At 62.6% G+C, this 56756-nt stretch carries 47 protein-coding genes, 1 tRNA gene and 3 pseudogenes (2 of these 51 cut by a window edge); 24 read left to right on the top strand and 27 right to left on the bottom strand.

Annotation, left to right across the window (positions count from 1 at the left end; translation table 11 throughout):
* From gcvT to lpdA, 4 genes are all read right to left on the bottom strand, one after another.
* Positions 1 to 433: the beginning of a glycine cleavage system aminomethyltransferase GcvT gene (gene gcvT, locus AC5STB_RS02985; protein ID WP_495441500.1), read on the bottom strand. The gene continues 665 nt to the left of window position 1, outside the view; 433 of the gene's 1098 nt are visible here — the first part of the coding sequence; it begins with the start codon at positions 431 to 433; the stop codon falls past the left edge of the window.
* A gap of 68 nt (positions 434 to 501) precedes the next feature.
* Positions 502 to 1872: an alanine/glycine:cation symporter family protein gene (locus AC5STB_RS02980; RefSeq protein ID WP_495441498.1), complete on the bottom strand. Its 1371-nt coding sequence runs from the start codon at positions 1870 to 1872 to the stop codon at positions 502 to 504.
* Positions 1873 to 1897: 25 nt separating this feature from the next.
* Positions 1898 to 2842: a lipoyl synthase gene (gene lipA, locus AC5STB_RS02975; protein ID WP_495441497.1), complete on the bottom strand. Its 945-nt coding sequence runs from the start codon at positions 2840 to 2842 to the stop codon at positions 1898 to 1900.
* Positions 2843 to 2858: 16 nt separating this feature from the next.
* On the bottom strand, positions 2859 to 4241 hold the full coding sequence (lpdA, locus tag AC5STB_RS02970) for a dihydrolipoyl dehydrogenase (protein ID WP_495441496.1): 1383 nt from the start codon (positions 4239 to 4241) through the stop codon (positions 2859 to 2861).
* A gap of 173 nt (positions 4242 to 4414) precedes the next feature.
* Here lpdA and AC5STB_RS02965 point away from each other — a divergent pair, with 173 nt between their 5' ends.
* Positions 4415 to 5029, top strand: coding sequence for a helix-turn-helix domain-containing protein (locus AC5STB_RS02965; protein WP_495441495.1), 615 nt, complete (start codon positions 4415 to 4417; stop codon positions 5027 to 5029).
* Positions 5030 to 5134: 105 nt separating this feature from the next.
* Here AC5STB_RS02965 and AC5STB_RS02960 read toward each other — a convergent pair whose 3' ends face one another.
* The 4 genes from AC5STB_RS02960 to AC5STB_RS02945 all read right to left on the bottom strand — a co-directional run bounded on the left by AC5STB_RS02960 (position 5135) and on the right by AC5STB_RS02945 (position 8018).
* On the bottom strand, positions 5135 to 6226 hold the full coding sequence (locus AC5STB_RS02960) for a sensor histidine kinase (protein ID WP_495441494.1): 1092 nt from the start codon (positions 6224 to 6226) through the stop codon (positions 5135 to 5137).
* The gene (locus tag AC5STB_RS02955; protein WP_495441493.1) at positions 6198 to 6689 is read right to left on the bottom strand and encodes a response regulator; all 492 of its coding nucleotides are present in this window, start codon (positions 6687 to 6689) and stop codon (positions 6198 to 6200) included. The genes AC5STB_RS02960 and AC5STB_RS02955 overlap by 29 nt, the downstream gene beginning before the upstream one ends.
* A gap of 135 nt (positions 6690 to 6824) precedes the next feature.
* Entirely contained in the window at positions 6825 to 7556 is a 732-nt protein-coding gene (locus AC5STB_RS02950; RefSeq protein ID WP_495441492.1) for a response regulator, read from the bottom strand.
* Positions 7557 to 7823: 267 nt separating this feature from the next.
* Complete coding sequence (locus AC5STB_RS02945; RefSeq protein ID WP_495441491.1) at positions 7824 to 8018, bottom strand: hypothetical protein; 195 nt, start codon at positions 8016 to 8018, stop codon at positions 7824 to 7826.
* Positions 8019 to 8468: 450 nt separating this feature from the next.
* Between AC5STB_RS02945 and AC5STB_RS02940 the strand changes: the two genes are divergently transcribed.
* Complete coding sequence (locus tag AC5STB_RS02940; protein ID WP_495441490.1) at positions 8469 to 9182, top strand: trypsin-like serine peptidase; 714 nt, start codon at positions 8469 to 8471, stop codon at positions 9180 to 9182.
* 61 nt (positions 9183 to 9243) lie between these two features.
* Here the strand turns inward: AC5STB_RS02940 and AC5STB_RS02935 are convergent, their stop codons facing one another.
* The 4 genes from AC5STB_RS02935 to AC5STB_RS02920 all read right to left on the bottom strand — a co-directional run bounded on the left by AC5STB_RS02935 (position 9244) and on the right by AC5STB_RS02920 (position 16673).
* The gene (locus tag AC5STB_RS02935; protein ID WP_495444553.1) at positions 9244 to 10416 is read right to left on the bottom strand and encodes an HlyD family type I secretion periplasmic adaptor subunit; all 1173 of its coding nucleotides are present in this window, start codon (positions 10414 to 10416) and stop codon (positions 9244 to 9246) included.
* A 2-nt stretch (positions 10417 to 10418) separates the two neighbouring features.
* Complete coding sequence (locus tag AC5STB_RS02930) at positions 10419 to 12749, bottom strand: type I secretion system permease/ATPase (protein ID WP_495441489.1); 2331 nt, start codon at positions 12747 to 12749, stop codon at positions 10419 to 10421.
* On the bottom strand, positions 12746 to 14026 hold the full coding sequence (locus tag AC5STB_RS02925; RefSeq protein WP_495441488.1) for a TolC family protein: 1281 nt from the start codon (positions 14024 to 14026) through the stop codon (positions 12746 to 12748). Before AC5STB_RS02925 ends, AC5STB_RS02930 begins: the two co-directional genes overlap by 4 nt.
* 73 nt (positions 14027 to 14099) lie before the next feature.
* Positions 14100 to 16673 (bottom strand): Ig-like domain-containing protein, encoded by a 2574-nt coding sequence (locus AC5STB_RS02920; protein ID WP_495441487.1) that lies wholly within the window; start codon positions 16671 to 16673, stop codon positions 14100 to 14102.
* Between the two features lie 731 nt (positions 16674 to 17404).
* On the opposite strand from AC5STB_RS02920, the gene AC5STB_RS02915 reads away from it, so the two are divergent.
* From AC5STB_RS02915 to AC5STB_RS02905, 3 genes are read left to right on the top strand one after another with little or no spacing between them, the layout of a single operon-like run.
* Positions 17405 to 19339: a PrkA family serine protein kinase gene (locus AC5STB_RS02915; protein WP_495441486.1), complete on the top strand. Its 1935-nt coding sequence runs from the start codon at positions 17405 to 17407 to the stop codon at positions 19337 to 19339.
* Between the two features lie 18 nt (positions 19340 to 19357).
* The gene (locus AC5STB_RS02910; protein ID WP_495441485.1) at positions 19358 to 20692 is read left to right on the top strand and encodes a YeaH/YhbH family protein; all 1335 of its coding nucleotides are present in this window, start codon (positions 19358 to 19360) and stop codon (positions 20690 to 20692) included.
* Positions 20679 to 22193 carry a SpoVR family protein gene (locus AC5STB_RS02905; protein ID WP_495441484.1) on the top strand — a complete coding sequence of 505 codons (1515 nt, stop codon included), beginning with the start codon at positions 20679 to 20681 and terminating at the stop codon, positions 22191 to 22193. The genes AC5STB_RS02910 and AC5STB_RS02905 overlap by 14 nt, the downstream gene beginning before the upstream one ends.
* 83 nt (positions 22194 to 22276) lie before the next feature.
* Here the strand turns inward: AC5STB_RS02905 and AC5STB_RS02900 are convergent, their stop codons facing one another.
* Positions 22277 to 23392, bottom strand: coding sequence for an S-(hydroxymethyl)glutathione dehydrogenase/class III alcohol dehydrogenase (locus tag AC5STB_RS02900; protein ID WP_495441483.1), 1116 nt, complete (start codon positions 23390 to 23392; stop codon positions 22277 to 22279).
* A 353-nt stretch (positions 23393 to 23745) separates the two neighbouring features.
* Between AC5STB_RS02900 and AC5STB_RS02895 the strand changes: the two genes are divergently transcribed.
* Positions 23746 to 26253, top strand: coding sequence for a heavy metal translocating P-type ATPase (locus AC5STB_RS02895; protein WP_495441482.1), 2508 nt, complete (start codon positions 23746 to 23748; stop codon positions 26251 to 26253).
* The gene (gene cueR / locus AC5STB_RS02890) at positions 26250 to 26639 is read left to right on the top strand and encodes a Cu(I)-responsive transcriptional regulator (protein ID WP_495441481.1); all 390 of its coding nucleotides are present in this window, start codon (positions 26250 to 26252) and stop codon (positions 26637 to 26639) included. Before AC5STB_RS02895 ends, cueR begins: the two co-directional genes overlap by 4 nt.
* Positions 26640 to 26740: 101 nt before the next feature.
* On the opposite strand, the gene AC5STB_RS02885 is transcribed toward cueR, so the two are convergent.
* From AC5STB_RS02885 to pcaC, 4 genes are read right to left on the bottom strand one after another with little or no spacing between them, the layout of a single operon-like run.
* Positions 26741 to 27571, bottom strand: coding sequence for a 3-oxoadipate:acetyl-CoA acetyltransferase (locus tag AC5STB_RS02885; RefSeq protein ID WP_495441480.1), 831 nt, complete (start codon positions 27569 to 27571; stop codon positions 26741 to 26743).
* 11 nt (positions 27572 to 27582) lie between these two features.
* A complete protein-coding gene (gene pcaG / locus AC5STB_RS02880) occupies positions 27583 to 28203 on the bottom strand; it encodes a protocatechuate 3,4-dioxygenase subunit alpha (RefSeq protein WP_495441479.1) in 621 nt (206 codons plus the stop codon).
* On the bottom strand, positions 28203 to 28940 hold the full coding sequence (gene pcaH, locus AC5STB_RS02875; RefSeq protein ID WP_495441478.1) for a protocatechuate 3,4-dioxygenase subunit beta: 738 nt from the start codon (positions 28938 to 28940) through the stop codon (positions 28203 to 28205). Before pcaH ends, pcaG begins: the two co-directional genes overlap by 1 nt.
* Positions 28937 to 29332 (bottom strand): 4-carboxymuconolactone decarboxylase, encoded by a 396-nt coding sequence (pcaC, locus tag AC5STB_RS02870; RefSeq protein ID WP_495441477.1) that lies wholly within the window; start codon positions 29330 to 29332, stop codon positions 28937 to 28939. The genes pcaH and pcaC overlap by 4 nt, the downstream gene beginning before the upstream one ends.
* Positions 29333 to 29436: 104 nt before the next feature.
* Here pcaC and pcaQ point away from each other — a divergent pair, with 104 nt between their 5' ends.
* From pcaQ to AC5STB_RS02840, 6 genes and pseudogenes are all read left to right on the top strand, one after another.
* A complete protein-coding gene (gene pcaQ / locus AC5STB_RS02865; protein WP_495441476.1) occupies positions 29437 to 30345 on the top strand; it encodes a pca operon transcription factor PcaQ in 909 nt (302 codons plus the stop codon).
* Between the two features lie 352 nt (positions 30346 to 30697).
* Positions 30698 to 32356, top strand: coding sequence for a transcriptional regulator (locus AC5STB_RS02860; RefSeq protein WP_495441475.1), 1659 nt, complete (start codon positions 30698 to 30700; stop codon positions 32354 to 32356).
* 286 nt (positions 32357 to 32642) lie between these two features.
* Complete coding sequence (locus tag AC5STB_RS02855) at positions 32643 to 35294, top strand: methyl-accepting chemotaxis protein (RefSeq protein ID WP_495441474.1); 2652 nt, start codon at positions 32643 to 32645, stop codon at positions 35292 to 35294.
* 183 nt (positions 35295 to 35477) lie between these two features.
* Positions 35478 to 35687, top strand: a pseudogene (locus AC5STB_RS02850) (transposase); the annotation flags it as partial.
* Positions 35688 to 35742: 55 nt separating this feature from the next.
* A pseudogene (locus tag AC5STB_RS02845) lies at positions 35743 to 35895 on the top strand (IS3 family transposase); the annotation flags it as partial.
* Positions 35896 to 35974: 79 nt separating this feature from the next.
* Positions 35975 to 36732 (top strand): IS5 family transposase gene (locus AC5STB_RS02840; protein ID WP_495441473.1). Its coding sequence is split into 2 segments (ribosomal slippage): positions 35975 to 36299 and positions 36299 to 36732, totalling 759 coding nucleotides; the frame shifts between segments, so codons are not numbered across the junction.
* Between the two features lie 3 nt (positions 36733 to 36735).
* Here AC5STB_RS02840 and AC5STB_RS02835 read toward each other — a convergent pair.
* Positions 36736 to 37125: a hypothetical protein gene (locus tag AC5STB_RS02835; protein WP_495441472.1), complete on the bottom strand. Its 390-nt coding sequence runs from the start codon at positions 37123 to 37125 to the stop codon at positions 36736 to 36738.
* Between the two features lie 518 nt (positions 37126 to 37643).
* On the opposite strand from AC5STB_RS02835, the gene AC5STB_RS02830 reads away from it, so the two are divergent.
* Both AC5STB_RS02830 and AC5STB_RS02825 read left to right on the top strand, forming a co-directional pair.
* Positions 37644 to 38504, top strand: a complete 861-nt coding sequence (locus AC5STB_RS02830; RefSeq protein WP_495444552.1) for an IS110 family RNA-guided transposase — start codon at positions 37644 to 37646, stop codon at positions 38502 to 38504.
* A gap of 1040 nt (positions 38505 to 39544) precedes the next feature.
* A complete protein-coding gene (locus tag AC5STB_RS02825) occupies positions 39545 to 40150 on the top strand; it encodes a hypothetical protein (protein WP_495441471.1) in 606 nt (201 codons plus the stop codon).
* Here AC5STB_RS02825 and AC5STB_RS02820 read toward each other — a convergent pair.
* From AC5STB_RS02820 to AC5STB_RS02805, 4 genes and pseudogenes are all read right to left on the bottom strand, one after another.
* A pseudogene (locus AC5STB_RS02820) lies at positions 40131 to 40613 on the bottom strand (IS5 family transposase); the annotation flags it as partial. The gene AC5STB_RS02825 and the pseudogene AC5STB_RS02820 overlap by 20 nt on opposite strands.
* A gap of 114 nt (positions 40614 to 40727) precedes the next feature.
* Positions 40728 to 41243, bottom strand: a complete 516-nt coding sequence (locus tag AC5STB_RS02815; RefSeq protein ID WP_495441470.1) for an AAA family ATPase — start codon at positions 41241 to 41243, stop codon at positions 40728 to 40730.
* Between the two features lie 172 nt (positions 41244 to 41415).
* Positions 41416 to 41491 (bottom strand) — tRNA-Ala (locus AC5STB_RS02810).
* Between the two features lie 185 nt (positions 41492 to 41676).
* Entirely contained in the window at positions 41677 to 42003 is a 327-nt protein-coding gene (locus tag AC5STB_RS02805; protein WP_495441469.1) for a TIGR02300 family protein, read from the bottom strand.
* Positions 42004 to 42103: 100 nt separating this feature from the next.
* On the opposite strand from AC5STB_RS02805, the gene AC5STB_RS02800 reads away from it, so the two are divergent.
* The 4 genes from AC5STB_RS02800 to AC5STB_RS02785 all read left to right on the top strand — a co-directional run bounded on the left by AC5STB_RS02800 (position 42104) and on the right by AC5STB_RS02785 (position 47767).
* The gene (locus AC5STB_RS02800; RefSeq protein WP_495441468.1) at positions 42104 to 42790 is read left to right on the top strand and encodes a M48 family metallopeptidase; all 687 of its coding nucleotides are present in this window, start codon (positions 42104 to 42106) and stop codon (positions 42788 to 42790) included.
* A gap of 122 nt (positions 42791 to 42912) precedes the next feature.
* The gene (locus AC5STB_RS02795; protein ID WP_495441467.1) at positions 42913 to 44742 is read left to right on the top strand and encodes an adenylate/guanylate cyclase domain-containing protein; all 1830 of its coding nucleotides are present in this window, start codon (positions 42913 to 42915) and stop codon (positions 44740 to 44742) included.
* Between the two features lie 54 nt (positions 44743 to 44796).
* Positions 44797 to 45453: a GntR family transcriptional regulator gene (locus tag AC5STB_RS02790; RefSeq protein WP_495441466.1), complete on the top strand. Its 657-nt coding sequence runs from the start codon at positions 44797 to 44799 to the stop codon at positions 45451 to 45453.
* Positions 45454 to 45508: 55 nt separating this feature from the next.
* Positions 45509 to 47767 carry a tetratricopeptide repeat protein gene (locus AC5STB_RS02785; protein ID WP_495441465.1) on the top strand — a complete coding sequence of 753 codons (2259 nt, stop codon included), beginning with the start codon at positions 45509 to 45511 and terminating at the stop codon, positions 47765 to 47767.
* A 39-nt stretch (positions 47768 to 47806) separates the two neighbouring features.
* Here the strand turns inward: AC5STB_RS02785 and AC5STB_RS02780 are convergent, their stop codons facing one another.
* Positions 47807 to 48568 carry a YdhR family protein gene (locus AC5STB_RS02780; protein WP_495441464.1) on the bottom strand — a complete coding sequence of 254 codons (762 nt, stop codon included), beginning with the start codon at positions 48566 to 48568 and terminating at the stop codon, positions 47807 to 47809.
* 89 nt (positions 48569 to 48657) lie between these two features.
* On the opposite strand from AC5STB_RS02780, the gene AC5STB_RS02775 reads away from it, so the two are divergent.
* The gene (locus tag AC5STB_RS02775) at positions 48658 to 49071 is read left to right on the top strand and encodes a winged helix-turn-helix transcriptional regulator (protein WP_495441463.1); all 414 of its coding nucleotides are present in this window, start codon (positions 48658 to 48660) and stop codon (positions 49069 to 49071) included.
* A 15-nt stretch (positions 49072 to 49086) separates the two neighbouring features.
* Here AC5STB_RS02775 and AC5STB_RS02770 read toward each other — a convergent pair whose 3' ends face one another.
* Positions 49087 to 49653: a hypothetical protein gene (locus AC5STB_RS02770; protein WP_495441462.1), complete on the bottom strand. Its 567-nt coding sequence runs from the start codon at positions 49651 to 49653 to the stop codon at positions 49087 to 49089.
* 104 nt (positions 49654 to 49757) lie between these two features.
* Complete coding sequence (locus AC5STB_RS02765) at positions 49758 to 50720, bottom strand: acetyl-CoA carboxylase carboxyltransferase subunit alpha (RefSeq protein WP_495441461.1); 963 nt, start codon at positions 50718 to 50720, stop codon at positions 49758 to 49760.
* A 127-nt stretch (positions 50721 to 50847) separates the two neighbouring features.
* Here AC5STB_RS02765 and AC5STB_RS02760 point away from each other — a divergent pair, with 127 nt between their 5' ends.
* Positions 50848 to 51681: an AraC family transcriptional regulator gene (locus AC5STB_RS02760; RefSeq protein WP_495441460.1), complete on the top strand. Its 834-nt coding sequence runs from the start codon at positions 50848 to 50850 to the stop codon at positions 51679 to 51681.
* A gap of 89 nt (positions 51682 to 51770) precedes the next feature.
* Here the strand turns inward: AC5STB_RS02760 and AC5STB_RS02755 are convergent, their stop codons facing one another.
* The gene (locus tag AC5STB_RS02755; RefSeq protein WP_495441459.1) at positions 51771 to 52367 is read right to left on the bottom strand and encodes a LysE family translocator; all 597 of its coding nucleotides are present in this window, start codon (positions 52365 to 52367) and stop codon (positions 51771 to 51773) included.
* A gap of 73 nt (positions 52368 to 52440) precedes the next feature.
* Here AC5STB_RS02755 and AC5STB_RS02750 point away from each other — a divergent pair, with 73 nt between their 5' ends.
* Positions 52441 to 52893, top strand: a complete 453-nt coding sequence (locus tag AC5STB_RS02750) for an Lrp/AsnC family transcriptional regulator (protein ID WP_495441458.1) — start codon at positions 52441 to 52443, stop codon at positions 52891 to 52893.
* A gap of 585 nt (positions 52894 to 53478) precedes the next feature.
* Here AC5STB_RS02750 and AC5STB_RS02745 read toward each other — a convergent pair.
* Positions 53479 to 53673, bottom strand: a complete 195-nt coding sequence (locus AC5STB_RS02745; RefSeq protein WP_495441457.1) for a hypothetical protein — start codon at positions 53671 to 53673, stop codon at positions 53479 to 53481.
* Positions 53674 to 54545: 872 nt separating this feature from the next.
* Between AC5STB_RS02745 and AC5STB_RS02740 the strand changes: the two genes are divergently transcribed.
* A complete protein-coding gene (locus AC5STB_RS02740) occupies positions 54546 to 56594 on the top strand; it encodes a type VI secretion system Vgr family protein (RefSeq protein WP_495441456.1) in 2049 nt (682 codons plus the stop codon).
* 46 nt (positions 56595 to 56640) lie between these two features.
* On the top strand, positions 56641 to 56756 hold the 5' end (the start) of the coding sequence (locus AC5STB_RS02735) for a PAAR domain-containing protein (protein ID WP_495441455.1). It continues 142 nt past the right edge of the window; only the first 116 of its 258 coding nucleotides appear in the window; the start codon lies at positions 56641 to 56643; its stop codon lies off the right edge, out of view.

Raw genomic sequence — 56756 nt, 5'->3', positions numbered from 1 at the left:
CCAGCGCGCGGTCGAAGATTTCGGTCACTTCGACGCCGTCCAGGTTCGCCTGCATATGCGGGATGTCCTGGTGGCGCAGCGCGGCGTTCACCACGACAAAGTAATGGTCGCCGGCGTTGGAGACGATCAGGTCGTCCATGATACCGCCGTCTTCGTTGGTGAAGAAGCCGTAGCGCGCCTTGCCTTCTTTCAGGGTGGCGTAGGCCTGCGGGCAGAGCGTTTCCAGCTTCTCGCCCACATTTTCGCCGCGCAGGATCACTTGGCCCATGTGGGAGACGTCAAACAGCGCGGCCTTTTCGCGGCATTGCTTGTGCTCGCCCATGATGCCCATGGGATACTGGACCGGCATTTCCCAGCCGGCGAAGTCGACCATCTTGCCGCCAAGCTCGACGTGCAGGTCATAAAGCGGGGTGCGTTTGGGTGCGTCGGTCATCCTGTGCAGCCTTTGAATTGTAGGGTTTCGGGGTGGGGGAGGGCGCAGGACGCGCCCTCCCGGAGAGCTTACTCGGCAGCGTGGCCGGTTTCTTCCGATTTGCCACCGGTGGCAAAGAACTCTTTCGTCACCTTGAAGACGATCGGGCTCAGCAGGGCCAGAGCGATCAGGTTCGGAATGGCCATCATCGCATTCAGCGTGTCAGCCAGCAGCCAGATGAATCCCAGATCGGCGGTGGCACCGAAGTAGATCGCGATGATCCACAAGATGCGGTAGGGCAGCATGACCTTCACACCGAACAGGAACTCCATGCACTTCTCGCCATAATAGGACCAACCCAGGATGGTGGTGAAGGCAAAGATCGACAGCGCGATGGCGATCAGGTAACCGCCGAAGCCGGGCAGCGAGGTCTCGAACGCCAGCGAGGTCAGAGCCGCACCGGATTCACCCGAGGTCCAGGCGCCGGAGGCGATGATTGCCAGGCCGGTGATCGAGCAGACGATGATGGTGTCGATGAATGTGCCCAGCATCGCAATCAGGCCCTGGTTGACCGGACCCTTGGTCTCAGCCGCTGCGTGGGCGATCGGGGCGGAACCCAGGCCAGCTTCGTTGGAGAACACGCCGCGCGCCACACCAAAGCGGATCGCCGCCCAGACTGCCGCACCGGCAAAGCCGCCTTCGGCTGCCGATGGGGTGAATGCATGGGTGAACACCAGGCTGAACGCGGAGCCGATGGCGTCTGCATTGATCACAAGCACGATCAGGCCTGCAATGATGTAGCTGACCGCCATGAATGGAACCAGCTTGCCTGCCACCGCGCCGATGCGGGTGATGCCGCCCAGGATCACTGCGCCGGTCAGCACCATCAGCACGATGCCCGTGACAGAGGTGTTGAAGCCAAAGTTGGTTTCCAGAACCTGCGCCACGCCGTTGGCCTGCACACCATTGCCGATGCCGAAGGCTGCAATCGAGCCGAACACGGCAAAAGCAACACCCAGCCAGGCCCACTTCGCGCCAAGGCCGTTCTTGATGTAATACATCGGGCCGCCGACATAGTTGCCTTCTTCGTCGCGCTCGCGGAATTTCACGGCACAGACGGCTTCGGAATACTTGGTGGCCATACCGACCAGCGCGGTCATCCACATCCAGAACAGCGCGCCGGGGCCGCCGAGGAAGACGGCGGTCGCAACACCCGCGATGTTGCCGGTGCCGATAGTGGCCGACAGCGCGGTCATCAGCGCGTTGAACGGGGTGATCTGGCCTTCACCGGTGCCTTCACGGCCCTTGAACATCAGGCCAAAACCCATACCCAGTTTCCGGATCGGCATGAACTTCAGGCCGACTTGGAGGAAGAAGCCGACGCCCAGAATGAGGACCAGCATCATCGGCCCCCAAACCACGCTGTTTACGGCTCCTACGATTGAATTTAACGCTTCCATGGGTCTCCTCCCGCTTGCGTTAAGGTTAAATACCCTTTGCCAAGGCCATCTGACGGGCCTCTTTCAGGGCGGCAAAATCTTCATCCGCGTGGAACGAAGAGCGGGTCAGCGGTGTCGCTGACACATGCATAAAGCCCTTGGAGCGCGCGATCTGTTCCAGTTGGGCAAATTCCTCCGGCGACCAAAAACGTTCGATCGGGTGGTGCTTGGGTGTGGGTTGCAGATACTGGCCCACGGTCAGGAAATCGACTTGGGCTGCACGAAGATCATCCATCACCTGGCGCACGTCGTCCAGGGTCTCGCCCAGGCCGACCATGATTCCGGATTTGGTGAACAGCTGCGGGTTGGCGCGCTTGGCGTCATCCAGCAGCCGCAGCGAGGTGTAGTAGCGCGCACCGGGGCGTACGTGCGGGTACAGTCGCGGCACGGTTTCCAGGTTGTGGTTGAACACATCTGGCGCCGCCTCGAACACTACCTGTGCCGACTCGCCTTTGCCCAGGAAATCCGGGGTTAGCACCTCAATGGTGGTGCCCGGGTTCTGGTGGCGGGTGGCGCGGATGGTCTGGGCGATGTGTTCTGCGCCGCCATCTTCCAGGTCGTCCCGGTCCACGGAGGTGATCACCACATGACGCAGACCCAGTTTCTTAACAGCCACAGCAACCCGGCCAGGCTCAAACGCATCCAGCGTGTCCGGCTTGCCGGTGGTCACGTTGCAAAAAGAGCAGCCGCGGGTGCAGATCTCGCCCATGATCATCATGGTTGCGTGGCGCTTGGACCAGCATTCGCCGATGTTGGGGCAGGCGGCCTCCTCGCAGACGGTTGCCAGATCATGCTCCCGCATCAGCTTGCGGGTCTCATAATACTCCGCGCTCTCGATCTTCTTCTTGCGGATCCACTGGGGCTTGCGCGGGATGGCGCTGTCGGCCTTATGGGCCTTTTCCGGGTGGCGGGGGCGCAGCTGGATCGTCATCTGGCGGTCCTCCGGATCAGGCGTGAATGGCGCGGCCAAGCGCGTCGAGGCAGGCTTCCTTCACTGCTTCACCCATCGCCGGATGCGCGTGGCAGGTTCGTGCAACTTCCTCGATAGTAGCACCTTTGGTCATTGCCAGCACTAATTCTGCAATCAGGTCACCGCCATGGGCACCGCAAATGTGGGCGCCAAGGATCTTGCCTTCAGGCGTTGCCAGCACTTTCACCGCGCCGTCGGTTTCACCGGTGGATCGGGCGCGGGAGTTCGCCATGAAGGCAAATTTGCCGGCGATGTACTCGGTTCCGGCCTCTTTCAGCGCTTCCTCGGTCTGGCCGACGGAGGCAACTTCCGGGTCGGTGTAGACCACGCCGGGGACGGTGTTGTAATCCACATGGCCGTGCTCGCCTGCCAGCATCTCAACGCAGGCAACCCCGTCTTCCTCAGCTTTATGCGCCAGCATCGGGCCAGGGACGCAATCGCCTATGGCATAGATGCCGGGCACCGAAGTCTGGAAGGCTTCATCCACTTCAATGAAACCGCGCGCATTGATAGACACGCCCAGGCTTTCCAGGCCCAGCCCCTTTGTCACAGGGCGGCGGCCGATCGCGACCAACACCTTGTCGGCTTCGATCTGCTCTTCCTTGTCCTTGCCGACACGGTCCAGAGTCAGGGTCAGGCCGCTTTCGCCTTTCCCGATGGTCTTCAGCGCACGGCCCAGCTGGAACTTCAGGCCGCGTTTGCTCAGCGCGCGCTGAGACAGTTTGGCGATTTCGCCGTCGATGCCGGGGAGGATGCGGTCGAGGTATTCCACCACCGTCACCTTGGAACCAAGGCGTGACCAGACCTGACCGAGTTCAAGCCCGATCACGCCGGCGCCGATTACCACCAGATGCTCCGGCGCAGTGTCCAGCGCCAGCGCCCCGGTGCTGCTCAGCACATCCACCTCGTCGATTTCCACGCCAGGGAGGGTGGCGGGCTCCGAACCGGTGGCGATCAGAATGTTCTTCGCGGTGTAGGTGTCTTCACCCACTTGCACCCGGCCGGGAGCAGGAATGCTGGCCCAGCCGTCGATATGGTCGACGCCGTTCTTCTTGAACAGAAAGGCGATGCCCTTGGTCAGGTCGCCGACAATTTTTTCCTTGCGTGCCATCAGCGCACCAAGGTCCAGGCTGGCGCCTTCAACGGCAATGCCGTGCGCGGCCAGATGGGAAAGCTCGGCATATTTGGCAGAGGAGGTCAGCAGCGCCTTGGAGGGAATGCAGCCGACGTTCAGGCAGGTGCCGCCCAGAGAGCCACGGCCCTCGACGCAGGCGACCTTCAGGCCAAGCTGGGCGGCGCGGATTGCTGCGACATAACCGCCCGGACCGGCCCCGATCACGATCAGATCATATGCGCTCATGTGGTTTCTCCTCCGAAATGCGGTCCAGGACCGGCACGTGTCCCGTCGTATGCGACGCTGTGTTCCCTATAGGAAACTTTTTCCCTTTTGCAAACTAAAAGTATGGATGCGGAAATTTTGACCCGCAGATGCATCAAAGCTAAGGTGCTTGCGGATCAGGAGATTTCGCGCAAATGGAACCAATTCCATCAGAAGAAACAGGACCCGGCCCCGACGCCATGGAGGCTCCGGACGGTGAAGTTCTGGGGAAAATGATTCGCGACGCCCGCAAGGAGAAGGGGCTGACGCTGGAGGAGGCGGCCAAGGCTGCGGCCATCGGCAGGTCAACTTTGTCGAAGATCGAGAACAACCAGACCCGGCCCAGCTTCGAGATTATCCGCCGCCTGATGCAGACACTGGAGCTGGAAACGCCGCAGCTGTTTGTGCAGTCCAGCCAAGGCGGTGTCACTGGCCGCCGAGACTTTACCCGCACCGGCGAGGGGGAGCACAAGGAAACCACCACCTACGATCACGAACTCCTTTGCAACGAGCTGACCAGCAAGCGCATGGTTCCCTACATCAGCACTATTAAGGCGCGGGACGTTACTGAATTCGACAACTGGGTTCGCCACCAGGGGGAGGAGTTCATGTTCGTGCTGAGCGGTGAGCTGGTTCTCTACACCGAGCACTACCGGCCGCTGCGCATGGGTGCAGGAGATTCAGTTTATTATGACAGCGGTATGGGCCATGGCTGCGTTTCCGTTAGCAAGGAAGACGCCCGGGTGCTCTGGGTCTCGCTGGAAGGATAGCCGGTCAAGTCCTAGGGGCGCAAATCTGGCGGCCAGGCTCCGACGCAATTGCGCTCGCGTCACAGGGCCGCCTCCTACTGGGGCCGGCCGGGGACTCCTGCCCCGTCAAGCGGAGTCCCGTGCCTGGCTGGTGTCCAGGCTGATTGTGAACCGGATTGTGGTGCCATTTTTTTTTTGCTGGTCGCACCAGATCAGGCCCTTGTGCCGCTTGGCGATCTTGGCGCAGGTCGCCAGCCCCAGGCCGGTGCCCGGTTGCTCGCTGCCGCGCTGCAGCCGCTTGAATGGCTCAAAGATCCTTTCCCGGTATTCTGGCGGCACACCGATTCCATTGTCGGAGACGGAGATCATCACGCCTGGATGCGCCGGTTCGGCGCTTACGGTGATTTCCGGTGTCCTGCCGCCGCTGTACTTGATGGCGTTGCCGATCAGATTCTGCAGCAGCTGGACAATCTCTGGCGGAAAGCAAAGCACGCTTAGCGCGCCGGGCTGCCAGGTGATTTGAGCCCCGGATTCCGCCAGGTCCTGCGCCAGAACTGCGCGCAGGCTGTCGAACAGGCTGTCGACTGTGACGCGCTCCGCCCGGCCTTCGCTGTGCGGATTGATATGGCTGGCCAGCCGTTCGATGAGCTCGGAGGTCTTGTTGACGGATTTTTTCATCAGGTCGAACTGCCGGGCAACCTCGTCCAGGTCGCCTTCGAGGTATTCTTCCTGGATCTGGTCGCTCAGGAATTTGATTGCGCGCAGCGGCGCCCGCATATCGTGCACCAGAACATCAGAGAAGAGCCGCAGCTCGTTCTGCTGCTCCTGGATTCGCCAGCGCATGTCCGCGACTTTCAACCCGTTGGAAACCATCCGCTTGAGCGCTTCTGCGCTGAGAGCCGACTTGGGGATGTAATCGCTGGCTCCGGCCAGGATGACGCTTTTTGCAATCTCTTCGTCACCGTGGCCGGTGGTCATGAACAGAACCGCCTGCGGCCAGGTTCCATTGAGCCGGGCAATGAGGTCAAGCCCAGTGCCGTCAGGCAGGAGGTAATCCAGGAAGATCACGTCTGCGGCGCGTCCCGCGTGGCTCAAGGCCTGTTCCCCGCTCTCAGCTTCGGTGATCTCTGCGTCCGGGTGCACCTTCTTAAGCAGCCTGCGCATCAGCTTCCGGTCACCGGCGTCATCGTCAACGATCAGAATGTTGAGAGCTGTCATGGGACACCTTCTTGATGTGAATTTCAGGCAGCTCGACAATGCGCCAGTAATTGTCGAGCGTTGTCATGAGGTCGGAGAACATCTCGCCAGCTTTCGATTTCAGTATGTAGCCGGCGACATTGTTGGCGTAGGCGTCAGAAATATCGCTCTGGTCATCTGAGGTCGTCAGTACAATGAACAGCAGGTTATGCAGAACCGGGTCGGCACGGATTTCCTGCAGCAGTTCAATACCGTTTTTGCGCGGCATGTTGATGTCGCTTAGCACTACAAAATGCGGCGGCGGAAGCTGACTCATCTCTCCGCGCAGAAAGGCCAGGGCCTCGACCCCGTCCACGAACCGGGTAATCGGATTGGCAATCTTAGCCTGATCAAAGGCCCTGCGCAGGGCTTTTGCGTCGCCGTCATCGTCTTCCACCAGGATGATGTTCAGGGCGGGGCGGGTGACAGTGGGCGAATGCTGCATCCTTGTTCCTTTGCTTGCTGCAACGGGTTGTTTACTGTCTGGCCCGGCAGGGGGGGGGGAACTGCCGGGCCGCCGGTCAAAACCCGCGAAGCTGCTGCCAGGCAGGCTGCGCTGGTTGCCGGGAGCCTTTGGCCGCTACTGAAGCAACGTCGGGGATACACGGGCGGTGACTTCCCGGGTGTCCTCGATGACGCTGTCCAGATCGTCCATGAACGCCACCAGATCCTTACAGCTGCGTTCAAGCATCGAGACATCCGACAGCACCGATGGCGGCACACTGTCATCCTGCCGCGCCTGCGACTTGACTACTCTGACGCCTGCAAGGGTCCGGCTCAGCAGAAGCCTGAGGTCGGGGCCGCAACTGACGATGAAACGCTGGAAGATCCGCCTCAACTCCTTTTCCGATGCCCGGGCACTGGACAGCTGCCCGTAAAGGGCCCGCCGCTCAATAGCCGAGGCAATGGATTTGATCAGGGCGTCTGCGGACAGTTCTTCTTTGACGATGTAGTCTGCACAGCCCCGCCGCATCGCTTCCACTGCGATGGTATAGCTGGTGACGCTGGTCAGCATAATAGGTACGGCCTGCACCTGATCTTCGTGGGACAGCAGCAGTTTCAGCGCGTCCAGGCCAGTATCCATGCCCAGGTTGTGGTCCAAAAACACCAGATCGAATTGCTCCCGGTCTAGCAGCCGGCGCATCTCATCCAGATTGGCGGCCTCAAAAAACTCAGCCTCCATTCCGGCCTTCCGGCACAGTTTTCGCAGGCGCAGTCTGTCAATTTCATCATCGTCAACTGAAAGGATGTTCAGGACGACGGGCTGCATGAATGGCGGTGCCGCCACATCTGTGATACGATTGTTGCTCATCCAGTTACCCCTTTAAATTGCACTGAACCCAAGTCCGGGATTAATTTAGGAAACACACGTTTTAATTGCGTTGCAAGCAACGTGTCATCCTGGGGTTTATTATCGGAGCGGATTCACTTAAAGAAAACTGAGTATCGGCGAAGATGCGCCCTATTTTGCGGTGCCTATATGGTGGCTAGCGGGTATTTGCGGAGGTTTTGCGGGGTTGCCGACCCGCTGCTCGGGCTGGTTCAGGCATTGCCATGGAGCCTAAAGTTTTCTTAAAACTTAAAGGTCTGCGGTCGCCCTTGAGGCGCAAGCAGCACCTCTTCTAGCGCCGCGGGTCAGCTTCAGGTCGTCCTGCATGGAGACCCGCGTCTTGCCGACCTCACCGCCGCGGCGGGCGGCCGCGATCTCGACGTTCAATTCGCCGGAGGGCACCGCCTCGATATTGGCGCAGGTCCGGTAGATATCAGCTGCCATCACCCAATGCAGGCTGCGCGAAACAAACCACCAACCCTTTCGCTAGAGCGCTGGGACAAACTGTTAACGAAAAGGGCGCGCCGGGGTGGCCGCGAGGCGGAGTTCATCAGTCTTTGCCCGCAGCCGATACGGGCAGGGTGGGTAACTACTATGGCGGTCAAAGCTATCGAATCGGTTCCCTTAGAGGCCGGCGCTGCCGGGCTGTGGCGGTTCGGGCTTTGGAATTTCCGTTTATTGTTCAGTGTTTGGAAAGAATATTTACGGACTGTTTACTTTTTCTCGCCAAGCCGCAGTCTTTTTTGCCATGGTTAGGCATCAATAACCGGGGGGTTAGGGAATTGTTAACACTGCCGCATTCTGTCCATGAAACCGTCCTGGCCCGGCAACATTGGGCCACATTCCAGCCGCATGCCTGACTGACGATAGATTTGTGGGAAGCTGGAGTGGATTATGAGACTTCTATTTGCTGCTATGGCGGCTTGCCTGTCCTTAGGTATTCCGGGGGCCGCAGCTGCGGATGATGCGCAGCGGCCGGCCGAGCCGGTGGCCTGGTGGCAGGCAGTTGGACGGTTAAACATCGCCAACAAGAACATGTGCACCGGCGCCCTAATCGCACCGGACCTGGTGCTCACTGCCGCGCATTGCCTGTACGATCCGAAAACCGGCAGACGGGTGGACCCGGCGTCGATCCGGTTCGAAGCGGGATTGGCCGGGCACCAGGCTGCGGCGCTGCGGCAGGTTTCCAGGGCGGTTTTGCATCCGCAATACCGCTATCGCCCGGCAGGCACGCATCAGGTCGGCAGTGATCTGGCGGTACTGAAGCTGGAGCGCCCCATCAGCGGCCGCTACGCCCAACCGTTGGCGACCTCTGGCAGCGCAGCACGCGGCGATACTCTGGGGGTTGTGTCCTATACTCAGCAGCACGCAACCCATGTCCGCTTGAAACGCTCTTGCAGCGTGCTGGCGCGCAAAAGCCGGACGCTGGTGATGTCGTGCCTTGTCGACTTCGGAGCTTCGGGCTCGCCGGTTCTGGAGATGCGGCCGGGGCAGCCGCCGCGCCTGGTGTCCGTCATGTCGGCAAAGGCAGAGGTTGGCCGCCGTCAGGTGTCGATCGGCACCGCGCTGGATGCCACGCTGCGTGACCTGGTGCGGCGGGCAGGCTAATCCCAGTAAGCTCCCGCAGTGCGAATGAGGCCGCCGCAGCAAGGGCCAGACCGGTTCTGGGTCAAGGCTCGCGCAGCGCCTCGCGGGATTTGTAGAGCGGCTTCAGCAAGTACTGCAACACGGTCTTGGCACCGGTCTGCAGCTCTGCTGTGGCGCGCATGCCTGGGCGGATTTCGATTGATTGCTGGCGTTCGGTGAAACCGGATTTGTCGACCCGGACCGTGACCCGGTAATAAGGGTCGGCGCGCGGGTTGCGCTCATCCTCGAAAGTGTCGGCAGAGACGAAGTCGACCTTGCCGCGCAGCGAACCGTAGATGGTGTAATCGTAGGCCGACAGCTTGACGGTGGCGTCCTGGCCTGGCTGCACGCTGGCGATGTCCTCGGGTTTCACCCGCGCTTCGACAAACAGCTCCTCGCCCAGCGGGATGATTTCAAGTATCTCTTCGCCTGGGCGGATCACGCCGCCGATGGTGGTCACCGACAGGCTGTTCACGATCCCCGCCATTGGGGAGGTAATGATGGTGCGGTTCAGCTGATCCACCGCCAGCCGCTGCTCCTGCCGCAAGGTGGTGATTTCACGCAAGGTCTGGGCGTATTCCTCGGCCTGCTCCAGTTCTGCTTGGGTGCCGATTTCGTTGTACTTGGCCCGGGCGTCGGTGGCCGCCTTGCGCGCCTTGTTCACCTCATTCAGCGCCACGATCTTTTGCTTGTAGAGCCGCTCCAAGTTTGCCAGCTCAGCATTCAGCTGCTCCAGGATCTGCCGGGCGCTGTCGCGGCGGCTGCTGAAGTCGGTCTGCCGCGCGGTCAGCAGGCCGCGCTCAGAGGCCAGAATGCCGGCGGAGCGCTGCGCCAGCATGTCGGGTACCGCGAATTCAAAGGCGCCCTTCATCTGGGCTTCCAGCCGGTGGCGCCTGATTTCCAATGCATCGATCTGGTTTTGCAGTTCATCGGCGGCGGTGCGGAACTTGGTGTCCTGCAGCTTGGCCAGCACTTGGCCCGCGGTCACGATATCGCCCTGGCGGACATGCAGTTCCGCCAGAATACCACCCTCCAGGTTCTGCACGATCTGCGCGCGCGACGAGGAGACCACCTGGCCTTCGCCGCGCACGATCTCGTCGATGGAGGCAAAGGCAGCCCAGATCAGGAAGGTGAGCACTGCGGCCAGTGCCAGGTAGATGATGCGGCTGGCGCTGCGTGGCGTCTGGGCATCTCCGTAGGGATCGCGAAGCGCCATGCTCAATTGCCCTCTCCTGCGGCCAGATGCGCCAGAACCTGGTCGCGCGGACCATCCACCACCATCCGGCCGGACTGCAGGATCAGGGTTCGGTTGGTCAGAGACAGGATCGGCATACGGTGGGTTGCGATCACCGCGGTGCGGCCGTCCAGCCAGCTTTCCAGGCGGCTGACCAGGGTGCGCTCCAGCGTCTGATCCAGCGCCGCGGTGGGTTCGTCCAGCAGCACGACAGAAGGATTCTGCAGCCACAGCCGCGCCCAGCCGATCGACTGGCGCTGGCCAATCGACAGGCCATGGCCGCCGTCGCTGATCTCCAGGTCCAGGCCCTTGTGATGGTTGCGGACATGGGCGCCGAGGCCCGCAAATTCCAGCGCCTCCATCAGCCGGTCATCGTCGCGTTCCAGCTGGTTGAGGTTCAGGTTGTCGCGCAAGGATCCGGCGAACAGCCGTACGTCCTGGCTCAGATAGCCGATGTTGGCACGCAGGTCGCGCGGATCGATCTGCGCCATGTCGGTGCCATCCAGCAGGATGCGGCCCCGATCGGGCGCATAGAGGCCGGACATTAGTTTGAGCAGGGTAGACTTACCGGAGCCGTTAACGCCCAGAACTGCAACGCGCTGGCCGGGCGTAACCGCAACGGCCTGAACATCCAGCGTCGGGGCCGCGTCGTCCTCATAGCGGAACAGGATCTCGCGCAGCTCGAACCGGCCTTCGATCTTCTGACGGCGTAGGTAGGTGCGCTCTTTCTCTTTCTCCTGCGGCGCCTGGGCGATGGCGTCCAAGCCTTCCAGCGCCGCCTTGACGTTGCTCCAGCGGGCCAGGGTGGCGGCGAATTGCGTCAGCGGCGCCAGCGTACGGCTGGTCAGGATGCCGGTGGCGATGATGGTGCCAACAGTAAATTCACCGGCAAAGACCAACAGCGTGCCTAGCACCACGGCGGTGATATAGGTGGCCTGCTGCACCCCTTGCGACCAGTAGGTAAGGGCGCTGGACAGCTTGCGCTGCTCGGTGGCGGAGTGCGACGATAGCGTGTTCAGCTCATCCCACAGCCGCAGCACGCGCTCCTCGCCGCGCTGGGTCTTCACGGTGTCGAGCTCGGTCACCACCTCATGCAGCAGCCGCCCTGCCTTGGCGTTGGCGCCTTGCGTCTGCCGGGTATAGGCAATCATCTTTTTTTGCATGAAGTAGGCAGGCAGCAGCATCAGAATGCCGCCGGCAATGATCACCCAGACAACCGGCCCGGCAATGGAGGCGACCAGCAGCAGGAACACGGCGATAAAGGGGATGTCAGCCAGCGTCGAGATCGTGGAAGAGGTAAAGAACTCCCGCACCGACCCGAAATCCCGCATCGCGGCAAACAGGCCAGAGGGCGGCAAGGGCTTCTTGTCGGACCTCATGCCGATCAGGCGGCGCATCAGGTTGTGCTGCACCGACAGCTCTATCTGGCGGCCTGCCGCGTCGGTCAGCCGGGCGCGCGCCAGTTTCAGCATCGCCTCCAGCGCAATCGCCAGGAAGGCCCCGATCGCCAGTACCCACAAGGTTGCGTGCGACTGGTGCGGCACGACCCGGTCGTAGACCTGCAGGGAGAACAGCGCGACCGACACCGCAAGAATGTTGGCCACCAAGGAGCCCAGCATGATTTCGCCCACCTGGCGGCGGTATTTGGGGAACTCGCTCCAGAACCAGTGGCCGGGATCGATCTGCGGCGTGTGCCTGGCAGCCATTTGCTTCAGCGACGGGCGGGCCGACAGCACGGTGCCGGTGAAATAGGGGCTGAACTCCTCCAGCGGCACCTCGGTACGGTTATCCGGGCAGGAGGTGTCGTAGATCGTCAGCGCGTCTTCCGCCTGGCTCAGCACCAGCACGCATTGGCCGCCGGACATAATCGCCAGCGCAGGCCACAGTGCAGGGGCAAGCTGCTGCTTTTCCAGGACCTTGGGCTGCAGCCCGGCGGACTGCACCGCCTTTGCCAGCGTGTGCAGGGACAGATCGCCCGGCGTTTCCTTCCACAAAAATGCGGCGACGTCGCCAACCGGCACTTCGCTGCCCTTCAAGGCGGAGAGCGTGGCGATCAGGCTGGCGCGGTGCTGAATACGGGCGGCTGCCCCTTCCAGCAAGGAGCCGACTTCGGGCTGCGGGTCCTGCGGCTTGGGCCGGTTGTCAGTCTTGGGTTTCAGCCGGGTATCAGGACCAGGCGCCGAGCCAGGGGGGCTGGCAGGCTGCTTCGCCCCTTGCGAGGCGTCCTGCGGCACGGGAACCGGAACCGCCCGCAGCACCGGCTTCTTGCTGGCGGCGGGCAAGGGGCGGGGCGGCCTTTGCGTGGTGTCGGTCAAATCTTGTCCCCATCAGCCAGAAGCCCCAGGTCGCGTGCCAGCTCCAGCTGGATCAGCACCACCTCATACTTGGCGTCGATGTAAGCCTGCTCGCGCCGCACCAGTTCCTCGTAAACCTGGATCACTTCCATTACCGGGCGCTGGCCGGCCTCGAATTGCTTCTGGAACAGTTCATAGGTTTCGCGGCTGCGGCGCACCAGCGCGGCCGTCTCTGCCTCTTGCCGCTGATAGGAGGCGATCTGCTGCACTTGGCGGCTGTAGGTGCGCCGGGCGGCTTCCTCGGCCTCCCCCACTTGGCGTCTGGCGGCCTCCTTGGAGGCCTCAAGCGCCTGGATCGCGGCAGGCGTGCCCAGCCCCAGCGGCTGGCCGGTGCCCAAGGTAATGCCAGCGCCGGACCCGTCAGAGGTCACATTTCCGGACGCAGCGATCTGCGGCAGCAGGCCGGCACGGCCGGATTTGGCCTGGGCAATTGTGCGCTCCGCCTCGGAACCTGCCTTGAGCACTGACAGGAACTGCACGTGTTCGGGCGGTGTGCCGATGCCAAGATGCGAAGGTTTGCGATCAAACGACTGGCCGGTCATCGCCTGCAGCTCAGCGCGTGCAGTTGCGGCGGCGTCACGAGCGGTGGCGGTGGCGGTGCGGATGCCGCTGATCTTGCTGTCCACCACGTTAAGGTCCGCCCGGTCGGACACGCCGCCATCAACCCGGCCCTGCACAATGCGGCGGAATTCCTGCATCCGGCGCAGCGCGCGGTCGCCATAGGCGGCCTTCTCATCGCCGCGCAAGGCCGCGGCATATAACCCGACGGCGGTTTCCACCCGGCCGTTCATGTCCTGCGACAGGCTGACAGCGGCGACCTCCACATCAGCGGCGGCGAACTCGCGCTCCGCCTTGCGGCGGCCGTTGTCGAACAGCACCTGTTCAATCAGCAACCCGGCGACCAGATCGCCCAGATCGGTCAGGCTGACCGAAGGCCCCAGGGTCGGGAACCAGTTCTTGGACGCGGCTTCCGCACGCAGCTTGGCGCTGATCAGCTCTGCCTCGGTTGCGCGCGAGGAGGCGGCGATGGCTGCCGCGGCCACCTGCCCGTAGGCACTGTCCGCCATCAGCAGCGAGCGGCGCTCCATCAGGGCACTGATCACCTCGGAAGAGGCCTCGCCTGTTTGCGCGAAATTGCTGCGCGGCCCGCTGGCTTCCGCATCGCCAAAGGGGGGGGCTGCGCAGCCTGAAAGACTGCACATCACTGCGATGGCGCAAAGAAAGCGTCCCGGTTGCATCCTGCCCTTTTGCCCTTTTGTTCCAGGCTTTTGATGTTTTGGGCCCGGCAGCGGAGGCAGCCGGGCCGGAAGATCAGATCACTGTGTTGACGTTGACGTCTTCGTCCGCAACCAGCGTCGTGCCATCGTCGCCGATTGTGTAGACGTGATAAGTCTCATTATCGATGATCCGGTCACTTTGCTGTGTTGCACCATCCAATGTGATAGTGTCGTTCCCGTCTCCATGGACGACCAGCGTGTTCGAGTTGCCGGACAGGGCGTTAATGCTCGCCTCCGTCAGCGTCAGGTCGGAATTGTCCGCGTGGATCAGGTTCAATTCATCGACGTTAAACTGGGACAGGCCTGCGTTCCCGAGGGCGCTGCTGTCGATGCCGTCCTCCAGGACAACCAACGTGCTCGAACTGTTGCCGGCAGCATCTTCGCGGCTGACCACCAGATGCGAGCCATCTGGAATATCGTTGTCAAAGTCGTAGGTGATTGTGCCGTTGTTCGCGGTGGAAATTGTTCCTGGGACATCGACAACGTCTCCGCTGCTGGTCAGCTCATGCACACTGTCATCAGCCTCAAAGTCATCACTTCTGAAGCCTTCAAAGCCAATGCTGGTGTCAAAAACAGTGCCCATATTCGGCGCGTCATAGTCGGTGTCGACTGCAAAGTTTTCGGTCAGGGTCTCGGTGTTGCCCGCGGCATCGGTGGCGGTGATTTCCGCCTGGCTGGAGTAAGTGCCGTCCGGCAGATCGCTGGCCTCGAACTCGGCGCTCCAGTTGCCGGCGGAATCGACGGTTGCTGCCCGGGTCACACCGCCGATGGCAACATCGACAGTGGAACCGGGTTCGACCGTGCCGGTCAGGGTCAGCCCGGCATTTAGCTCGGCCGCGTTGACTACGCCGTCGCCTGAGATAGTGTCCGCAGCGAGCGGGTCCACTTCGGTGTCGATTTCCAGCGTGTCCCTGATTTCTGCTGTGTTGCCAGCCGCATCCGTGGCGGTCACGATCACGTCCGCCTCATAGCTGCCCTCGGCGATATCGGAGGCGGCGAAGTCCACGCTCCAGTTGCCGGCGGAATCCACTGTCGCGGTTTCGACCGCACTGCCCAGCTGTACAACAACGGTGGAACCCGGCTCTACGGTGCCGGTCAGCGTCACCCCGTCGCTGCGTTCGCTATGGTTGACAATGCCGTCCCCTTCGACGCTTGCGGTCTCCACGGTGAGCGGATCAACCAGCGTGTCCACTCGCAGGTCCGCAGTTGCCGAAGCGCTGTTGCCTGCCGCATCGGTGGAGGTCACGCTGACCGTGGTATCGTATTCCCCGCCAGGCAGGGAGCCCGCTTCGAATTCCGCGGACCAGGTGCCGTCGGACTGCACCGTGGTGTTACGGGTGACGCCCTCCACGGTCACGCTGACCGATGCGCCGGGCTCGCCGGTTCCGGTCAGGATCACCCCTGCGGAAGCTTCGGCATTGTTCACGAGGTCGTCGCCGCCGGACTGGCCTGCGTCAATGGCAACCGAATTGATTGTGTCGACGCGGATCGTGCCAGTGGCGGTTTCCGTGTTGCCAAAGGCGTCAGTTGCAATTGCGGTGACGTCTGCGTCGTATTCGCCGGACTGGATCTCCGAGGCTGCAAAATCGGTGCTCCAGATGCCTTGGTCGCTGGCCGTCACCGTCCGTGTCACCCCCTGAAAGGTCACCGCCACTGAAGCGCCTGCCTCGGCGGTGCCGGTCAGGGTCACGCCGTTTGCAGCTTCGGCAGCATTGATCATGTCGTCGCCGCCGGCCTGGTTGGAATCAATCGCAACCGTGGTTTCCGTGTCGATGCGGATGGTGGAGGCGGTGGTCGCAGTGTTGCCGGAGGCATCTGTCGAGGTGGCGCTGACCGGAGCGTCGTACTCACCGCCGGTGATTTCCGACGACGCGAAATCCGCGCTCCAAGTTCCGTCATCAGCCGCCGTCACGGTTCGGGTCACACCCTGAAAGGTCACTTCCACGGTGGAGCCCGGCTCAGCGGTGCCTGTCAGGGTCACCCCGGCCGCTGCTTCGGCGGCGCTGATTGTGTCATCTCCGCCGGCCTGACCGCTGTCGATGGTAACATAGGTATCGCCATTGCGGCCGCCGCCGCCGCCACCTCCGCCGCCGTCCCCGCCGCCATCGCCATCGTCACCACCACCGGTGGCAAGGGCTGCCGCGCCAACGACGCCCGCGGCGGCGCCGGCTGTACCCAGCCCGCCAATCAGCGGTGCGGCCAGCGGTGCCACGACCGGTTCGATCCGGTCGACATCCAGAAACACCATCTCGTCGTAGGCGCTCCATTTTCCGGACAAGTCAAGCGGCTCATAGGTCGCAAACAGCATGCCGCCGGATTTGTCTTCCAGCACCACTTCGATGAACTGGCCGTCATCGCTCAGGAACAGGTTCTTCCCGCCGGTTGTTCCAAAGGCGTAGTAGTTGTCCAGCACCAGCTCCTGGCCGTTCGCCAGTGTGATGTGAAGATCGTTGCCCTTCCGGGAATAGCTTTCGACATCTGCAGGCCGGAGGTTCAGCGAGATGTCCTTTGCATGGCCCGCGTCAATGCGCGCGGGAGTGCCTTCGGCAAAATTGCCATGCTGCGTGGTGCCCGCCATATCGCGGGTGATAAATGCGACCGTGCTCATAAACTTACCGCCCATCTGTGCGCGTCGCGCCCGAAATATGGGAGCGCGCCGCGTGGTTTCGTTGCCTGTGTTTTGCCTAGCGGCCGTCTTTTGCGGCCATTTTGAGGTCACAATGTGACAATTTTTTCAGTCCTGTCCAGTGTGCAGGGTGCGACTTTCTGTGGATTTCCCTGCAAACCGTGTCCTGTCTGCCGCAGAATATCGAAGCTTTTTCACGGCCCTGTGATGCTGCGCTCAGGTGCGCACTGATCCCGGGCGGTTGAATAACCCGGATGCTGTCGGTGCGAATCCACTGGTTTTCTGCCATGCTGCCGCGTTCTGCTGACGTGCATCCGGCACTGACGCAGTATTGGACAGTTTGCGCGAATGTGTTTGAAATGCCGCAATGCAGAAGGGCTGGGCAGCAAGGCAGATCGCTGTGATGTGATATCAATTTCCCGCAAAAGTTTCTGGCAATTAATTAAAAGTACACCACTTTCAGATAGTAAGAAGTTCGTAATTGGTGTAAGCTCGAGAGTAAGTAAAACGACGCCGACAGCCCTGGATTCCGGGCGCAGGCCGCCGCAAAGAGCGGCCAGCCGGACGTAACACCGCCAGTAGCGGCGCCGAGCAGAAATCAGAACTCAACACTGACGCGGACATCCATGCCCACGTGCTGGGCACTATCTGTCCGTGCGCGAACTAAAACGCCAGGAGGAACGGCGCCAGCTAATCAGGAGGCTTGATTCAAAATGAAAGACATTGCCGAACTTTTTGCAGAGCAGTACGGCGAAACGCGCGAGCAGGAAATGCCGCTGCAAGAGTATTTGAACGCTTGCCGCGACGATCCAAGCCTGTACGCGAATGTCGCTGAGAGGATGTTGAAGGCAATCGGCCAGGAAGAGCTGGTGGATACGTCTAAGGACGCCCGCCTGGGACCGATCTTTCAGAACAGGACGATCAAGCGCTACAGCGCTTTCCACGACTTCTACGGCATGGAAGACACGATCGAACGTATCGTCGGCTATTTCCGCCACGCCGCGCAGGGTTTGGAGGAGCGCAAGCAGATCCTCTACCTTCTGGGTCCGGTTGGCGGCGGCAAATCCTCCCTGGCGGAACGGCTTAAGCGCTTGGTCGAGGATCAGCCGATTTACGTGCTCAAGGCCGGTGACCAGATTTCTCCGATCTTCGAAAGCCCGCTGGGCCTGTTTGATCCGGTCCGGATGGGCAAAGTGCTGGAAGAGGAATACGGCATTGCCCAGCACCGGCTGCCGGGGCTGATGTCACCCTGGGCCGTGCAGCGGCTGGATGAATTCGATGGCGATATCAACAAGTTCTCCGTTGTCCGCCTGTATCCGTCGCGGCTGCGCCGGATCTGTGTCGCCAAGGTGGAGCCGGGTGATGAGAACAACCAGGATATCTCCACCCTGGTCGGTAAGGTCGACATCCGCCAGTTGGAGCATTTCAGCCAGGACAATCCGGATGCCTACAGTTTCTCTGGAGGCCTGAACCGTTCGACCCAGGGCATCCTTGAATTCGTCGAGATGTTCAAGGCGCCGATCAAGATGCTGCACCCGCTGCTGACAGCGACCCAGGAAGGCAACTACATGGGCACCGAAAGCTTCGGCGCCATTCCCTTCAGCGGCCTGATCCTGGCGCATTCTAACGAAAGCGAATGGCAGTCTTTCAAGAACAACAAGAATAACGAGGCCTTCATCGACCGGGTGTCGATTGTCAAAGTGCCCTACTGCCTGCGCGTTTCGGATGAGACCTCAATCTACGAGAAACTGATCGAGAACAGCGAACTGCGTAGCGCGCCATGCGCTCCGGAGACGCTGAAGATCCTCAGCCGCTTCTCGGTGCTGACGCGCCTGAAGCCGCATGAGAATTCAAACCTTTATTCCAAGATGCGGGTCTATGACGGCGAAAGCCTTAAGGACACAGACCCCAAGGCCAAGACGGTGCAAGAATACCAGGACCGCGCCGGTGTTGACGAGGGCATGAACGGGATTTCCACCCGCTTTGCCTTCAAGGTGCTCTCCACCACCTTCAACTTCGACACCAACGAGGTGGCGGCAGACCCGGTGCATCTGATGTATGTGCTGGAGCAGATGATCAAGCGCGAGCAGTTCCCGCAAGAGACGGAACAGAAGTATCTGGAGTTCATCAAAACCGAACTGGCACCGCGCTATGAGGAATTCATCGGCAACGAGATCCAGAAGGCGTACCTCGAAAGTTATACCGAATACGGCCAAAACGTGTTCGACCGCTATATCTCCTATGCCGATGCCTGGATCGAGGAGCAGGATTACAAGGATCCAGACACCGGCCAGCTCTATAACCGCGAGGTTCTGGATGCGGAGCTTAGCAAGATCGAAAAGCCCGTCGGCATCGCCAATCCCAAGGATTTCCGCAACGAGGTGGTCAAATTCGCCCTGCGCCACCGCGCCAATACCGGCAAGAACCCAGCGTGGAACTCTTACGAGAAGCTGCGCGATGTGATCGAAAAGCACATGTTCAGCCAGGTCGAGGAACTGCTTCCGGTGATCTCCTTCGGGTCCAAGAAGGACAGCAAGACCGAAGGCAAGCATCAGGAGTTCGTCGAACGGATGCGTGGTCACGGCTATACCGACCGCCAGGTGCGCCGTCTGGTCGAATGGTACATGCGGGTCAACAAGGCGGGCTAAAGAGGAGCGCTGTGCAACATGCATCATTTCATCGACAGGCGCGCCAACCCAAAGGGCAAGAGCCTCGGGAACCGCCAGCGGTTCCTGCGGCGGGCCCGGGAGAATATTAAGGAGCGCGTCGATCAGTCGGTCCGGGGCAAGTCGATCCAAAGCGGCGGCGTCCCGGACGAAGGAGAGAAGGTCACCATTCCGACACGGGGGCTGAAGGAGCCGCGGTTCTTCCATTCCTCCAAGGGCGGGTTGCGGCGTCATGTGCTGCCGGGCAACAAGGAATTTGTTGTCGGCGACACCATCAAACGGCCCCAGGGCGGCGCCGGGCAGGGCGGCCGCAAGGCCTCCGAGGATGGTGAAGGCGAGGACGAGTTTTCCTTCACCCTCACACAGGAGGAGTATCTGGAAATCCTGTTCGAGGGGCTGGAACTGCCAGACCTGGTGGAAAAGGCCACGGTGGAAACCGAAACAATCGGCACCCGCCGCGCGGGCCTGACCACGGCGGGAACGCCGAACAACCTCAACCTGGTGCGCACCATGCGCAACTCTCTGGGCCGCCGTATCGCCCTGCAGCGCCCCACCACGAAATCCCAGCGCGAACTGGAAGAGCAGATTGCCGAGCTAGAGGCGCTGGACGAGCGCACCCCGCCGCAAGAGGACTTTTTGGAGACGCTGAAAAAGCGGCTGGAGGGGATCATCCGCAAGCGCAAGGTGGTTGGCTACATTGACCCGTTGGATCTGCGCTACGACACTTTCGTGCCGGAAAAGATCCGCAACTCCCGTGCTGTCGTGTTCTGCCTTATGGATGTCTCCGGCTCCATGCAGGAGCGCGAGAAGGATCTGGCCAAGCGCTTCTTCCTCTTGCTGCACCTGTTTCTGGAACGCTGCTACGAGCACACCGAGCTGGTGTTCGTGCGCCATACCCATCACGCACAGGAAGTGGATGAAGAAACCTTCTTTTACGCCCGCGAAACCGGCGGCACCATCGTATCTACCGCACTGGAGAAGATGAAGGAGATTATTGAGGAGCGTTATCCGCCGGATGAATGGAACATCTACGGTGCCCAGGCTTCGGATGGTGAGAACTTCGGCAATGACTCGGCCCGCTGCAAAAACCTGCTTTTGAACGACCTGCTGCCGGTCAGCCAGTTTTATGCCTATGTGGAAATTGTCGATGAGGCGGCGGAGATGCTGCTGAACAACCCCGAAGCAGGCGAAGACTTGTGGCAGAACTACCGCGAGGTGAAGGCGCAGGCGCAGCATTTTGAAATGCAGCGGGTCTCGCAGCCTGGCCACATCTATCCGATATTCCGGGAGTTCTTCCTCCCTAAGGTGAAAGGGGCGCAGTATGCAGGCAGCTGAAACGGCGCGCACGCCGCTGTTCGATGGGCCGGAATGGACCTTCGAGCTGATGGAAAAAGCGCGCGACGCGATCGAGGAGATCGCGCTCAATGATCTTGGGCTGGATGTCTATCCCAACCAGATTGAGATTATTTCTGCCGAGCAGATGCTGGATGCCTATTCCTGCGTCGGCCTGCCGCTGATGTATCAGCACTGGTCCTTCGGCAAGCATTTCGCCCGCGACGAGGCGCTCTACCGCACCGGCCGGCAGGGGCTGGCGTATGAAATCGTGATCAACTCGAATCCCTGCATCAGCTACAACATGGAAGAAAACACCATGGCGATGCAGACGCTGGTGATGGCGCATGCGGCTTTCGGGCACAATCATTTCTTCAAGAACAACTATCTGTTTCAGCAATGGACCGATGCTGCGGGCATCCATGATTACCTGGCATTTGCCAAAAACTACATTGCCGCCTGCGAGGAACGCTATGGCCCGATGGCCGTGGAGGAGGTGCTGGACGCGGCCCACGCGCTGCAATCCCAGGGTGTGTTCCGCTACGGGCGGCCTCCCAAGCCTACCAGGGAAGAGCTGGTGGCGATGCAGAAGGTGCGCGAGGGCTACGAGAGCGGCCAGAGCGTGCTGGATATCTGGACCGACACGACTCTGGGCCGGGACAAGCTGGAGCTGGTGGAGGACGCCGATTTCAGCGCGCGCCGCAAGCTGATGAATCTGCCGCAGGAGAACTTGCTGTATTTTCTGGAAAAGCACAGCCCGGTGCTGGAACCCTGGCAGTGCGAGATTCTGCGCATCGTGCGGATGCTGGCGCAGTACCTGTACCCGCAGAAGCAGACCAAGGTTATGAACGAGGGCTGCGCGACCTTCGTGCACTATTACATCATCAGCAAGCTCCATGAACAGGGTCAGATCACGCAAGGAGCGTATATGGAGATGCTGCACAGCCATACCAACGTGGTAATGCAGCCGGAGTATGACGATCCGCGCTATTCAGGCATCAATCCTTATGCGCTGGGCTTTGCGATGATGCAGGATATCCGCCGCATTTGCCAGGATCCCACCGATGAGGACCGCGAATGGTTCCCGGATTTCGCCGGCAACCCGGACTGGCGCGGGGTGCTGCGGGACGCCTGGGCGAACTACCGGGACGAAAGTTTCATCCAGCAGTTCCTGTCGCCGAACCTGATCCGTAAGTTCAAGCTGTTCACTCTGACCAATGACGCAGAGCTGCCCAACTTGGTGGTCAGCCAGATCCACAACCGTGCGGGTTACAAGGCGATCCGCCGCGATCTGGCGAAACAGTATGACCTTGCCTATCTGGAACCGGACATCCAGGTCACCGACGCCGACCTGCGCGGCGACCGGGAGCTGAAGCTGACCCACACCGTGCGCGACGGCATCCACCTGGACGAAGAGGATCTGGATGAAGTGCTGAAGCACCTGCGCCGTCTTTGGGGCTATGACGTCAGCCTTGACGCCGTTGAAGCGATCACTGAAAACTGACTTTTGTCCGGCCCTGGTGGCAGGGGTAAAGGAAAACGCAGGCCTAAGGGCCTGCGTTGTTGTGTTTCACATGAATCCCGGGATCAGAATTCCACCACTGCGCGGATCGACTTGCCTTCGTGCATCAGCTCGAAGCCTTCGTTGATCTGGTCCAGCGTCAGTTTGTGGGTGATCATCGGATCAATCTCGATCTTGCCGTCCATGTACCAGTCGACGATCTTCGGCACGTCGGTGCGGCCCGATGCACCACCAAAGGCGGTGCCGCGCCAGGAGCGGCCGGTGACCAGCTGGAACGGGCGGGTGGAAATCTCGGCCCCGGCGGGTGCCACGCCGATGATGATCGATTCACCCCAGCCCTTGTGCGCCGCTTCCAGCGCGGTGCGCATCACGTTCACGTTGCCGGTGGCGTCAAAGGTATAATCTGCGCCGCCGCCGGTCACTTCGACCAGATGCGCCACCAGATCGCCCTCGACCTCACTCGGGTTGACGAAATCGGTCATGCCGAAATGCGTGGCCATCTCCACCTTGCCCGGGTTCAGGTCAACACCGACGATCTGGTCGGCGCCGGCCAGCCGCAGGCCCTGGATCACGTTGAGGCCGATGCCGCCGAGGCCGAAGACCACCGCGCGCGAGCCGATCTCCACCTTGGCGGTGTTGATCACCGCGCCGATGCCGGTGGTGACGCCGCAGCCGATGTAGCAGACCTTGTCAAATGGTGCGTCCTCGCGGATTTTCGCCAGCGCGATTTCCGGAACCACGGTGTGGTTCGCGAAGGTCGAGCAGCCCATATAGTGGTGGATCGGGGTGCCGTCCTGCATCGAGAAGCGGGTGGAGCCATCCGGCAGCAGGCCGGCGCCCTGGGTGGAGCGGATTGCCTGGCACAGGTTAGTCTTGGGGTTGAGGCAGTATTCGCACTCACGGCACTCGGGCGTATAAAGCGGGATCACGTGGTCGCCGGGCTTCAGGGTGGTCACGCCTTCGCCAACCTCGACCACAACGCCCGCGCCCTCATGGCCCAGGATCGCCGGGAAGATGCCCTCCGGGTCATCGCCCGAGCGGGTGAATTCGTCGGTGTGGCACAGGCCGGTTGCCTTGATTTCCACCAGAACCTCGCCCGCCTTGGGGCCTTCCAGGTTCACTTCCATGATTTCCAGCGGTTTGCCGGGGGCAACCGCAACGGCAGCGCGGGTCTTGATCATGTGACTGGTCCTTCGTTCTTATCTGCGGGACCGGGCCGCCGCCTGGCGGGTCCGGGGTGAATGCGGTGCCAGCGGCTGCGCCGCGGGCCGGAATGACCCAGCGTTACATTTGCCGGCCGGCACGCGCAAGCATCGCCTCGGCACCCTAACAGGGGAGGCGCCTCGGGCTTTGCCCCGAAAGCGACAGCTGGGCTGCGGTCCGCGCCATCCTGGCACAATGAAAAATCCTCGATTTCCAGCGTTTTGCCTGAAGGCTTCCGGTTTTGGGAAGGAATCTTGGCACTTCCCCTTGACCTTCCCCTGACTGGAACCCTCATATCCTTTGTCAATGGTACAGAACCGGCGGAATTCCGATGTCAGACATGAGCCAAATTTCTTTGCACATCACCAACCTCAGCTGTGCAGGTTGCGCTGGCCGGGCAGAACGCGCTTTGGCAGCGGTGGAGGGGGTCCAGTCGGCCTCCGTCAACCTGGCTAACGCCACCGGTCAGGTCGAGGCTGCCCAGGATGTGGTGCTGACGGATCTGACCGGTGCCCTGGCCGCCGCCGGCTATCCTGCCGCGGAAACGCAGGCCGTGCTGGTGATCAGCGGCATGAGCTGCGCCTCCTGTGTAGGCAGGGTTGAACGTGCATTGCTGGCGGTGCCGGGGGTGCTGTCGGCCAGCGTTAACCTGGCAAACGAGACCGCGCAGGTCCGCTATCTGACCGGCATGACTCGCGCCGCAGATTTGGTCCGCACGGTGACAGAGGCCGGTTATCCTGCCCGTCTTAGCGGCGCGGCGGAGGATGAGGCCGAGCAGGCCAGCCAGCGCAAGGCGGGTGAGATTTCCGCTCTGGGCCGTCAGGTGCTGATCGCCGCGCTGCTGACGCTGCCGGTGTTCCTGATTGAAATGGGCGGCCACATGGTCCCGGCACTGCACCATTGGGTGGCGGCGAACATCGGTATGCAGAACAGCTACTTGCTGCAATTCTCGCTGACCACCGCGGTGCTGGCGGGGCCGGGGCGGCAGTTCTATGCCAAGGGTTTCCCGGCGTTGTTCCGGGGCGCCCCCGACATGAACGCCCTGGTGGCCTTGGGCACTGCCGCGGCCTATGGGTTCTCGGTAATCTCCACCTTTGCGCCCCATCTGCTGCCCGCAGGCACCGCCAATGTCTATTACGAAGCAGCGGCGGTGATCGTGGTGCTGATCCTCACGGGCCGCTTCCTGGAGGCCCGTGCCAAGGGCCGCACCGGTGCCGCGATCCGCAAGCTGGCCGGTTTGCAGCCCAAGACCGCGATGGTGGTTTCCAGCGGCGATACCATCGAAACCCCAGTGGAAGAAATCGGCACCGGCGACCTGATCCGGGTCCGTCCGGGCGAACGGATCGCGGTGGATGGCGAGATTGCCTCCGGGAGTTCCTACGTTGACGAAAGCATGATCTCCGGCGAGCCGGTGCCGGTCGCCAAGTCCCGCGGCGATGAAGTATCGGCAGGCACTATCAACGGCAACGCGGCGCTGGAATTCCGTGCAACCCGTGTGGGGCGTGACACCGTGCTGGCGCAGATCATCCGCTTAGTGGAGCAGGCGCAGGGTGCCAAGCTGCCGGTGCAGGGGCTGGTCGACCGGATTACCCTGTGGTTCGTGCCCGCAGTGATCGCGATTGCGGCGCTGACTGTGCTGGCTTGGTCCGTCTTCGGCCCGGCGCCGTCACTGCCGCTGGCACTGGTCGCGGGTGTTTCTGTGCTGATCATCGCCTGCCCTTGCGCCATGGGGCTGGCCACGCCGACCTCGATCATGGTGGGTATCGGCCGCGCCGCCCAGATGGGTGTGCTGTTCCGCAAGGGCGACGCGCTGCAGCGGCTGCAGGAGGTTAAGGTGGTGGCGCTCGACAAGACCGGCACTCTGACCGAGGGCCGACCGGCGCTGACCGAGCTGATCTGCGCCGAAGATTTCACCCGCGAGGAGGTGCTGCGCCTGACTGGCGCCGCTGAGGCGCAGTCCGAACACCCGATTGCTCGCGCAATTACGGCGGCGGCGGGCAAAGGGCTGCCCAAGGCCTCAGACTTTGAGGCGATCCCGGGCTTTGGCCTGCGGGCAGAGGTCGAGGGCCGTGTGGTGCTGGCCGGCGCTGCCCGGCTGATGGCGCGCGAAGGCATCCCAATCGGCGCGCTCGAGGCGGAAGGAGCGCGGCTGGCTGAGCGCGGCGAAACCCCGCTCTATGTTGCCATTGACGGCCGGCTTGCGGCGGTGATTGCGGTGGCGGACCCGATCAAGCCGGGTACCCCGGCGGCGATCAAGGCATTTCATGATCAGGGCTTGAAGGTGGCCATGGTCACTGGCGATGCGGCCGGCACGGCACAGGCAATCGCTGCGCGGTTGGGCATTGACGTGGTGAAGGCCGAATGCCTGCCGGCGGACAAGGTGAAGGTGCTGAAGGAGCTGCAGGCTGAACACGGTATGCTGGCGTTTATCGGCGATGGCATCAATGACGCCCCGGCACTGGCAGCAGCGGATGCAGGCATCGCCATCGGCACTGGGACTGATGTGGCTATCGAAGCCGCGGATGTGGTGCTGGTCTCCGGCGATCTGCGCGGGGTGGTCAACGCGCTGACCGTCAGCCGCGCCACCATGCGCAATATCCGCCAGAACCTGGGCTGGGCTTTTGGCTATAACGTGCTGCTGATCCCGGTGGCAGCGGGCGTGCTTTATCCCCTTGGCGGCCCGCTCCTGTCGCCTGCGCTGGCGGCAGGCGCCATGGCGCTGTCGAGTGTTTTCGTTTTGTCGAACGCGCTGCGCTTGCGCCGCCTGAAACCGGCCGTAGATGAGGCTCAGGCTGTATCTGCGGCCAAGGCGGACGCCCAGCAGGAGGCGCGCGCATGAACATCGGGGACGTTTCCAGCCGCTCTGGCTTGCCTGCCAAGACCATCCGCTATTACGAGGACATCGGCCTGATCAAGCCGCACCGCAGCGCCAACGGCTACCGCTGCTTCGCCGAGACCGACCTGCACAAACTGGCGTTTCTGGGCCGCGCCCGGGCGCTGGGCTTCACCATCGAGGATTGCCGCACCTTGATGGCGCTTTATGAGGACGAAAGCCGCGCTAGCGCGGATGTGAAGCAGCTGGCGCAGGAGCATCTTGCCAAAATCGAGGAGAAGATCGCGGACCTGCAGGCAATGCGGGACACGCTGGGCGAGCTGGTCAAAGGCTGCGCCGGCGACAGCCGCCCGGACTGTCCGATTTTGAAGGATCTGTCCGGAGAAAGCTGACCTGTCTGGCGGGAAGGCAGGGGCTCCCGCGCCCGCGGCTGCCCTGCCGGGCCGCCTGGCGGCTTTGGGCATGGCTTCGGGCCGCTGGCCCGAAGCGGGCGTCAGGCAGGGCGTAGCTCTAGGATCTCACGCGCCTGCTGCCAGGTGGCGACGGGGCGTTCGTATTTTTCACACAGCTCAGCTGCCCGTTTTACCAGCGCCGCGTTGGAGGGCGCTAGTGTTTCCCGGTCCAGGCGCATGTTGTCTTCCAGTCCGGTGCGGGTATGGCCGCCTGCGGCGATTGACCATTCATTTACCAGGATCTGCCCCGGCCCGACACCGGCGCCGCACCACTGGGCCTCCGGCGCCAGCCGCTGCATAGTCTTGACGTAGTAATCGAACACGTCCTTGTCGACCGGCATCGCGTTTTTTACTCCCATGACAAACTGCACATAGAGTGTGCCGGGAATGCGGCCCTCACGGTTCATCTTCACCGCTTGGTGGATATGCGACAGGTCAAAGGCTTCTATCTCCGGTTTGACCTCGTGAGCGCGCATCTCTGATGCAAGCCAGTCCACCAGATCGGGGGCGTTTTCATAGACTCTTGTTGGGAAGTTGTTGGACCCCACCGACAGCGACGCCATATCGGGACGCAGCGGCAGCATGCCGCCGCGCTCGCGGCCCGCGCCGGAGCGGCCGCCGGTCGACAGCTGCACGATCATGCCAGGGCAGTGTTTTTGCAGCCCCTCCATCAGCCGCGCAAACCGTTCCGGGTCCGAGGTCGGAGTTTGGTCGTCGTTGCGCACATGGCAATGAGCGATTGAGGCGCCGGCCTCAAACGCCTCCTGGGTGCTTTCGACCTGCTCCTCGATGGTGACGGGCACCGCCGGGTTGTTTTCCTTGGTCGGGACAGAGCCGGTAATGGCAACGCAGATGATGCAAGGCTTGCTCATTGGATCCCCCTTCAGATGTCGAAGAACACGGTCTCATCTTCGCCTTGCAGGCGGATGTCGAACCGGTAGACCGCCAGATCGTCCCGTTGCTCACGCTTGGCGATCAGGGTGGCGCGGCGGCGCTCCCACTCTATTACATTCAGCACCGGGTCGGCAGCATTTGCCGCGGCCTCATCCTCAAAGTAGATCCGCGTGTTCAGCCCCACGTTGATGCCGCGCGCCACGATCCACAGGCTGATATGCGGGGCCATCATCTGGCCGCCCCGGCCCATCACCGGCCCGGGCTTCACGGTGTCAAAACCCCATTCGCCAGTCTCGAAATCGGTAATCACCCGGCCCCAGCCGCGGAAACCGTCCTCCACCTCGCCTGTGTGCTCCGGGTGGGCATAGTTGCCGTCTGCATTGGCCTGCCAGGCCTCCAGCAGCACGTCCTTGACCGGCGAACCGATGCCGTCGGTCACGACGCCCTCCACCCGGATACGCTCGCCGCTGGCGCTGGGTCCGGCAATGTCCCAGCCAAGCTCCTGTTCGTAGATCTCAAATCCCGCCGCGCCGGGGGCCAGGCCGATGTGGACATACGGCCCGGCGGTTTGCGAAGGCGTTTCCTTCAGATGGTCCAACTTCTGGCGCATCAGTTCCCCTCCAGCCGGTTCTCGAACAGGGTGGACCGCCGCCCGCGCAGCACGATGTCAAAGCGGTAGGCGATGGTGTCCAGTGGAATGGTGGCGTTCATATCGAGCCGCGCCACCAGCATCTCCACCGCTTCCGGGTCCGGGATGGTGTTTACGATAGGGCAGCGCGCAATCAGCGGGTCGCCTTCGAAATAAAGCTGGGTGATCAGCCGTTGGGCAAATCCGGTGCCAAAGACCGAGACGTGGATATGCGCGGGCCGCCAGTCGTTCACCCAGTTGCGCCAGGGGTAGGCGCCGGGTTTCACAGTGCGGAAATGATACTGGCCATTCTCGTCCGTCAGCGTCCGGCCGCAGCCGCCGAAATTCGGATCCAGCGCGCCCAGATAGGTGTCTTTCTTGTGCCGGTAGCGCCCGGAGGCATTGGCCTGCCAGACCTCCACCAGCGTGTTCGGCACCGGCCGCGCGTTTTCATCCAGCACCCGGCCATGCACGATGATGCGCTCGCCGATCGGGCTGTCACCTGGCTGGGCGAAATTTGACAGCAGGTCATTGTCGGCGGGGGCAATGTCGTTGTGGCTGAACACCGGCCCGGTCATCTCGCTGGCGGTGTTTTCCAGGCTGATCAGCGGGAACCGGGGGGAGCGGGCGACCGAAGTCTTGTATTCCTGCGACAGGGCAGGGGGGTGCCAGCGGCGGTTCCTCTGATAGAACTCCCCGGGCTGCGGCGGCTTGGTCATGCGGTTTCCCCTCCCTCGCTGTCCATTTCAGCATATGTCTGCTTGGCCAGTTTCAGCGCGCGGTTGGCCCGCGGCACCCCGGCATAGATGGCCACATGCTGGAAGGCCTCCAGCACGTCCTCCCGGCTGGCGCCGGTACGGGCGGTGGCGCGGATGTGCATCGGGATCTCGTCGAAATTGCCGGTGGCTGCCAGCAGCGCCAGCGTCAGCATTGAGCGTTCCCGCAAGGAGATCCGGCCAGAGGCCCAGACCGTGCCCCAAGCGGCCTCGGTAATCAGCTCTTGAAAGGGCTGGTCCAGCGGTGTCTTGGCAGCCTCGGCACGGTCCACATGGGCATCGCCCAGCACCAGGCGGCGCACCTGCATGCCGCGGTCGTAACTGTCTTGCGTCATTCCAGTCTCCCTTTGCAGGGGAGTATCGCATGCCGTAAGTGATCTGTATAATCTTGGATTAGGCATAAACTAATAACCGAAATGATATGCGTCTATCGTCGTCCTTGAAACTGCGCCATTTGGAGGTCTTCGTCGAAGTCGCCCGCCGGACGAGCGTCACCCAGGCGGCCGAGGCGCTGGGCATGACCCAGCCCGCGGTCACCCGGGCGCTGCGCGAGCTTGAGGCGGTCTGCGGCAAGCCGCTGGTTGAAAAACACGGCCGCGGGATCCGGCTCAGCAGCTATGGCGAGCTGTTCCGCGACCATGCCGGCCGCAGCCTGGCGCTGGCCCGCGACGGGGTGGCGCTGCTGCGCGGTCTGGATGAGGCCGACGGGCCGGCGGTCATCATCGGGGCTCTGCCCACGGCAGCGGCGGATCTGGTCCCCGACACGCTGGCAGCGCTGCGCAGTACCGGTGCGCCGGGCCGTTTCACGGTGATTTCCGGAGGCAACCGCCATCTGATCGACATGCTGCGGCGCGGCCGGCTGGATGTGGTGGTGGGGCGGATGCCCGCGCCGGAAACCATGGCGGGCGTCGGCTTTGACCCGCTCTACCGCGAACGAGTGGCTGCGGTTGTGGCACAGGACCATCCGCTGGCCGGTGCGAGCCGACTGCCGCCTTCGGCTTTCGAGGATTACCCGGTGCTCATGCCGTCAGAAGGGGCAGTCATCAGGCCGCTGGTGGAGCGGATGTTTCTAGAGCAGGGGCTGGCGATGCCCCGGTTCCCCTTGGAAACCGTGTCGTCCAGTTTCGGGCGGCGCTTTGTGCTGGCGCATCGGGCCATCTGGATCATCAGCCAGGGTGTGGTGCGGCCGGACCTCGAGGCGGGCACGATGGCGGCGCTGCCGATGGATACGGGCAGCACACTTGGCCCCGTGGGCCTTTGCGTCCGCTTGGAGCATCAGCTGTCACCCGCCGCGGCACGCTTCTGCGCCGCACTGCGGGGGACTTGCGCAACGCAAGGACTGGCCTAGGCCGCGGCCTGAGCGGATGCAGCCGCTCTGCTGCGCGACGCGTGGCAGAGGCGGTCTGGCACAATGCAGCGGCCTTGGATGTTCCGGCGGATTAATGCTGCTTTTGCGTGTAAATATTTTTGAGTTTATGATGCGTGCGCTTCTTTGAACCTCGAATTCATCGAAACCTCTGCATTTTCTGCCTCTGACACCGCCTGAAGACTCCATATTTTTCTGCGATTGCGCCTGTCCGATATGGTCTTGCAGCGGCCGCTGCCGCATGATTTGCAATCTCTAATTGCAAAACAACCTAAAGGTGTGCACAGTAACGGTACTTTAATCTCATGTGTCTGAACGTTGAGTGGGGTAGCGGATGACTGTCTTTCTGAAGATTCGCCGGTTTGGTGCTTTTGGAGTGTTTCAATCGGACGGAACTTGCGTGCAGCTTGGGGCCAAGCATCAGGCGCTTATGGCGCTGCTGTCCACCGCCGAGGGCGGCATCCGGACCCGGGCATTTCTGGAAAAAACACTATGGTGCCTGGCGCAGCCGGAACAGGCCAAGGCCAGTCTGCGCACCGCCTTGTCGACACTGCGGCGGCACCTGGGGCCGGACGCCGCCAGCTTGATCTACGCCAATCGGGAGCGGGTCATTCTCGACCTGACCAGGGTGGAGCTGGACAGCGGCAACGCTTCTTCGGTCTTCATGGAAGGATTTGAGCTGCCGCATGAGGCCGTCTTCAACAGCTGGCTCGAGGAGGCCCGGTCGCAACTGGCGCGGCAGCCCGCAGCCGCGGCGCCGCAGTCAGGAACACAGCCGGGCCGCGTGGTGCTCGACGGGCTGCTGCCCTCGATCGCGGTGCTGCCATTCGCGCACCGCGCCCCGGGCGAGGCCGCGGCACCGCTCGGCTCGCTGATCTCGGAGGAATTGTCCCGCTGCCTGTCGCGCAGCTGGTCCTTTTCGGTCACCTCCTATCTGGCCTCCCGCCATTTCAATCCTGAAACGGTCCGCCCGTCGGAGGTCTCCTCGGTGGCGGGGTCCGACTATCTGGTGTCGGGCGCCGTCAGCAGCGGCGGCGGCCGCTTTCATGCCGAAATCGACCTGCATGATGCAAAGCGCGAAAAGGTGATCTGGTCGCGCAGCTTCGAAGGCTCCCTGGACAGCCTTATGGCGGGCCGCAGCAATGTGCTGCGCGATACCACCCTGCAAATCGGCCAGACTGCCGCCGGTGAGGCCGTCCGGCTGGCTGATTTCACACCGCTTTCCGCGCTGGAAAGCCACACTCTGCTGATGGCGGCAATTTCGCTGATGCAGGAAATGGATGTGCAGAAGTTCCAGCAGGCGCACAGCATCCTGTCCCGATTGCTCGAGCGCGAACCCGGGCATGCATTGCCGCTGACATGGATGGGCTTCTGGCATGTGATGCGGGTGGAGCGGGGGCTGTCGCCCAGTCGCGAATCCGACAGCCGCACGGCCTGCCAGATGGCCGAAGCGGCCATAGCTGCGGCGCCAGGCTTTTCCCTCGCCCAAACGCTTAAGGGACTCATTTGCAGCCATCTGACCTTCCGCTTCGATCTGGCGTTGGATGCCTACAACCTGGCGCTGCGCGACAACCCGAACGAGGCGCTGGCGCTGCTCCTGAAAGGCGAGACGCTGGCCTATCAAAACATGGCCGACGAAGCGGTGCAGATGACAGACGCCGCGCGGCGGCTGACACCTTTGGGGCCGCAGTGCTACTACTTCGACACGCTCTCGGCGCTGGCCAACCTGTCGGCGCGCAACTACGGCCGTGCAATTGAACTGTCCGACCGCGCGCTTGCTGCTAAACGCGCCTTCCCGGAGCCGCTGCGCTCCAAGGCGATTGCCTTGCAGATGTCAGGCCAGGCCGCAGAGGCCCGCAGCACGGTGCAGAAACTGCTGGAGGCTGCGCCCGAGTTCTGCCTGTCGCAATACCAACGCGACAATCCGGCCGCGATGAGCCCGTCCGGCCAGGAATGGGCCTCGGCCCTGCGCCAGGCCGGCGTTCCGGACTGATACACCGATGCCGCTGCCGCAACAGGGCGGCGGCGAACTTCGGCGGGGGGGGCGGCCGCAGCCTCCTGCGCGCTGCACCGGCCTTTGCGGCAGGCGGTTGCTTAAAATCTGCGCGAAATTCTGCGCTGGACTCACCCTTTCTTTACGTCTTGCGGCCCTTCTTTAGAGAGTTGGCGGCCTGTTGCGCGGTGCTGACCTGTGGGCTGAGGGTTCACGGGCCCGCTGCAGCGGCTGCAGGCCTGTCCGGTCCCGGCGCGGGCTGCAGTTAAAAGACGTGAGTGAAAGTATGACTTCGAAGAAAAACGCCCCGGCAAAACGCGGGTTCCGGCTGTTCTCCAGCATTGGCGCCAAGATCACATTGATCCTGATGGCGATGGGGGCAACGGCGGCGGCGGGCGGCGTGCTCGTCACTTTGGTCTTTGGCCAGACTGGCAGCCAGATGGAAGTTCTGAGAGGGGAAAAGGTTCCGCAGCTGGAGCTCAGCGCGCGCATGGTCAGCGCCGCCAGCCAAGCCAAGAACGCGATGATTGGCGTATTGCAGGCCGGCTCGGTCGAGGAGTTGGCAGCGGCGGAAGAAATCGCTGCAGCAGCCCTGGCGACGCTGGACGGCAGCGTTTCGGAACTGCCTGCGTCCGAGCAGGCCGTGTTCGCTCCGGAGGCGGATGCTGCTGCCAGCCGGCTCAGCAACCTGCTTGCCGCACGCAAGGCCGCGTTCCGCAACCAGGCGTGGATAGACACTCAGACCGCCGCCCTTCAGACCCTCAGCCAGAGCGTGCAGGAAAAGCTTGTGCAGGTCGCCGCACAATCACGCGACAGCCTTATGGACGGCGGCGAGGAAACCATCATTCAGGTCGACGAGGTTCTGAACAACCTGGTGGATCAGCAGTTCGGCAGCCTGCAGACCTTGCTGGAGGCGCGCGCGGACATCAGCGTCCTGTCTGGTGCCGCACTGGCGCTGGGGCATGTGCGCGATGTGCCCACCAAACGCGCGCTCAAGAAGATGGCCAACGACGCCCTCAAGCGGCTGAAACCGGTGATGGGCCGGCTGGAGGAGCTGGGCCTGGATGCGTTTCGCGCCAAGAAAGTGCAGGAAGGGGTTGAACTGTTCCGCTCCACTTTGACTGCCAGCCGCAAGGAGCTGAAGGACAGCCGCAAAGAAGTATTGAGTGCCCGCAACGCCAGCGTGCGCCCGCTGACTCAGGCGATGGAGCGTATGGTATTCACCCTGTCGGTGGCCGCCACACAGGCCAGCGCCGACAACCGCACTGCCATACAAGGCCTGCTCGACAACCAGGTCGAAGTGCTCTTGCGGCTCCTGGAGATCAACAGCTGGATCAGCGCCTTCCAGGTGGCTGCGCTGGACATGGCAGCGGCCCACGGCATCGAGGCTTCCACTGCCGCAGCCGGTCCGCTGCAGGAGGCTGCGGCCGCGTTGCAGGGCTATACCGGATTCGGCAGTGGCGTCTTTGCGCAGGAGCTGGAGGGCATGATCGCGCTGGCCGATCCTGACCAGGGCTTGCCGGCCTTCAAGATCGCTTCTCTGGAAGCCGCGGAAGAGGCGGCTGCCGCGTCTGAGGCGACGGTGGCAGCGGTGCTGCAATTTGCTGGCCGTGCAGCCGGCCTGGGCAACCAAAGCCAGCAGGAAATCGCGTCGATTGCGGACGGGCTGGCCGCTGATGTGTCGGCAGCGCAGCGGCAGCTGCAGATCCTGGCAGCCGTGTCCGCCGGCGTGTTTGTCGCGGCCCTGATCCTGACCAGGATCCTGATCCTGCGGCCCTTGGCGGACATCAGCGGCACCACAGAGCGGCTGGCCGCTGGCAACCTGCGCCCGGTTAAGGGCTACGACCGTTCCAGCGATGAAATCCGCCGCATTGCCAACGCCTTGGCGGTGTTCCGTGACGGGCTGGTGGAAAAGGCGGAGGTCGAAGCCGCAGCCGCCGAGGAGCGGGACGCGCGCCTGGCCGAACAGACTGCGGCGGTGACTGCGCTCGCCGACGGGCTGGAGCGGCTCTCGCAGGGCGATCTGACCACACGCATCCGCGTCGAGATGGGCGAGGGCTATGCCAAGCTGCGCGACGACTTCAATGCGGCGCTGGAAAAACTCGAGGCATCAGTCCGCAGCCTGAGTGCAAACGGCCAGTCCATTGCGGGAGTCAGCACCGAAATTTCTGCCGCCTCACGCGACCTGTCAGAGCGCTCCGAGCGCACAGCGCAGACCCTGGCCGGCACCGCTGCGGCGGTTAACCAGCTCTCGGTCTCGATCACCGGCACTGCTCAGGCTTCCGGCGAGGCCTCTGCCTCGGTCGAAGCCGCCCGGCGCAATGCCAGCGGCAGCATCGAAGTGGTGAAGCGCGCCTATGGCGCCATGGAGGCGATCAAGGAAAGCTCGGAGAAGATTTCCCGCATCATCGGTATGATTGAAGCGATCGCCCAGCAGACCAACCTGCTGGCGCTGAATGCCGGCGTCGAAGCCGCCCGTGCCGGCACTGTCGGCAAAGGCTTTGCAGTGGTGGCTTCCGAGGTCCGCACCCTGGCGCACCGCTCCAAAGAGGCGGCAACCGAGATTGCAGCGCTGGTGGACGAGTCCGGCCAGAATGTCGAACTGGGCGCTGATCTGGTCGAGCAGACCCGCTCTGCTATCGGCGAGATATCCGATTCCGTCGCCAGCGCGGCAGATCTGATGAAAACCATCTCGCAGGCCTCCACCGAGCAATCCGGCAGCCTGCAGGAGATCAACACGGCTATGGCCAATCTCGACGACGCCACCACCCGCAACGCGGGCCTGTTCGAGGAGGTCACCTCGTCCAGTCTCGGCCTGTCCAAAGAAGCCCAGGCCATGGCCGGCGCGCTCGGCGCTTTCCGCACTAATGCGGCAGAGACAGAAGCGTTTGCGGAAACCGGCTTTGAGAAGGACGAGCCCTGGCGCCTGCAGGCCTGACAGGCCTGCCCGCAGCCGTCCTTAGGGACGGCCGGCGCGGTCGCAAGCAAACCGGCACTGCTGTCCTGTCAAGGGCAGGGCGTCAACGCGGAGCGCCACGGAACGATGCTTCCGGAGGCGGCTTTGTTGCACAAATCGTGCGAGAGATTCACTGTATGAATCCAGCGTGATAGCTGGAGGGTCATGAGCAGTTGGGCCCCTACGAAGTACAAGACCACGAACTGGCCTTTGTACAATGCAGCGTTGAAGCAGCGCCGATCGTTGTCGATATGGTTTGATCCCGAGATGATCTGGACGCCGCCACCAACAGGCATGCGTGGTCGCCAGTGCCAATTCAGCGATGCGGCGATCCAGGCCTGTCTGACTTTGAAGGTGCTGTTCGGGATGCCGCTGTGCATCACCGAACGGAGTTACCCATTGAGGCGCCATTGGTTCTAGCCCAATGGGCGACGGCAGGGCCTTCAGAACATTGAACATTCTGGACGAGTACAGCCGGGAATGCCTTGCGGTCCGAGTGAAGCGGAAGCTGAACGCAAACGAGGTCATCGATGCACTAACGGATCTGTTTATTCTACGTGGCGTGCCAGCATACATTCGGTCGAGGGGCAAGAAACCTAGGGTCAGGACCCATTGATTTCCGGTGGGTGGCGTGATTCACAGTTCGAAAAATGAGCGGTGATATGTCTGATCTTTTCTGGCTGACGGACGCGCAGATGGCCCGTCTTGAGCCTTATTTTCCGAAGTCCCACGGTAAGCCGCGTGTTGATGACCGGCGTGTTCTGAGCGGAATTATCTTCATCAATCGCAATGGTTTGCGCTGGCGTGATGCGCCCAAAAATTACGACCCGCACAAGACCTTGTACAATCGTTGGAAGCGGTGGAGCGACAAAGGCATCTTTGCCCAGATGATGGCCGGTCTGGCTGCTGATCACGGTGAGGAAAAGACTGTGATGATCGACGCAACTTACCTGAAAGCACACCGTACGGCCTCCAGTCTTGGGGTTAAAAAGGGGGGCGTGGGCGCCTGATCGGGCGCACTAAGGGCGGCATGAACACTAAGCTGCACGCAATCTGTGACAGCCAGGGGCGTCCACTGAACCTGTTCGTGACTGCCGGACAGGTCAGTGATTACACCGGTGCAAAGGCGCTGCTGAGTGGCCTGCCTGACGTCCAATGGCTTCTCGGAGATCGCGGGTATGATGCCGATTGGTTTAGAGAAGCTTTGAAAGACAAAGGGATACGCGCCTGCATCCCCGGTCGAAAGCAGCGCAAGAAAGCCATCAGATACGACAAACGCCGATATAAGCGGCGCAACCGCATTGAGATTATGTTCGGCAGGCTGAAGGACTGGCGGCGGGTTGCGACACGATACGACAGATGCCCAAAAGTCTTCCTGTCAGCAATCGCGCTTGCAGCCCTCGTTATCTACTGGCTTTGAAACTCAATGAGTCCAGAGCCTAACATCCAAACCCCTGTTTAGGTATTGAAGTGCAGTTCCCGGATCATCCTTGTTTAAGTAAATCACACCAAGGTTGTTGAGTGGAGCCTTCCAATCAGGCCAAATTTGAAGAGCAGCGAGATAATCAGCCTCAGCCTGTGACGGATTATTTGGCTCTACTCTATATGCACGGCGGAATAATGCCTTTGCACGATTTTCATTTCCTATATCATCGCGCTCCAGCAGTGCAGTGCAAATGGCGACAATCTGAGCCTCTGACTTGTCCTTGGATCGACATGCCCTTAGTTCGGCATTCACACCAAACTGTCCTGAGGAATAGATAAAGGCAGCAGTAATAATCACTGCGATGGAGATTAATCTGATTTTGGTCATAAAATGTCACATGTAGGAATAGCAGCAAGTATTGTAATATACCACAACAATAGCGGTCAAAATACGGCGCTAGATCGTCGTTTCTGCGAAGTTTCTATTCCGCGCTTCTCAGGCCTGCATTGGGGCAAACCGACCGCTCGTTTGAAGGGTCACCAAAGTCGGCACAGGGCCGCTCGTTACGCTTTGCAAGAGTTACTCTTTGCGCAAAGCGGACACTCTACGTTGCCCAGGCTGCACCCGCAGCGAATGACATGATGTGTTTGCGGCGGCTGCTCTCCCAGGGCGAACGAGGTCCGGTAAGATCGGCCTCAGCAAAACCAGCCGTGAAGGAGAACGGCCATGTTGCATTATGTTGGTCTGGACGTGTCCGTCAAATCCGTGTCGATCTGTGTTGTCGATGAAGCTGGCGAGGTGCTTGCGCGCGGCGAAACCAGTTCGGATCCGGACGAGATTGCATCGTTTATTTCCGAACATTCCGCCAAGCCCGAGCGGGTGGTGCATGAGAGTGGCATCCTGGCATCTGGCTCACCCGCGAGCTGGAGAAACGCGGCCTTCCGATCATCTGCATTGATGCCCGCCTGGCGCACAAGGCGCTGTCTGGGCGGATCAACAAGTCCGATACCGGTGATGCCGAAGGGCTGGCGCATCTGGCCCGCACCGGCTGGTTCAGCCGGGTTCACATCAGAAGCGAGGCGTCGGAGCGGGTTCGCGTGCTCATTGGCGCACGGGAGCGCCTGATCAGGATGCGCAAGGACCTTGAAGCGCATGTTCGAGGCGTGCTGAAGGTTTTCGGGGTCTGTATGGGTTCAGTAGGCCGTGCAAACCTGCGGCAGGGCTTCCGCGACCAGCTCGCCGAGGCAGGCCAGGCCGACCCGGCGCTCGGCCTGATGGCGGATATGTTCATCCCGATCCACAGGGCGCTGTGCGCAGCCGCGGAAGCGATGGACGGCGATCTCAGGCTCATCGCGCGCCAAAGCGGCCTTGCCCGCCGTCTCATGACCGTCCCGGGCGTTGGGCCCGTCGTCGCGCTGTCCTTTATCGCAACCCTCGACAACGCAGGCCGCTTCCGGAGATCAAGGGACGTCGGCGCCTTTCTCGGCCTCACGCCGCGGCGGCACCAATCCGGAGACATGGACTGGTCCGGCCGGATATCAAAATGCGGAGATCGTGATCTGCGCAGACTGCTCTACTCCGCGGCCACCACCTTAATCACCCAGGTCAGAAAGCCATCAAAGCTGCGCGCTTGGGCCAAGAGGCTGCAAGATCGGAAGGGCTTCAAGAAAGCTGCTGTCGCGGCATCCCGAAAACTCGCCGTCGTCATGATGTCCATCTGGCGCGACCAGACAGTCTTTGAACCGGAAAAGGAACTTATCACCTGACAACCAACTGAGATCCCGCCCACAAGAGACAGGGCGGGTTCAGCGTCCTTCGGGACGGCGGCGGATCAAGCCAGTCATAAGCGGTTGAAGGGGCACGTTGCTCACTTCGCGAATGACATTCTGGCTGGTCAGCTCCCGGACGCCATCAGGAAGCGGAAACACCGACTTCGTAGAGAACCAGGACCCCGAACGGCAATAGAACCCGCACTTGACGATCCCGCAAACAGAGAGCAGCAAGGTCCCGCACTATGTGAGCTCACCGGCTGCAAAACCTCGCAGTCGCAGCGAACGACCGGAACGGCGGGCCGCGCCGCAGCGTAAAACCTCACCTGGTTGCTTCAAACGGCCGAGTTTGCAAATGGCGCTATCTGCGCTGAGCTGTCGCTCGCGCCTGGCACTCAGCATTGTAAAATATGCTCCTGACCAAGTTTGAACGGCGCTGGCCGAAAAGATCCGCTTCTGCCGATGGCAAGTCTATGGGTCGCAAAAGGAAATACTAGTGCGATCACGAGTTTTCCACTGCTTGAAATCAAAGGCTTAGCGGATCCTAAATGGCAAAACCTTTCCTTTTTCGTGTCTCCAACATCTCCGCTCGCGCCTCCTGTTCCGCCAGTGGCGAAGCCTTCCCTGATTTTAAGTTCGGAAGACCTCGTGTCTTCCGGAGGGCAATGCAGGGTGGGCGCAGCCCGGACTGCGGCCGGACGGTGATCTGACACACGGGGCCGGAGCGGTGAAATTGGGAGGGGCCCGCGCCAGGCGCGGGAGGAACCGGATTTCTCCGTGGAGGCTGACGCGCAGCGGCATTAGAACCCGTGTTCAGATTGTCGGCCGGATGGCAGGCGGACCAATCAAATGAAAAATGCCAGGCGCGCTAGAGCGGAGCGGAGGCGCGACTAACCTCTGTGCAAGCGATCGCGGTCTCGTCCGCGATCACATTCAAAATTAAGCAGAAAAGGCAGGAAGGAGAGCTGTAGGCTCGGCTTGCGGCAGTACAGCTTCAGCTTGTAGGCTCAATGTGAGGAAGGATTTCGGAGCAGTTCATGCCACCAATCGATTTTGAGGAATTTGAGTATGCCGTCAATCGCGTTCCACACAGGCTCTATATTTCAAAGGGCTTTCGTTACCCACGTCGAGATACAGTTTATCGTCATGGCTGGAAGCGGCTCGAGGCTGGCCCTTTGAAAGAACTTATTAAGGATGGTGACGAGTTCGTTCTTCACGAAACGGATACTGGCATCCAACAAATAAAGGCTCGGTTTTTCGAGGACGGGCGGGGTATCACGCATCTTCACATCCAATGGTGGAGTACCAAAACCGGCAACCCGATGGGTGAACAGGTCGTGCTATATGGCGAACAGATTTCAAAACTGCTGGAGTTTTTGCAAAACATTCGCCGCCTGGAAATTCCTCGTCAAGGCAAATTCAACGTCAACGAGGCTGATCTGCGCTTAGTCTACATGCCGGACGCTGAAGGGCGTAAACTCCTTGAAGATCGCCCTGATTTAGTTGCCGAATTTGCACGAAGCCAAATCACCACGGAAGACGTTGTTGCTCTCGCTTATCGCCGTGAGCGGCCTTGTTGCACAAATCGGGGGCTGAACGCAGCTCCCCTTTCCCCGGATAGACTTATTCCACGGGCCGCGTAACAGGCATGCCAAGCGCGGTGTAGCCGTTCAGCACGGCGATACGAACCTGCAGCTCGGCGACCTGGCGCTCGAAGTCTCGGGCCATCAGGGATTGGCCGAGCAGCTTGATGCAGTTCATCTTGCTTTCGACACGGCTCCGGCGGTGGTAGCCGCTCCACCGTCGCCAGATGGCGCGGCCCAAGCACTTCGAGGCTCGCAGCGCTTCGTTGCGGGCGGCGGCGCCGGGACTCGTTGGTTTCCAAGGCTTTGCGTTCTTGCGTGGCGGTATGACAGCGGCGGCATTTCGGGCAGCGATTGCCTCGTGGCACTTTCGGGTATCGCAAGCACCGCCGGCGGTGACCGATGCGATGCCCTGATCCGCTTCGATCTGGTCCAGCAGTCCCGGGAGTATGGGCGCGTCACCGATATTGCTGCCGGTGATCTCCAGGGCTCTGACCTCCAGCGTTTCCTCGTCAATTCCCCTCTCGGGATCAAACCACACCGTCAGCGAAGCGCGCCGCCTCAGCGCTTCATTGTAAGCCGACCAATTCGTGGTCTTGTACTTCGTAGGGGGCCAACTGCTCATGCCTCCCAGCTATCATGCTGGATTCATGCAGTGAATCCCTCGAAAGATTTGTGCAACAAGGCCTCCGAGGGCGGCGTAGGTTTCGCGCATGACGGCACTGGTTGCTTCGGCCTCGGCGCGGGTCTGCTTGCGTTCGGTGTCCTGCGTGAAGATCTCATCCCAGAACGGCGCGAGGAAGACGCGGTCGTTGTAGCGCGCCTCCTTGGCGGCAGCGGCGACCTGTGGTGGCACAGGGAGGCCGCAGAGGGTCAGGTAGCCCATGATATCAGGAATGCTCCGGTCAAAGATCACGGGGCCCGAGAGCGCCTGTGCGGCGCTGTGGGCGCGCAGGTCCCGCTCCAGCATCCTTTCCGCAAAGGACATGCGATCCGCCCTGGGGAGGGCGGCTCCGCCGCTCTGCATCTCCTCGCGAATGATCGCGCGGCCGGATTCGGGGATCGTGCGGATGCCGCGGCAGGCAAGCTCGGTGATGAGGCTGGTCTTGCCCGCACCGGGGCCGCCCGTCACGACGAAGAAATGGTCGCTCATGGGCCATCCTCGGTTTTGACAGAGGGGAGGGCTGCGAAGCGATCAACACGCCGAAAAGGCGCGGATCAAAGCAGCATGTATTTTCGTAGGGAAAATAGCACCTGTCTGCGCGACAGGGGCAAATTCTCTGACGAGAAAGGCAGAACTATCTGGTGCTTTTCATTTTGAGATTTGGTGGAGCCTAGCGGGATCGAACCGCTGACCTCCTGCATGCCATGCAGGCGCTCTCCCAGCTGAGCTAAGGCCCCAAACCTGTCCGCTTTTCAGTGTCCGTTCCGTTTCCGGTGCGGTCCGTCTTGCGGTGTGAGCGTCGTTTACGGGACGGCGGCGCGGGCTGCAAGCGGAAAATGCGCCGGGGTTCAATTTTTTTCCGGCCCCCGCCGGAGAGCAGTCCGGGGAAGGCACGAGGCTTCCCCGAACAGCTTGAACAACCTCAGGAATCGTCCTCCGGCGACGACATGTCGGCAATGTCGTCCAGCGAGACGTTGTCGTCATCATCGTCATCATCCAGGACATCATCGCCCAGATCGACATCGACGTCTTCCTCATCGTCCAGGACCACGCCATCCGTGTCCAGGTTCTCTTTGGCCTTCAGGGTGGCCGCGTCTTCGGCATCTGCTTCGATCATCCGGGTCTTGCCGGTATCCAGCTCGACAATCTCGCCCGTGTAGGGGCTGACGATCGGGTCCTTGTTCAGGTCATAAAAGCGCTTGCCAGTGGTGGGGCAGACGCGCTTTACACCCCATTCTTCCTTGGGCATGTGGATCCCCTTGATTTACTGGTGAGTCGTATCGACGATTCCGGTGCCTTGCCATATGAGGGGGGCACTGTCAAAGCCTTTGCCGGAAAGGGAGGCGCGCATGGACGACTATCATCTGCCCGGAGAGCCGCCAGTGCCGCTGACGCTGCGGCGGTCGGGCCGCGCGCGGCGCATCAGCCTGCGGATTTCCTCCTTGGACGGGCGGGTGACGCTGACGCTGCCGCACAGCCTGCCGGAGCGCACGGCGCTGGCCTTTGCCGAGGAAAAGGCGGACTGGATCCGTGCGCATCTTGCGAAACATCCCCAAAGCGTCGAGGCGGCTTTTGGCACGGTGCTGCCGATTGACGGCCAGGACCGGGTGATAGAACGCGCAGAGGGGCGGCGCACCCGGCTTGATGCCGGCCGTGTCGCGGTGCCGGGGCCCAACCCGGGACGGCCCCTGCAGCGGTATCTCAAGGAGCTGGCGCGCGACCGGCTGGCTGAGGCATCAGACTTCTATGCCGCCAGGCTGGGCCGGGGCTACAGCCGCCTGACGCTGCGCGACACCCGCTCGCGCTGGGGGTCCTGCACCGCGGATGGCGGGCTGATGTATTCCTGGCGGCTGATCCTGGCGCCGCCCGCGGTGCTGCGCTATGTCGCCGCCCATGAGGTCGCGCATCTTCAGGAAATGAACCATTCGCGGGCCTTCTGGGACACGGTGGAACGCATCCACGGGTGCTGGCAGCACCAGCGCGCCTGGCTGCGTGAAAACGGCGCCAGCCTGCACCGCTACCGTTTCGGCGAATAAAACCAGTGCTTTGACCCTGCGGATGCGCGGGCTAAGCTGGCGCCAGTTGCTGTTGCCAGTTTCCCGGTCCAGAGGCCCGCCCCGTGTCAGACAAGCCGCAAAGACGCCTTGCCGCCATTTTCATGCTGGATGTCGCCGGCTTCAGCCGCATGATGGCCGAGGACGAGGCCGGCACTCTGAACCAGGTGCTGGCCCAGCAGCAGAGCCTGATCACTCCCGCTATCCGCCGCCACGGCGGCCGGATAATCAAGCTGATGGGCGACGGGGTGCTGGCGCTTTTTCCCAGCGTGATCTCCGCGGTGGAGGCGGCGGCGCAGATCCAGTCTGACGCTGCGCGCACCCGGCACCTGCAGCTGCGGATCGGCATCAACCTGGGCGAGGTGCTGATCGCCCGCGGCGATGTGTTCGGCGACGAGGTGAACATCGCCGCCCGGCTCGAAAGCCTCGCCCGCCCCGGCGGCGTGGCGCTGTCGGCTGCCGCTTATGATCAGCTCCGCAACCGCATCCCCTATGATTTCGAGGATTTCGGCCTTCATGCAGTCAAGAACATTCCGGACCCGGTTCAGGTCTATTTCCTGGGCGAGGAGCTGACCTCGCTTCCATCCCTGCGCCGCGGCACTCTGCCGCCGAAAGGACCGGACCCGGCGCAGGCCGCGCCGTCAGGGGCCATGCGGTCTGCGGTGCTGCTGCTGGCCGGTTGCCTGGGGGCCGCCGCCGCGGCTGCAGGGCTTTGGGGCTGGAACTACGCCGCCCGGCAGACCAGCGGCGCCGTCCCGGCACCGGGCCAGCCCGCCGCCGCAGCGTTTGAGGGCAGCCCGGTGATCGCGATCCTGCCCTTCACCGCGGCTGAGGTGCCGCCCGCAACCGCCGCTGCTCTGTCCGGCGAAGTGATCCGCAGCCTCGCACCCGCCGGCGGTGTCCGCATCATCGCCCCCGACAGTGCCCGCGCGGCAGCGGGGCTGCTGCCGGAGGAGGCGGCGGCGCTGCTGGGTGCGGATTTTGTGGTCGTTGGCCATCTGCCCGGATCGCTGCAGCAGGGGGTGCGGCTGGACATCCTGCAGGTCGGCCCAAGCAGCGGCAGCCAGGGCGGGGCCGCGCCGCACAGCATCCTGCCGCCGCAGCCGCAGGAAACACTCACCGGCGCCGCAGCCAGCCTGGCGGATCGCATCCTGCGCTATTTCGGCAAGCCGCCGCCGGAGATTGCCCGAGCCGAGGCGGGCGACGGTGCTGTCCTGCAACTGGCCGCCGCCCGTGAACTGATGGCGCGAGGCGACCGCAGCGGCGCGCAAGCGGCGCTGCGGCGGGCCCAGCGGCTGGCGCCGGACTGGCCGGATGCGCAGGCGCTTGCCGCTTGGTGGGCACTGGATCTGGTGACCGGCCCGGCGGTCGGGCTGCCGGAGCGGGCGGCGCAGGCCGATGAGATGGCCGAGGGTCTGGCCCCGCAGCCTTTGGTGCTGCAAATACGGGCGCTGGCGGCGCAGTTTGCGGGCCGCACCGCCGAGGCGCAGCAGCTGGTAGGGAGGCTGGCCTCAGCGGCGCCCAACGATGCCCCGGCCCAGCTCATGCGTGCCTGGCTGCTGCATCTGGCCGGCCAGGGGGATGCAGCCGGGCAGGTGCTTGCCCATGTCCGTGCGCTTGAGCCGGTGCCGCAGCCGATGATCCTGACCGTGCAATCCGCCCTGCACCTGGCTGCGGGCCGCGAGGAGGAAGCCGCCGCCGCCGCCGCGGAGGCACTGGCGCTGGAGCCCGCGGCGCAGCTGCCCCTGGTGCTGCATTGCGCCAGCCTCGCTGCACTAGGCAATTTCGACGCTGCCGCCGCAGCCTGCGCCCGGCTCCAAGGGGCGCCGCTGACGGTGGATCAGGGGGCCGCGGGCTTTCCCTATTCCGCCGCCGCACCGCGCAGGGGACTGCGTGCAGGCCTCAGCCTGGCGGGGCTTACCGGCCGCCCCTGAAGGCGCGCGCAATTGCACGGTTGACCGTGGCGGATTTTGTGATCACATGCCACTATGACCACCACAGCCCGCCCTGTCCAGGAAACCGCTACCGCCCCGGCCCATGACCGCGTCTACCGGGCCTTGCGCACCCGTATCATGCACGGCGACATCGCCCCGGGCGCTGCCCTCACCCTGCGCGGCATCGGCAGCGAATTTGCCGTCTCGATGACCCCCGCGCGCGAGGCGGTGCGCCGGCTGGCGGCAGAAGGCGCGCTGTTCCTGTCCTCCTCGGGCCGGGTGACCACGCCCGAGCTTACCAACGAGCGGATCGAGGAATTGGCCGCTCTGCGCGCGCTCCTGGAGGTGGAACTGGCCAGCCGTGCTCTGCCGCGCGCCCATATGGCGCTGATCGACCGGCTGCAGGCAATCAATTCCAACGTCGCCGAAATGGTCTCCAAACGCGACGCGGTGGGCTATATCCGCACCAATCTGGAGTTCCACCGCACCCTCTACCTGCGCGCCCAGGCGCCCGCCATGCTGGCGATGGCGGAAACCGTCTGGCTGCAGCTCGGCCCCACTATGCGCGCGCTCTACGGGCGCCTGCGCCGCACCGACCCGCCGCAGAACCACCGCCTGATCATCGCCGCGCTTAAGGCCGGTGACGAACCCGGCCTGCGCCTGGCGGTGCGCTCCGACGTGACCCAGGGGTTGCGGCTGCTGGCGGGGTAACACCGGTTTTGAAGCCGGTTCCCAGACCGTTGCGGAACTGGTACACTCCAAGCCCATGAAAAGCCGCTCAAATCGCCGCCTGGCAGCGATCCTGGCCGCAGATGTGGCGGGCTATTCCCGGCTGACCGCAGCGGATGAGGAGGGCACAGTTGCGGCGCTCCGCGCCATCCGCCGCGAGGTGGTGGAGCCGCTGACGGAGCGGCATGGCGGCCGGATCGCCAATACCGCCGGCGACAGTTTCCTGATCGAATTCCGCAGCGCTGTCGATGCGCTGCGCGCCGCGCTCAGCATCCAGGACCGGCTGCTGGCCCGCAATGCCGGGATTGAGGCGGACCGCGCCATCCTGCTGCGCATCGGCCTCAACGTCGGCGATGTCATCTCCAGCGGCGATGATATCCTGGGCGACGGTGTCAATGCGGCGGCCCGGCTGGAAGCCCTGGCAGAGCCCGGCGGCATCACCGCGTCCCAGGCCGTGGTCAGCTATGCCCGCCGCAGCATAACCGCGGATTTCGTCCCTATGGGCTTGCAGAAGGTCAAGAACATGCCGGAGCCGGTAAGGGCGTACCGGGTCCGCAAGGGCAGCCGTAAACCGGGCGTCGCCGGCCGCGCCGCGGGCCCGCGGGTCCGGCTGGCGATTGCGCTCGGCGCAGTGGCCGCCATGGCCGCCGCCGCGGCCTTCCTGTGGACCGGGCCGCGGCCATGGGGGCCAGAGCGGGCCCCGGCCCCGGAACAGGCAGTGCAGGCGCGCATGGCCTTACCGCTGCCGGATCTGCCCTCCATTGCCGTGCTGCCGCTTGCCGATTCCACAGGCGGCAGCGGCAATGCCATGCTGGCAGATGGTTTCTCTGAGGACCTGATCACAGACCTGTCGCGGATTTCGGGCCTGTTTGTGATCTCAGGCAATAGCTCCTTTGCCTATCAACGGCAGGAGATCACCGCCGCCCAATTCGCCGAGGAGCTGGGTGTGCGCTATGTGGTGGACGGCAGCCTGCGCCGCAGCGGCGCGGCCTTCCGGGCCAACATCCGGCTGACCGACACCGCCAGCGGGCAGCTGATTTGGGCGGAACGTTTTGACGGCGCGCTGGAGGATATCTTCTCGATCCAGAGCCGTGTCGCACTGGAGATCGCCCAGGCATTGGAACTGCCCCTGGATGCAGAAGTGCGCACCGGGATAGAGCAAGTGGACACCGCCACCATCGCCGCGCGCGAGGCGTTCCAGCAGGGCTGGGAGCTCTATGCGCGGTTCAATGAGCAGGACAATCTGGCCGCGATCCCATATTTTGAGCACGCGGTGGCGCTGGATCCCGGCTACGGCCGCGCCTGGGCCTTTTTGGCGATGGCGCATCTGCGCCCGCATATCCTCCATCATTGGCAAGGCTACGCCGCAGGTACCGGACAGACGCATATCGGGCTGTTTTACAAATACCTGCGCGAGGCTGCCCGGCACGATACACCTCTCAGGCACGTCATCCGGGCGATGGTGCTCTTGAACCTGCCGGACTGGGAAGGCGTTTACGGCGGCAGCCGGGGCACCCTTGAGGCCCGGCAGGCGGCGGCCAGGGCCATTTCTCTTCAGCCCAGCGACCCGGAGGCGCATCTGACCATGGGCTGGGCGCTGATTGCCGCCGGGGAGCCGGAGCAGGGCCTGGCTTTTGTGCGTGCTGCCATGCGGCTCGATCCCAAGCACCCCAGCCACTATGCGCTGTTCGAAGCTGCGGCTCTTTTCGCGATGGGGGAATTGCCGCAGGCCTCCAGTGTTCTGCAGGCAGCGCTGGGCCGCAATCCCCAGGCCAAGGAACTGTTGCCGGTTGCGGCCTCGGTTTTGGCGCTTCAGGGCGAGCTCCGGGCCGCGCGCGCCATGGTCGAGCGCTGGCACAGCGGCAACAGCACCGCCGCGCTTCCCGCCGCTGTGCAGGATTACTTTTTCATCCTGCGCTGGACCGGCACCAGCCAGCATCTGAACCGGCGGCTGTCGGACGGTCTGCGGCTTGCGGCCTTGCCGCCGGGGACAACGGTGGCAAGCCTCCGGGCAGAGCTGTCGTTGGCCGACGCCAGCACCCAGCGGCAGGCGGCAAAGGCGCTGGGCCTGTTCGGCCCCGCCGCGGCACCCGCGGTGCCTGAACTGACCGCCCTGCTGGACAGCCCCTCTGCCTTTGTCCGCAAGGAGGCCGCCAACGCCCTGGGCAGCATCGGCGCCGCGGCGGCGGCAGCCCTGCCTGCGCTTGAGGCCCGGGCCGGCGCTGGGCTTGCCGGACAGCGCGCGGCCCGGGCGGCGGAACGGATCCGCGCCAGCCTGGCCGGGGAGGAGCTCTGACAGCGCGGTGCCCCTGGCTCCCTGCGACCCTGCCAAGCGTCAGGCGGCCGGGCTGTAATAGGGCGAGTTCATTGCGCGGCTGGCGGTCTCGGTGACCGAGGCGTCAAACACCCTTGTGTAAAATGCGCAGCCCAGCTCCGCGGCGGTTTCAGGGAACATGTGCACCGCAAAATCCAGCGCATGCTCCAGCGTGTCAAAAGCATCGAAGCCGCCCAGCGTCTGCGTCTGCAGCCCGCTCAGCCAGACCTTGTTCTGCAGCCCCGGCAGCATCTTCAGCGCCTTGTTGCGGGCCCGCCAGGGCGCATCTTCGAACGGCACCGACAGTTGCAGCTCGGTATAGACAAAGGCGCCGGGGGCCGCCGCCGCGCCGCCGTATTGGACCGCGCCCATGTCATGGCTGGCGGCCTCGGTCGCCTGCGCATCAAACACCCGTGTATTATGCGCCACGCCAAAGGCCCGCGGCTCCGACGGGAAATAGCCGGTCACGAATTTGCGCGCGTTTTCGATGCTGTCAAAGCCGTAGAAGCCACCCAGAGAATTGTTGCCGTGACCCGACAGCCAGGTCTTGTTCAGGAAACCGGGCTGCTGCCGGATCGCCTCGTTGATCTGCTGCCAGGGCGCCTGGTCAAAAGGCACGGAAATGGCAACTTCGGTATAGACAAAGGCTTTGGGGGTCATGGCGGTTTCCTCTGCTTGGGAAAGGGATGGCAGCACCAGCGCGCCTGCTGAGGCCGCCAGCAGCCGGCGGCGGGACAGCCGCGATCGTTCGCGGATTTCCGCGGTCTTAAGGGTATCGGTCATGGTCACTCCTGAAATACTTGCGTTTTGCAAGTGTTTAATGGCTCGCATGAGTGCTTGCATTTTGCAAGTGAAAACTTTAGGCAAGGGACATGACCCAATCGCGCAGCAAATATGACTCTGGCTGTCCCGTCGCCTATGCGCTGGACATCTTCGGGGACCGCTGGAGCCTCCTGGTGATCCGCGACATGGCGGTGAAGGGCGCCCGCACCTATGGTGAACTGCTGGCCGGATGGGAGGGGATCTCCACCAACATCCTGGCGCAGCGGCTGAAGCAGCTAGAGGAGGCGGGCATCGTCACCAAGGCCAAGGACCCTGGGAACGGCCGCAGCTATGTCTATGAGTTGACAGAAAAGGGCCGCGACCTGGCGCCGGTGCTGATCGAAATCGCCCTGTGGAGCGGCCGCCACAACCCCGCCGCCCATGCCATGACCGGGTTCCTCGACAAGATCAAAGCCGACCGGCACGGCACCGAGGCCAGGATGCGGGCAGGGGAACTGCCTTAGGTGAAACAGGCCGGCTTAATCCGGCTGGCTCAGACTGGTAACAAAAAGACCCACCTGCGTCCCCCTGCCTTCGGCGGCTATCTTGGAGCCTGGCTGAAGCTCCTGAACAAAGCCCGTTGGGAAATTGCATATTTCGCCCCAAGCAAAGGGCATGTCTTTAATATCAACAGGGTTCCGGCATTTGCCGGCCTTTGACAGCTTGGCTTCCGATACGGTGTATTCCGCTTGGCTCTCAGTGCCTGCGGCCATTGCCATCACCAGGGGGATGCCCAGTGAGATGAAGTGGCTGAAGATCACAAAGCTCATTGCTGGGGCGAAACTGACCGCAAGGAATTTCATAGCTGCCCCGTGTTTTCGGGGTTGCATCCTCATGCCACCCAGAACGGCAAAGGGGGCTGCCGCAGCGGCCAATCCGCCAAGGATCGTGGCCGCCAGTTTGGTCTGATTGACCCATTGCACCGATGGCAGAAACTGGTACCCGAGCTCTCTGGAGAGGACCGCTAGCGTGCCCACTAAGACGATGGTGACAACAGCGCATGCAATAACGCGGATAATGCGCGGGCGTTCGCAGAGTTCAGGCATAATTGCCTCCACCAATGAAAATTCTGAATTGAGCTATGAAAATGCAGAGATGCAGAAACCCGGCCTCTCAGCCGGGTTTTGCTGTCTTGTGTTAGTGCCGAGGCTTACGCCGCCAGCCCCTTGGAGCCGATGGCAAGGAATTTCTGGCGCCGGTCTTTGATCAGCGCCGCGCCGTCCATGTCCTTCAGCTCGTCCAGCATCTCCTGGATCGCACCGCTGACTGAGGCGATCGCCGCTTTGGCGTCGCGGTGGGCGCCGCCCAGCGGCTCCGGGATGATCCGGTCGTTGACACCCAGCTTGTTCAGATCCTGCGCGGTGAGGCGCAGCGCTTCCGCCGCTTCGCGCATCTTCTCGGCATCCTTCCACAGGATCGACGCGCAGCCCTCAGGGGAAATCACCGAATAGATCGAATGTTCCAGCATCGCCACGCGGTTCGCCGTGGCAAAAGCCACCGCACCGCCAGAGCCGCCTTCACCGATGATCACCGAAATCAGCGGCACGCCGATCTTCAGGCACATCTCGGTCGAGCGCGCAATCGCCTCGGACTGGCCGCGTTCCTCGGCACCTTTGCCGGGGTAGGCGCCGGCAGTGTCGACGAGGGTGATCACTGGCAGTTTGAAACGGCTGGCCATTTCCATCAGCCGGATCGCCTTGCGGTAGCCTTCGGGGCGCGCCATGCCGAAGTTGCGCTCGATGCGCGATTTGGTGTCGCTGCCCTTCTCGTGGCCGATCACCACCACCGGCTGGTCGTTGAAGCGCGCCAGGCCGCCCATCACAGCCAGGTCGTCGGCAAAGTTCCGGTCGCCGGCCAGCGGCGTGTACTCGGTGAACAGCGCCTCGATGTAGTCCTTGCAATGAGGGCGCTCCGGATGTCGCGCCACCTGGCATTTGCGCCAGGGCGTCAGGTTCTTGTAGAGGTCCTTCAGCAGCTGCTCCGCCTTGGCGTCCAGCGCCTTGGCCTCATCCGCTACATCCATTTCCTCATTCGCGCGCGCCAGCGCCCGCAGTTCCTCCGCCTTGCCTTCGATTTCGGCCAGCGGCTTTTCAAATTCCAGATACTGGGTCATGTCGCCTCTGCTCTGCAGGTTTGCAGCTATATGGCCCTAGTGGCGCCAAGATGCAACTCAGCAAGATTTGTGATCTAAGCCTATGCCATCACCTAAGGGCAGAGAACCGCAAAGGGAGACGCCGCGTATGGCCGCCAGCTACGAAGACCGCATCCTGAGGGTGCTGGCCCATATCCACGGCCACACTGACGGCGACCTGTCGCTGGACCGGCTCGCGGACGTGGCGGCGATGTCGCGGTTCCACTGGCACCGGGTGTTCCGCGCCCTGACCGGTGAAACCTGCGCGCAGGCCGTGCGCCGCATCCGGCTGCACCGTGCCGCGGTCTGGCTGGTGATGGAAGAGATGCCCATCGCGCAGGTGGCCGCCCGTGCCGGCTATCCGAACCAGAACAGTTTCTCCCGCGCGTTCTCTGATGCTTACGGCAGCAGCCCGGCGGCCTTCCGCCGCGACGGCCAGGTGCGGCTGCCCAATCCACCCCTCAGAACAGGAAGCTATCCCATGTATGACGTGATCACCCGAACCGACCCCGCCCGCCGCCTGGCCGGCCTGCCGCACACCGGCGCCTACCATGAAATCGGCAAGAGCTTTGAGGCTTTCGGCGCAATCTGCGAAAGCCGCCGTCTCTGGCCGCAGCTGGGCGCCGTTGTGGGCGTCTATTTCGACAGCCCGGATGAGGTGGCCGAAGCCGAGCTGCGCAGCTTTGCCGGCGCGGAGTTTACCGGTGATGCGCTGCCTGACGGCATGGAGGAGGTGGATCTGCCCGGCGGCCGCGTTGCGGTGCTCATCTACAAGGGGCCGTATTCCGGCATCCACGCCGCCTATCACAGCCTGTTCGGCAACTGGCTGCCCGGGTCGGGCGAGGAGCCTGCCGATCAGCCCTGCTATGAGGTCTATCTCAACAATCCCCGCGATACCGCGCCTGAGGATCTTCTGACCGAAATCTGCCTGCCTCTGAAGTAACGACCCCGCCCGGCATCAGGCCGGGCAGCGCCCGCCCTCTCGCGCGGGGGCGGGCGCTCCGCCCCTTCGGGCCGGGAGTGCCGCTTGCCTTACTGTGGCCAGATCACCGGATAGAGCGAGGCCACCAGCAGTGCCGCCATGGTCCAGTTGAACAGCACCAGCCGGCGCGGGCTGGTCAGGAATCGCGCCATCTGCTGGCCCAGCACCGTCCAGGAGCCGACCGAGGGCAGGTTAATGGCGCCGAAAATCACCCCCACCAGCAGGATCGCCGCCAGCGTCTGATCCGGGGTGTAGGCGCTGATCGCGGTCAGGGCCATCGCCCAGGCCTTGGGGTTCACCCATTGAAACGCCGCCGCCTGCAAAAAGGTCATCGGGTGCCCCTCCGCGCCTTTGGCCTGCACCGGCGCGGCATTGGCGATCTTCCACGCGAGCCACAAAAGGTAAACGACGGAAACCGCCTTCAGCACCGTGTAGCTCACTGGAAAGGCGTCAAACACTTGCACCAGCCCGGCGCCCACCAGCAGCACCATGAAGACGAACCCCAGCGCCACCCCCAGCATATGCGGGATGGTGCGGCGGAAGCCGAAATTGGCGCCCGAGGCCATCAGCATCAGATTGTTGGGCCCCGGCGTGATCGAGGAGACAAATGCAAAAAGCGCAAGCGCGGTGAGAAGTTCATAAGTCATGCGCAAAATGATTGCGCCAAACCCGCCAAATGAAATTGCGTTCTGCGGTGTCTTGCGCGTATTTTCGCAATTAATGGCGAAAAATGACAAGATAAATCAGCAGATATTGCGAGAACTTTATCGCGACGGCCGGATCAGCAACCTGGAGCTGGCGGAACGCGTGGGCCTGTCGCCCTCGGCCTGCCTGCGCCGGGTGCAGGAGCTGGAGCGTGCAGGCGTCATCACCGGCTACCGCGCGGTGCTGGACCGGCAGAAACTGGGGATGGGCTTTGCTACCTACATCGGCGTCGGCCTGGGGGAGCATACCAAGGAAGCGCAGCAAGCCTTCGAACGCGCCATGCAGGCGGCGCCGGAAGTGGTCGAATGCCACAACATCACCGGCACCATCGAATACCTCCTGCGCGTCGAATGCGCCGATTTGCCGAGCTACAAAAAGTTCCACACCGATATCCTCGGTACCTCGCCGTATGTCACAGCGATCACCACCTATGTGGTGATGGGCTCACCCAAAGATCTGCGGGCGTGATCTCTGGCTAAGGCTGGATTTTGAGTATTTAGAGAAAGATGAAGCGGGGCAGCCTTTCATCTTTCCTCAAATACTCACTTCGCCACGCCTGCCTCAGGGGGGGCGCCGCGGCGGGGTGTTGCGCACCCTGCGTACGCTGCTCTCACGGGATCTTAAGCCGCTTTTGGCAGTCTTCATCCCGGTCGCGATCACCCGCCGGGGCTTGGCTCCCCGGCACCTTTGGAACCGGACTCCCGCCTGGCAGCGGGGCCGTGCAGAGACAACGTTTAGCACGCGGGCGGATACGCCCGTCCATCTCCGCCATTTTGGCGGCGCCGCCAATTCATAATGCCTCCGCTGAACCGGAACATTGAGACAGGCAGATACGGAACAGACGTACCGGCAGGGCAGGGACCTTGGCTGGCCGTATCCGGTTGCCTCAGGGGTAAGCGGTGTATCGGCCCCGGAAATTGACTGGCCCGCAAAAATTTTGCCGGCAGGCATGTATTAGACCAACAATTCACTCAATGGCTGGCTAGGCGATTCCCTATGCCGCAGATGTACCTCCAGGCGGCTTCAATAGCTCCGGAATGACCGAAGTCCTCTTTATGCAAACACAACCCTTCCAGGCGCCGCCTGAGGCGCGTGGCCGCCTAGCATCGCCGGATCTGTCGGCCGCCGCTTGAAGGGAAGCTGGCGAACAGCGCTGAGAATGCCATCGCAAAGAAGGCCGATAGGGCTCAGCTCGCCAGCACCCGTCTCCTGCTGACCCGGCAGCCAGCCGGGCTCTTGGATGGTCATTGCAAATTTCCTCATGGGATATCGGCCTCCGCCCGCCAACCGGACGCAGGGAGTCACACACCGGGGCTGCGCGAAGCCGGCCCCGCTGAGGCGCCATTCCGTGAAGACAGGCAAAGAGAGGCCGTCCCGCCCTGCCGTTTAGGGTCAGGGCCGGTTCGCTCATCTTTCCATTCACGGGAATGTGCCTATTGGGTGAGGAAGCCCGTCGCCCACGCAGAAGCCTTGCGACGGATCGCAGGATTTGCTACGGGACCAGTATCTACGCTGGCGGGTTTCGGTCTGCCTCGAACGATCACGCCGGTATGCGCCAACATTCCGGTGTTTTCGTTTCTAAAGATGTTCAGGTCTTCATTCTGGTCTCTCCATCTGCAGATCTTCGCGGCGAGGCTGTGTACACCGGTTCGCGCGAAGGTGGAATGATTTCGCTTAAATCAATGCCTTGTGCGAAAATGGGACTGCAGTTTCGATAGTCTCAGAGGGCGTTCCAGCTGCACCCGAAGACATTGTGCTTCGCTGCAATTCCTCCGCAAGTTACGGGCCTTGGCGCTCCCTCGCTGCTGTGCAGGAAACTTGCGAAAACGGCTCCACGGCGGATGCCGCCCTCACAAAGTTCCCGTTTGTACAATGATCGGGGAGCTTCGAGCCCCGATTATCCCAGACCGGCGGCCGTTCTTCGGCAGGCGATTCGAGGGGTAATAAGCCGTCAGAGGAACCGTACGGCTGAACGTGCTCTCACGCTGACGGCGAAGGCGATATGAGTGATATTGTTCAGCATCATGGGCGGAGATTACCCAGCTGCTGCTGTCCGCCGGCCGCTTGACCCTTGTGCGGAAACCCTTAGTGTCCGGCACAACTTTTAAGGGTTTTGTTTGATGAACGCATTTGTGCAGGACGCCCGGCTGGGGCGGCTTTCCACCGTGCTGGGGCCGGAGGCGCTGGCGCTGATGCGCTTTGACGGCACCGAGGCGCTGAACGGGCTGTTTGACTACTCGGTCGAGGCGCTGGCCACCCGCGACGACATTGATTTCGATGCACTGCTGGGCACCCACGCCACGGTCACGATTGCAGGCGCCGAAGGGCCTGCGCAGTTCGACGGCATCATCACCGAGGCGCGCTGGAAAGGCCCGGGCGAGAATGGCTGGCGCTACGACCTGCGCCTCCGGCCCTGGTTCTGGCTTGCGGGCAAGCGGCGCAACCAGCGGATCTTTCACCATAAAACCGTGGTGGAGATCCTGCAGGAACTGCTGGCGGACTACGGCCATCTGGGCAACCCGCATCTGGAGATTGCCCTCAGCAACGACTACCCGGAGCTGGAATACACAGTGCAGTACCGTGAAAGCGACCTGGATTTCGCGCGCCGCCTGATGGAGCGGTTCGGGATCTGCTTTCACATCCGCCACCAGGAGGCCAGCCACACGCTGGTGCTGACGGACGACGTGCTGAACCATGCGGAAATCCCGCCCCGCCCCTATTACGGCACCGCCCAGAACCAGGGCGCGCAGGGCGAGCATTTCTGGGCCTGGGGGCCGGAGCGGCGGCTGACGACGGGCGCAACCCGGCTCACCGATTACAACTTCAAGACGCCGACGGCGGCGATGGAAAGCGACCGCATCGGCGATGCGGCTTATGCCGAGGGGCAGCTGGAGGCCTATGATTATCCCGGCGGTTACCTGGACCTGGGACGCGGCAAGACGGTGGCGCAGCTGCGCTGCGAAGAGGAGCGCGGCCATGACGCGCGCCAGTTCGCCAGCGGCGACATCACCGGCTTGCGGCCGGGCGGCGTGGTGCCCTTGCAGGGCGGCGATGCGGTGCCCGGCGACGGCGCCAAACATCTCTGCCTCTGGGCGCGCTATTCTTTCGTCAGCCAAAGCTACGGCTCCAACCGCGAGGGCGTTTCGGCGGACCGTCCCTTCACCGCCGATTACCGCCTGATGCCGGTGACCGCCCCGATGGTGCCGCCGCGGGCGACGCCGGTGCCGGTGGTACAGGGCCCGCAGACCGCGGTGGTGGTCGGCGAGGGCGAGATCGACTGCGATGAGCACGGCCGCATTCTGGTGCATTTCCACTGGGACCTGGAGAAGGCCTATTCGATGCGCTGCCGGGTCAGCCAGAACTGGGCCAGCCAGGGCTGGGGCGGCATGGTGATCCCGCGCATCGGCATGGAAGTGGTGGTCGAGTTCCTGGAAGGCGACCCCGACAAACCGCTGGTCACCGGCTGCGTCTACAACGGCCGCAACAAGCCGCCTTATCCGCTGCCGCAGCATAAGACCAAATCGGTGTTCAAGACCGACACCCACCAGGGCAGCGGCTTCAACGAGCTGACCTTCGAGGACGAGCGCGATAAGGAAAAGATCTATATGCACGGCCAGAAGGACCAGGAGATTGTCATCGAGAATGACCGCTCCAAGACCATCGGCCGCGACGAGAACAACGCCATTGGCCGCGACCGCACCCAAAGCGTCGGCCAGGACGAAACCCTGTCGGTGGGCCGCGACCAGAGAGAAACCGTGGGTCAGGACGTGCTCTATAAGGTCGGCCGCAACCAGCAGGAGGAATACGGCAAGGACCATGTGCATGTGGTGGGCAATATCCACAAGCAGGACATCTATGCCGACCATCTGGTGCAGATCGGCCGCAACCGCGAGGAAACGGTGTTCGGCAAATCCATCCTCAACGTGACCGAGGCGATCACCAACAACACCCGCAGCCACACGCTGATGGCGTTTGAGAAGTTCACCATCAAGGGGCCAGGCGGCAAGATCACCATCGATGCGGGCGGGATCACGCTGGAGGCCGCCAGCATCAACCTGAAAGGCGCGGTCAGCATGGGCGGCAGCGGCGGCGCCCAGGTGCCCACGCTGCAGAACGCCGCCCGCGAGGCCCTGCCGCTGGTCGAAGAATGCGTTCAGCAAAAGGAGTGATGCGGATGGCGCGCCGGATCCCCCGCTTGCCCCAGGAGGCAGCCCGATGCAGCCGGTAGCCCGCATCGGAGACACCCACGCCTGCCCCAGATGCCGCAGCTGCAAGATCGTCAGCGGCGGCAGCGCCGCCGTCGACGGCCGCCCCGTCGCCCGCGTGGGCGA

It is taken from the genome of Leisingera sp. CC-HEC093 (assembly GCF_059429195.1).
The sequence above is the reverse complement of the archived record's forward strand: the minus strand, read 5'-3'. Positions and strand labels throughout refer to the sequence as shown.

Excerpts from the sequence above, each read along its gene's own strand:
- AC5STB_RS02980 (WP_495441498.1), bottom strand. The coding sequence starts at position 1,872 with ATGGAAGCGTTAAATTCAATCGTAGGAGCCGTAAACAGCGTGGTTTGG.
- lipA (WP_495441497.1), bottom strand. The coding sequence starts at position 2,842 with ATGACGATCCAGCTGCGCCCCCGCCACCCGGAAAAGGCCCATAAGGCC.
- lpdA (WP_495441496.1), bottom strand. The coding sequence starts at position 4,241 with ATGAGCGCATATGATCTGATCGTGATCGGGGCCGGTCCGGGCGGTTAT.
- AC5STB_RS02965 (WP_495441495.1), top strand. The coding sequence starts at position 4,415 with ATGGAACCAATTCCATCAGAAGAAACAGGACCCGGCCCCGACGCCATG.
- AC5STB_RS02960 (WP_495441494.1), bottom strand. The coding sequence starts at position 6,226 with ATGACAGCTCTCAACATTCTGATCGTTGACGATGACGCCGGTGACCGG.
- AC5STB_RS02955 (WP_495441493.1), bottom strand. The coding sequence starts at position 6,689 with ATGCAGCATTCGCCCACTGTCACCCGCCCCGCCCTGAACATCATCCTG.
- AC5STB_RS02950 (WP_495441492.1), bottom strand. The coding sequence starts at position 7,556 with ATGAGCAACAATCGTATCACAGATGTGGCGGCACCGCCATTCATGCAG.
- AC5STB_RS02945 (WP_495441491.1), bottom strand. The coding sequence starts at position 8,018 with ATGGCAGCTGATATCTACCGGACCTGCGCCAATATCGAGGCGGTGCCC.
- AC5STB_RS02940 (WP_495441490.1), top strand. The coding sequence starts at position 8,469 with ATGAGACTTCTATTTGCTGCTATGGCGGCTTGCCTGTCCTTAGGTATT.
- AC5STB_RS02935 (WP_495444553.1), bottom strand. The coding sequence starts at position 10,416 with ATGGCGCTTCGCGATCCCTACGGAGATGCCCAGACGCCACGCAGCGCC.
- AC5STB_RS02925 (WP_495441488.1), bottom strand. The coding sequence starts at position 14,026 with ATGCAACCGGGACGCTTTCTTTGCGCCATCGCAGTGATGTGCAGTCTT.
- AC5STB_RS02920 (WP_495441487.1), bottom strand. The coding sequence starts at position 16,673 with ATGAGCACGGTCGCATTTATCACCCGCGATATGGCGGGCACCACGCAG.
- AC5STB_RS02915 (WP_495441486.1), top strand. The coding sequence starts at position 17,405 with ATGAAAGACATTGCCGAACTTTTTGCAGAGCAGTACGGCGAAACGCGC.
- AC5STB_RS02910 (WP_495441485.1), top strand. The coding sequence starts at position 19,358 with ATGCATCATTTCATCGACAGGCGCGCCAACCCAAAGGGCAAGAGCCTC.
- AC5STB_RS02905 (WP_495441484.1), top strand. The coding sequence starts at position 20,679 with ATGCAGGCAGCTGAAACGGCGCGCACGCCGCTGTTCGATGGGCCGGAA.
- AC5STB_RS02900 (WP_495441483.1), bottom strand. The coding sequence starts at position 23,392 with ATGATCAAGACCCGCGCTGCCGTTGCGGTTGCCCCCGGCAAACCGCTG.
- AC5STB_RS02895 (WP_495441482.1), top strand. The coding sequence starts at position 23,746 with ATGTCAGACATGAGCCAAATTTCTTTGCACATCACCAACCTCAGCTGT.
- cueR (WP_495441481.1), top strand. The coding sequence starts at position 26,250 with ATGAACATCGGGGACGTTTCCAGCCGCTCTGGCTTGCCTGCCAAGACC.
- AC5STB_RS02885 (WP_495441480.1), bottom strand. The coding sequence starts at position 27,571 with ATGAGCAAGCCTTGCATCATCTGCGTTGCCATTACCGGCTCTGTCCCG.
- pcaG (WP_495441479.1), bottom strand. The coding sequence starts at position 28,203 with ATGCGCCAGAAGTTGGACCATCTGAAGGAAACGCCTTCGCAAACCGCC.
- pcaH (WP_495441478.1), bottom strand. The coding sequence starts at position 28,940 with ATGACCAAGCCGCCGCAGCCCGGGGAGTTCTATCAGAGGAACCGCCGC.
- pcaC (WP_495441477.1), bottom strand. The coding sequence starts at position 29,332 with ATGACGCAAGACAGTTACGACCGCGGCATGCAGGTGCGCCGCCTGGTG.
- AC5STB_RS02860 (WP_495441475.1), top strand. The coding sequence starts at position 30,698 with ATGACTGTCTTTCTGAAGATTCGCCGGTTTGGTGCTTTTGGAGTGTTT.
- AC5STB_RS02855 (WP_495441474.1), top strand. The coding sequence starts at position 32,643 with ATGACTTCGAAGAAAAACGCCCCGGCAAAACGCGGGTTCCGGCTGTTC.
- AC5STB_RS02835 (WP_495441472.1), bottom strand. The coding sequence starts at position 37,125 with ATGACCAAAATCAGATTAATCTCCATCGCAGTGATTATTACTGCTGCC.
- AC5STB_RS02825 (WP_495441471.1), top strand. The coding sequence starts at position 39,545 with ATGCCACCAATCGATTTTGAGGAATTTGAGTATGCCGTCAATCGCGTT.
- AC5STB_RS02815 (WP_495441470.1), bottom strand. The coding sequence starts at position 41,243 with ATGAGCGACCATTTCTTCGTCGTGACGGGCGGCCCCGGTGCGGGCAAG.
- AC5STB_RS02805 (WP_495441469.1), bottom strand. The coding sequence starts at position 42,003 with ATGCCCAAGGAAGAATGGGGTGTAAAGCGCGTCTGCCCCACCACTGGC.
- AC5STB_RS02800 (WP_495441468.1), top strand. The coding sequence starts at position 42,104 with ATGGACGACTATCATCTGCCCGGAGAGCCGCCAGTGCCGCTGACGCTG.
- AC5STB_RS02795 (WP_495441467.1), top strand. The coding sequence starts at position 42,913 with ATGCTGGATGTCGCCGGCTTCAGCCGCATGATGGCCGAGGACGAGGCC.
- AC5STB_RS02790 (WP_495441466.1), top strand. The coding sequence starts at position 44,797 with ATGACCACCACAGCCCGCCCTGTCCAGGAAACCGCTACCGCCCCGGCC.
- AC5STB_RS02785 (WP_495441465.1), top strand. The coding sequence starts at position 45,509 with ATGAAAAGCCGCTCAAATCGCCGCCTGGCAGCGATCCTGGCCGCAGAT.
- AC5STB_RS02780 (WP_495441464.1), bottom strand. The coding sequence starts at position 48,568 with ATGACCGATACCCTTAAGACCGCGGAAATCCGCGAACGATCGCGGCTG.
- AC5STB_RS02775 (WP_495441463.1), top strand. The coding sequence starts at position 48,658 with ATGACCCAATCGCGCAGCAAATATGACTCTGGCTGTCCCGTCGCCTAT.
- AC5STB_RS02770 (WP_495441462.1), bottom strand. The coding sequence starts at position 49,653 with ATGCCTGAACTCTGCGAACGCCCGCGCATTATCCGCGTTATTGCATGC.
- AC5STB_RS02765 (WP_495441461.1), bottom strand. The coding sequence starts at position 50,720 with ATGACCCAGTATCTGGAATTTGAAAAGCCGCTGGCCGAAATCGAAGGC.
- AC5STB_RS02760 (WP_495441460.1), top strand. The coding sequence starts at position 50,848 with ATGGCCGCCAGCTACGAAGACCGCATCCTGAGGGTGCTGGCCCATATC.
- AC5STB_RS02755 (WP_495441459.1), bottom strand. The coding sequence starts at position 52,367 with ATGACTTATGAACTTCTCACCGCGCTTGCGCTTTTTGCATTTGTCTCC.
- AC5STB_RS02750 (WP_495441458.1), top strand. The coding sequence starts at position 52,441 with ATGGCGAAAAATGACAAGATAAATCAGCAGATATTGCGAGAACTTTAT.
- AC5STB_RS02745 (WP_495441457.1), bottom strand. The coding sequence starts at position 53,673 with ATGACCATCCAAGAGCCCGGCTGGCTGCCGGGTCAGCAGGAGACGGGT.
- AC5STB_RS02740 (WP_495441456.1), top strand. The coding sequence starts at position 54,546 with ATGAACGCATTTGTGCAGGACGCCCGGCTGGGGCGGCTTTCCACCGTG.